Source organism: Bacillus sp. EB106-04-04-XG123 (genome assembly GCF_058791855.1).
Map to the genome: position 1 here is coordinate 573,838 of NZ_JBYTDZ010000002.1, position 57,671 is coordinate 631,508.

The window sequence follows — 57,671 nt, forward strand, 5'->3', positions numbered from 1 at the left end:
CCTGTAGTCCATTGGCAGCTTGGAAGGTTTGATAGCCTTCTTTATGAAACACTTCATTCAATAATATTCTAATACCGTACTGATCATCGACAATTAAAATTTTCTCATTCATCTGTTACACCCCATTGCTTTCATTTTTCGCCATAAAAAGAGCTGTTGTTAAATAATTCTGTTTGATTTTCACATTTCCTTTAATTATAATAGTTTACTTTACGACATTTTCTGAGCATTTTTCCTAATATTCTCTTTATATTCTATTATAAAATGATCTGACCGAAGGAGGAAATGAGTCTTGTTAAAAATTTTTACGACCCAGTTATCAGGTATTTTTTCACGTATTGGAGAAAAGCAGGCTGAAGCGATTGAGGACGGTGCACGCCTTCTTGCACAGGCTGTTGTCAGTGGACATGCCGTTTATTTTCACGGAAAGAATGAACTGGCTGCTGTCGCCCTAGAGGCATCTGAAAGCAAGGAGCCGTTTCCCGGTGCGAAAGTGCTGCCGCTCGATCAAAAGGAGCGCAGCTTACTTCAACCAAGTGACAGGGTGCTGCTATTTTATTCAGACCCAGAAGATCAGGAAATTCAATCTCTTGTTAAAGAGCTGCACGAACAAGGTACGCCCGTTGTTGGTGTAGGGCCGGCACAAAAGGAGCCGTCCACGATTGAAGAGCATTGTGATGTCCACATTGATTTTCAGCTCAAGAAACCGCTTGTGCCCGCTGAAGATGGGACAAGGTTTGGTTTTCCTGCTTTAATGACCTGCTTATACGTCTACCACGCCCTATCGTTTACTGTGAAGGAGATCGTGGAGGAATATGAATAAAAAAACTGCCGAGAAGTGATATTCTCGGCAGTTTTTTGTTTTATTTTGATTCAGATGCTTGTAGTGAAGCACCAACGAAATCTCTAAATAATGGCTGTGGTCTTGTCGGTCTTGAAACGAATTCTGGGTGGAACTGAGAAGCAAGGAACCAAGGGTGATCCTTGAGCTCGATAATTTCAACAAGACGTCCGTCTGGGCTTGTACCAGAGAAGACGAAGCCTGCTGCTTCCATTTGCTGTCTGTATTCGTTATTAAATTCGTAACGATGACGGTGGCGTTCGTAGACCACTTCGTCATTGTATGCAGCAAAAGCTTTTGAGTCTTCATTTAATTTACAAGGATATAGACCGAGACGAAGTGTTCCGCCTAGATCATCTACATCCTTCTGTTCTGGAAGAAGGTCAATGATTGGGAATGCTGTTTCAGGATCAATTTCCGCTGAATGAGCTCCCTCAAGGCCTAATACGTTTCTTGCGTATTCGATAGATGCCACTTGCATTCCTAAGCAGATTCCGAAGAATGGCACTTTGTTTTCACGGGCAAATTGTGTAGCAATGATTTTCCCTTCTACTCCGCGGTCTCCGAAGCCTCCAGGAACAATGATGCCGTCAACATCTTGTACGAAATCAGCGATATTCTCTGCTGTCACTTCTTCTGCATTGATCCATTTAATTTGAACATCTGCATCAAACGCATAACCAGCATGACGAAGTGATTCAACGACAGAAATATAAGCATCTTGCAGCTCAACATATTTCCCTACAAGACCAATTGTGACTTGTTTTGAAAGGTTTTGTACTTTATCAACAAGTGCTGTCCACTCTGTCATGTCCGCATCTTGGCAGTCAAGTTTCATATGTTCACATACTAGCTTGTCCAGCCCTTGTTTTTGTAAATCAAGCGGAATAGAGTAAAGCGTGTCTGCATCCTGACATTCGATAACAGCTTTTGTATCAATATCACAAAATAGTGCAATTTTGTCCTTCATATCTTGTGCCAATGGCATTTCCGTTCTGACCACGATGACATTTGGCTGAATACCAAGACTGCGAAGTTCTTTTACACTATGCTGTGTTGGTTTTGTTTTCAATTCACCCGCTGCACGGATGTAAGGAACGAGGGTACAATGAATGTACATCACGTTTTCACGGCCGATGTCACTCTTCATTTGACGAATGGCTTCAAGGAATGGAAGGGATTCGATATCTCCTACTGTTCCGCCGATTTCTGTAATAACCACATCTGCACCCGTTTCTTTTCCGGCACGGTACACGCGGTCTTTGATTTCATTTGTAATGTGGGGAATGACCTGTACTGTTCCACCTAAGTAGTCACCGCGGCGCTCTTTCTTCAGAACAGTAGAGTAGATTTTACCAGTTGTGACGTTGCTGTACTTATTTAAGTTAATATCAATGAAACGCTCGTAGTGACCTAAGTCAAGGTCTGTTTCAGCACCATCATCTGTGACAAAAACCTCACCGTGCTGGTATGGACTCATTGTCCCCGGGTCTACGTTGATGTATGGATCGAATTTTTGAATGGTGACATCCATCCCTCTATTTTTCAGAAGGCGGCCTAACGATGCAGCCGTGATTCCTTTTCCAAGTGAGGAAACAACTCCTCCTGTTACAAAAATATACTTTGTCATTTCGTATGCTCCTCTCTTTTTTACCCTTGCATGTCTACACATGCACAGCTTCATCCTTTTTAGAGTGTATCCCTAAATCTCTTGAAAAATAAGAAAGCTCCCTTTCAAATAAATGAAAGGGAGCGTAAATGAACGTATCTTTACGTACTCTTTTTTAGAGAGCCCAAAATACATACTACATAGTTCGCTCACGAAAGTCAAGACGGTTTTGTCCTGTTTTGAGGACCGGTATGAGAGGGTTATTTCTCTTCCTCATCATCGTCTAAATCGTCTTCATCAATCTCCGTTAAGCCGTCATCATCTTCATCATCATCTTCGTCGAAGTCTTCAATATCTTCATCGATTTCTTCATCATCGTCTAGGTCGAGATCATCGTCGTCTTCTACAAGATCAAGGTCTTCTTCAAGCTCGTCAATTTCTTCTTCCTCTTCGATTTCATCGAAGTCGTCTTCAACGACAGCTGCTTTTGATTTTTTCTTTTTCGCTTTTGTTTTCACAGCTGGCTGAACTTCTTCTTCGATTTGATCAACTGGATACCAGCTGCGAAGTCCCCATCTCTGATCACCTAACGAAATAAAGCGGCCATCTATATTTAAGTCTGTATAAAATTGAGCAAGTCGATCATCTAGATCGGATTTTTGTATTCCTTGCAAACGGACGATTTCATCTATTAACTCGGAAAACGTAATTGGTGTTTTGCTGTCTCTGAAAATTTCATAAGCAAGTTCAACTAAAGACATTTGTTTGAGCTGTTCCTGTGAGTATTCTTTCAAACTCAAGGTCAGACACTCCCTTTCTATTACATGTATGTATCCATTTATCAGTGAAATAATAAGTATTTATACCTTATTCTTACGACAAACCATACCTCTCATTATAAACAAATTAGGGGAGTTTATGCCACCTTTATCGATGTTAATTTTTGATTTTTTCATATGGTGAGCTTTAGAATCCAGTCATTTGCGTTAATTTGTTCTGATTCCTGTGTGTGATATACCTTTTGTATGTGTCGGCAATGTTAGGAATGAATACAATGAAGAAAATAGCACCTGATTGGCTATTGATTAAATGAAATGGGTGTCCATCCTATAAAAAGATACACATAAACGAGTTTAAGTCTACGTGTACTTATCAATTTTTTCTTAGATACATCTTTTCTTAACTTGCACTAATATGGTTTCCTCTTCTTCACAGATCTTGTTTATAAACTACTTATCATAGGATAGAGACAATTTCTTTTCCTAAGGATATTAAAGCATCAATGATAAACGGTGCAGCAAAGAGAATTGATGCTTTCCAGTTCTCTTTTTTGTACTGAAAAAAGAGCAAAATGAGAACCGCCCCTATGAGTGCTGTGAACATGTATAACCATAAGTTGTTTATTTGCAAAATTCCCATGCATATTACATTGATAAACATAATGAGAATCTTAGGAATCAGAGCATAAAACAACTTACTCTTAACTTCAGGAGCAAAGATCATCAATAAAAATTTACCTATTAGATACTGCACTAAAAGGCTTATTGTTGTTAGAGTTGTGGTGATGACAACAATTAGATTAAGCATCGTTTCATAGGAGATATCCTCTAACAAAGCTTTCAAATCATCTAGTTTTGAAATGTAGCCATTCAACTCAATAGCAAAAGTTACAAAATAATAATTGGCAAAAATAAAAATGACCAATGATATCAGTGATGTTATTCTTGGACGCTGTTCCATAAAAGCCTCCCATCTCCTATACTAATAATGCTGCAATTATCGTTTAAGCGTTTATTGACCATGCTATGGGAAACATAAATAATGGTTGCAATTTTTTTAATAGAAAGATTTACCAACCTTTCAGATAGCATCTCTATACTCTCTGAATCTAGAGATGACATGGTTTCATCAATTAGGATGGTTTTCCAATCTTTTACGAATAATAAAGATAACCCTACCTTCGCTTTCATACCCGTAGATGCTCTGCTATAAGAACCATCTAGGTTACCATCAAAAAAATCATTCACAATACTCATTTGTTCTTCAGTCGGCACAATTTTAAACGTATTCCACAGAATTTCTAGGTTTTCTCTAATTGTAAATGGGTGAATGCCGATAGGATCCACATTTAAATAAAGAGTCGATTCTTTGTTTGCCTCAATATCTCCAGAGTATCTCTTATCTAAACCAGCTATCATTTTAAGGAGAGTACTTTTACCTGCACCATTTCTTCCTACTAAATGAAAGAGACCTGTTGAGATTGAAAAATTCACTTTATCTAGTATGATATTGTTTTTGAACTTCTTCGTACATTCTACAAATTCTAATCCCATTTGAATCCCCTTCTCTGTCGTATAGAGTCTTCAATAAAACCATCTATGATTGATAATGATAGAAAATAATAAAGAATCATACCCTTCAATAAAAGCAGCTATTATTAGGATGACTAGCGATAGCAGATAATAAGGAATCATTTTTTTCATAACACCTAAAGCAGCTTTAATTGATTTCGTATAAATTAGTGTGAACAGCACATACTGGCTTATTCCTTGATAAAGTAACATATTTGGGAATTCTAATAGCCCATGAGGAATTAGTTTACCTAAAGCTTCTTGTGCTCCTAGCGTTCTAAAGCCCATCGTAATGACGAATGACGAACCTCCAAAATCCATTATTTGAAATAACGGCGACAACAAGAACCCCAGTAAATACATTGCAAAGTTCGTTAAGTTATGTGTCAGGACTACAGACATAAATTCCTGGCCCGAAGTTGGTGGTGCTGCTTCAAATAAATCTTTGTTGACTATATTCCCAAGATAAATCCCTGTACCTATCAGCAATATACAGTAGATAGAGTAGTACCACAGAAAATATTTCAATCTTTTATGTATCATTTTCCTCCTCTTTTCATGAAGTAATGGTAAAAATTGTAATGCATATTAGTAATAAAATCGGCAAAGAGAGTTTCAACAATGTATGTTGATAATCGTTGATTAAAAGTTCGGTTTTTCTGAAATATACAACTCCAATAAAGATTATTATAGGAATCGATAACATATTTTTAAGAATTATTGAGATATCGGAAGTGTTTATCATTACTCCGACTATTCCACACACGCTAATAAAAATGAGCACAAGACATAGTAAATAAATCGTACTAGATTTAAACCTCTCATATGGACCTACAATCAAAGAGGCTTGTAACATCTCTACTCTGGCCTTATCAAGCATAATCTCTTCCTTTTTTGACCCTATTAAGATTTCTAAGATCGTTATAAAGTTTATATAGACTAGAATTAGAGCTGGCAGGTTTTCTACTTTTGTTAAAAGAGATTGGGCAAAATAAGTAAGCACTGAAGTTAAGGTACCTATTAAGACTATTAATATTTTATTGCTGTTTATGTAAGAAAAAAATAGATATAGAATACTACCAGATCTATATTTCTTATTAGCACTTTTTAAAAATGAAAGTCCAGTTGTCATCGGTATACTATGCGAATTACTTATGTAAATATAAATAAGAAGAGATTGTACTATTTGCAGTATAATAACTGCTTCAAGAAAGGACGTTATAATATACCAAAATTGTAACAAAAGAATTATTCTGTTCATAATATTGAATAAACCAGACAATAATTGAGATGCAAATGACAGTATTATAACGACAAGAGATAGTATGATAATTAAATATTGATTTTCTATTAATAAAAAGGTTGAAGAGATTAAACAAGCAAGAAATAATTGCACTGCATATCCTTTTTTAATTGTAAAGAATAAATGCTTCAACAACAATTGATTAGAGATAAAGACCAAGCCCGGTTGTTGTCTTCTGTATGGTAATACACAACGATTGATATTAGCTGTAGCCACAATATATATTGAAATAAAAATAAAGCTGTTCAGGTAAGAGCTGGGAATCACACCGCGATAGAAAATAATCGCTACCAAAACAATAAAAGAAAAAAGAATCATCCCAATATAATTGAGGTACCCCATTATACTTCGATCATATATTTTAAATAGCCTATTTAGTGTGTGCATAAGTCACTTTAACAAGCAGCAGGTTTGGCTTTCCCTTGTTTTTTAACATCCTCATTCCCAGTACTAATACCCAAGTTTGCTGCAATTAAAGAACTTCTTCCAACAATTACAGATGCCATTGTAACTGTAAATAACAATAGCGAGAATAAGCAACTTTTTTTTGCTTTTATCATAAAATTTACCTCCTAATTAATGTTATATAATAATCTGCAATAAGCATAAAACGTTAAATTAGTTTAAAAACACCATTTATTGACCACCGTTTCACCTGACTTCAATACAATCTTGGAAAAAAAATCATCTCAATTAAGATTGAGATGATTTTTTTTTGAAATTAAAAGGCAGCAGCTTTAGCTTTTCCTTCTTTTTTAAGGATAGCCAAAATAGTAGCAGCTACACCTGAACCAATTGTTCCAACACCAGTGAACACGCCAACGATAGTAATGACAGTTGCTACTGAGGACCAAGTATCTAAGAAATTAACTACTGTAGCCGCCGTTCCAGTACTAACACCAAGATTTGCTGCAATTAAAGAACCATTACCAATCACTAAAGCTACTAATGTTACCGCAAGAAGTGACAGCGATAATAAAGCATAGAACTTAGAATCTGTTGCTTTCGTCATAATATGACCTCCTTCGATTATTTACTACTTCTTTAGTCTAACAAGAAGTAAATTACATTTCAATATTTTTTTGGAAAATTTGTAATATTTATTGAAATAGGGGTATTTATAATCAATTTTTTCAGGAATTAAGCTCAATTTCCATTTTACAGAGAACTTATGTAATGGCATAAAATGAATTGGTTCTCCAAAATCTAGTCAAAATTTCCAATAAACACTATCAAAAAATCAATTCTCTTCATATCTTTATTGTATTTAAGAAGAATATTCTGTTAATAAAATCAAGAAATAAAGGTAGCTTATCATACCTTAAAAATATAAATACCATAATGATTTAAGTCATAATAAAAGTTACCTTTCTCTAAGCGTTTAAGAGATTTGATGAATTGGCTGTGCACTCATAATCTAATAAAGGCAACAGCCTTATGATTTTACTAATAACCTCATCGAACTTGTCATTACCTATACATCACAGTTCCTTACATCTTTTGAAAAATTGTAACATTTTAGCAAATGTAAAAATCAGACTAACCCCAAAAACACAACATAAGTCCCTATATGGTATTAAAAAAGACTGAACTGGATGGAGTTATCTAGTAAAATTACACTGATTTCTCGATTTTCAAAAAAATCGAGACACTCATTATGAGCTATCTCGACTTCGGTTGACAATAGAATCAATTACTTTATTAAAGGCTTTATTTTCGTAGGTGTTACTAGATTTTAGGTTGTTTTGTATTAAGTAACTCATTGGATATCTTTTCAACTTCTTTAAATCATGCTATTCGGAAACATAAAATCTTTTCTTCATTATATGTAGTTTGAATAATATCCCTCATTTTAGAAATCCATTCTCTTTTAGAATGAAACTAATTCCTGACATTTCTTAAAATCGAAAACGCTCTTTTTATACTTTTACAAATGAGGTCGATTTTATATCTTTCTCAAGCATTGAAATGTGCTTTAATTATGTGAGGTCTAAGAGATGATGCCTCAAGTTTTACTTAAACTATATAATATTCTTTAAAATTTATGATGAAAAATTTATAGCTATACACTTTTATACTTTATCTTAATCTAAAGTTTCTGAAGTAATGAGATTACTACAGCTATGGTCAATACAATTCCTGCAAACACTAATACAATTAATTTTCTACGACTGTTTTCTTTTTGATCATTGTCTTTTTTTGAAGTCTTCGAAAGTTCTGCGGAAACCAGAATCCATATAACCATGGTTACGATTGCTAAAATGGTAGTAGTAGTGGTCATAATAACCTCCCATATTTATATTTCTTCAATTTTAACATAATTCCTCGATAATACGGATCGATACTGGAAATTATCATAAATTCAGGAAAAATTGACTACCACCTTCTATGCTGGTTTAGCTATTTCTTTAAAGATGTCTAATACTTTAGTAGTCTTTTTGCCAGTTCATATGTATCCAATACTATCTACATCGGTGAAAGGTCACTCTTAAGTTAAAGCTGTTATGCTGCTGATATAAAAATACTAAGATACTTTTAAAAATGAGTGAACTGCACCAAAACAGACCACCTCACATTCAGGTGGTCTTTGCTTGTTTTCTACATATCTAGCAGTTTCCTTGAGATGACCAGACGCTGGATTTCCTGTGTTCCTTCATAAATTTGAGTGATTTTCGCATCACGCATGTATCGTTCGACTGGGTAATCCTTTGTGTAGCCGTACCCGCCGAAGATTTGAACCGCTTCTGTCGTCACCTTCATCGCTGTATCACCGGCAAAGAGCTTGGACATGGCTGATTCCTTTCCATACGGGAGGCCTTTCGTTTCGAGCCATGCCGCCTGGTAAGTAAGCAGCCTTGATGCTTCAATCGCTGTGGCCATATCAGCCAGCTTAAAGGCGATCCCTTGCTGCTGAATAATCGGTTTGCCAAATTGTTTACGCTCCTTGGCATAATCAACCGCCGCATTAAGAGCGCCTTGAGCAATCCCAACTGCCTGTGCAGCAATGCCGTTTCTGCCGCCATCGAGCGTCATCATGGCTATTTTGAATCCTTCTCCTTCTTGACCGAGCCGGTTTCTTTCATGAATCCGGCAATCTTCAAATCGAATTTCAGTTGTTGGCGATGAGCGTATGCCCAGTTTGCTTTCCTTTTTGCCAACGGAAAAACCAGGTGTCTCTTTTTCTACAATAAAAGCAGTTGTATTTCGGGATGAAGCTCCTTGGTCTGTTACGGCAAACACAATATAATAATCTGCAATGCCTCCATTTGTAATAAAGATTTTCGCCCCGTTCAGAACATATTCACTGCCTGCCTTGACAGCCGTTGTCTTCATTCCGCCAGCATCTGAGCCTGAACCACTCTCTGTGAGCGCATATGCTCCTATCTTCTGCCCTTCTGCAAGCGGCTTTAAATAGGTCTCTTTTTGTTCATCTGTTCCAAATGTATAGATTGGCCATGAAGCAAGAGAGGTATGGGCAGACAGGGTGACGCCTGTAGAGGCGCATACTCTTGAAAGCTCCTCAACTGCTATAACGTAGGCTAAATAGTCACTGCCGATTCCGCCCACGTCTTCCGGCCAAGGGATACCCGTTAAACCAAGCTCTGCCATTTTGCGAAAAATAGATGGATCATATGTCTCTGTTTCGTCTCGCTTTGCTGCTGTTGGCTCCACTTCATTTTTCGCAAAGTCTCTCACCATTTTTTGAATCATTTCATGTTCGTCACTTAATTGGAACTGCATCGTGAGCCACCTCGTTTCATATTAGCTGTTTACAGATGACCAGCCTTTGAATTTCACTTGTTCCTTCATAGATTTCACAAATTTTCGCATCACGAAAGTAACGTTCTGCTTGATAGCGATTCGTATAACCATCCATGCCTAGCAAATGGATCACTTCTGTACTGATCTCCACCGCCGTTTTTGACGCAAATAGCTTTGCCATTGATGCTTCCTTTGTGACGGGACGATTGGCCTCTTTGAAAGAAGCCGCTTGATAGACGAGCAGTTTGGCCGCCTCAAGCTTCGCCGCCAAATCGCCCAGTCGAATGGTCGTTTCAAGACCTGCTGGATGTCGCTTTAAATAGCTGACTGCCTCGGTTAAAGCAGCTTCTGCAATGCCAAGGCTTTGAGCCGCAATTCCGATTCTCCCTGCATTTAAGCTAGACATGGCAATTTGAAAGCCTTCTCCTTCTGCACCCAGCAACTGATCTTTTGGAATCCGCACGCCATCAAAATGAAGCGTGACTGTTTTTGAACCGTGCAGTCCCATCTTTTTCTCATCTTTTCCAATCGTAAATCCCGGCGTATCTTTCTCGACAATGAACGCCGATATATTTTTTCTCGCAGAAGCCGGATCGGTCACCGCAAAGACAAGATATAGCTCTGCTTCTCCGCCGCTTGTGATAAAGATTTTCGTCCCATTTAATACATAATCGCCGCCCATCCGCTCTGCTCTTAACTGAATACTGGAGGCATCTGATCCAGCCTTTGGTTCAGTCAGACAAAAGGCGCCTAGCTTCTCTCCTGATGCAAGCAGCGGGACATAGGATTCTTTTTGTTCCTTCGTTCCAAAAGTCAAAATAGGCATCGTCACAACAGATGTATGAACGGACACAATGACACCGATGGTCGCACTCACTTTCGATAATTCATGGATTGCGATGATATACGTTGTAAAATCTGCTCCTAAGCCTTGATACGAAGCTGGTATTGGAATCCCTAGATAGCCTTGCCTTCCCATTTCACTTAAAAGGGTTTTTGGAAACCGGCCTTGTTCCATGGCTTCTACTTCAGGGAATACACGCTGGCGTGCAAATTCTGCTGTCTGTTCTCTCCAGAGACGCTGTTTATCCGTAAGCATAACATCCATCTTGACTCCCCCTATGAGTGGTCGTGGTATGTGTAAAAACCTCTCTTTGTCTTTTTGCCAAGCCAGCCTGCATTCACGTATTTTTTCAAAAGAGGACAAGGGCGATATTTGCTGTCTCCCAGTCCTTCGTGAAGGGTATTCATAATAAATAAACATGTATCCAATCCGATGAAATCAGCTAGACGAAGCGGCCCCATTGGGTGATTCATCCCAAGTGTCATCACGCCATCAATGCTTTCTGCATCTGCCACGCCTTCATATAGGGTGTAAATGGCTTCATTGATCATTGGCATCAATATGCGATTTGAGACGAACCCTGGGAAGTCTTCCACTTCAATTGGGGTTTTGTTTAATGTCTTCGCTGTTTCATAAACAAATTGATATGTGTCATCACTCGTTTGCAGCGCGCGAATGACTTCAACGAGTTTCATGACAGGAACGGGATTCATAAAATGCATGCCAATCACTTTCTCCGGTCTGCTCGTCACAGCTGCTAATTCTGTGATCGACAAGGAAGACGTATTTGTCGCAAATATGGCCTCCGCCTCTGCAAATTGATCAAGTGTTTCAAAGATTTGTTTTTTCACACTCATTTGTTCAGAAGCAGCTTCAATCACTAAATGAGCCTGCTGGACGTCTTTTAAATCTGTGGATACGGCAAGCCGCTGCGTGATATCTCGGACGGCCTGATGTGCCAGCTTTCCTTTTTCTGCCCGCTTTGTCAGTTGTTTGGTCATGGAGGAAATCGCTCGATGAATCTGCTTTTCTGATGCATCATGGAGCAGGACTGTATAGCCTGACTGTGCAAACACTTGGGCAATGCCTGATCCCATTTGACCGGCTCCAACGACCAGAACGGTCTCTTCTATGCTCATCAAAAAACGCCCCCCTTTTCATCTACCTTTATCATGAACGCATCTCCTTGACCGCCTCCACTGCAAATCGCCGCAATGCCAATGCCACCGCCTCTTTGTCTTAATGCATGTATCAATGTCAATATGATACGTGTTCCGCTTGCCCCAATCGGATGACCGAGTGCGACAGCCCCTCCGTTGATATTCATTTTCCGCCGGTCGATCCCGGTCGTTTTTTCACATGCCAGAGCCACAGCTGAGAAGGCCTCATTGATTTCAAACAAATCGATATCCTCTAGGCGCTTTCCTGTTTTCTTTAAAAGCTTCTCGATGGCAAGGGCTGGTGTTTTCGGGAAATCCTTCGCCTCTACAGCAACCTGAGTATGACCGAGAATGACTGCCATTGGCTTTACACCATGCCGTGCAGCATACGTGTCTTTCATTAGAAGAAGTGCACTTGCACCATCATTGACACCTGGTGCATTTCCAGCGGTGATGGTACCCTTCTGATCAAAAACAGGCATGAGCTTTGACAGCCGTTCATATGAGGTATCACGCCGCGGAGATTCATCTTCTGTGATAAGCCTTTCTCCCGTTTTTGTTTTGACGGTGACGGGGGTGATTTCATATTGAAAAAAGCCACTTTTTTGCGCTTCGATGGCCCGTTCATGACTTCTGAGTGCCCACAGATCCTGCTCTTCCCGCGTGATGCCAAGCTCCTTTGCAGCCATACTTCCATACTCACCCATATGAACGCCTGTAAACGAACAGGTTAAGCCATCTAAAATCATCGCATCTTGTACTGCACCATCTCCCATTTTGTAGCCCCATCGCGCTTTTTTTAGCAGATAAGGAGCGTGAGACATGGATTCCATACCGCCCGCCGCGATGACCTCAGCATCACCGGCTCGAATGATTTGATCTGCCGTGCTCACACTGCGCATGCCTGATGCACAGACTTTATTGATGGTTTGTGTTGGAACAGACCAAGGAAGATCAGCATATCTTGCTGCTTGCCTTGAAGGAATCTGCCCTTGCCCTCCTTGTAAAACACTTCCCATAATGACCTCATCTATTTCATGAGAACCCGAAACTCTTTCCAGTGCAGCCTTGATCGCTATACCGCCTAGTTCTGCGGCAGTCAAACCACTGAGAGCACCGCCTAGTTTTCCAAATGGTGTTCTTGCACCAGATACAATGACCGTCGTACTCATGTATGCCCCTCCCTATTTGTTAACGCTTACATATCATTTAGACAGCTGATAAAACAGCCCCATGGATAAGCCGATGAACATCCTATTCATCGGCCTGTCATCTTTACGACACCTGTTTTCCAGGCTCGCCAAACACTGATTTTTCAAGAAGTTCGGCGACATCAAATGTGCCTACCTGCTCCTCTACTTCCTTCGCCTTCGTCCCATCTCCCAGCATCGTTAAGCAATAAGGACACCCTGAGCTGATGATGGACGGCTGGACCTGTAGCGCCTGCTCCGTTCGTGCAGTGTTAATCCGGGTACCCGTCTCTTCTTCCATCCACATTAAGCCCCCCCCTGCACCGCAGCACATACCAGTTTCACGGTTGCGTTCCATTTCTTTCAGCGTCACACCTGGAATGGCTTTTAAAATGTCTCTTGGCGGGTCGTACACTTCGTTATATCTGCCTAAGTAGCATGAGTCGTGGAAGGTAATTACCTCGTTCACTTCATGTACAGGCGTTATTTTCCCTTCTTTCACTAACTCTGCCAATAATTCTGTATGATGGTACACTTCTGCCTCAAGTCCAAAGTCTGGATATTCATTTTTAAATAAGTTGTAGGCGTGTGGATCAATCGTGACGATCTTTGTGACGCCGTTTTTCTGAAATTCTTCAATATTTTTTGCAGCAAGCTCTTGGAATAAAAATTCGTTTCCGAGTCTTCTTGGTGTATCGCCTGAGTTTTTCTCTTTATTGCCTAGGATCGCAAAGGATACCCCCGCTTCATTGAGGAGTTTTGCAAAGGCAAGTGCAATCTTTTGGCTTCGATTGTCATATGCCCCCATTGAACCAACCCAGAATAAATAATCAAAGGTTTGCTCTGCTTTTTTCAGCTCTTTCACTGTCGGCACATGCACATCTTCTCTCAGTTCACGCCAATTTTCTCTTTCTTTCCGGTTCAATCCCCACGGGTTTCCTTGGCGCTCAATGCTTGTCATGGCACGCTGTGCATCTGCGTCCATTTTTCCTTCGGTCAGCACAAGATATCTGCGCATATCAATAATCTTGTCGACATGTTCATTCATGACAGGGCATTGGTCTTCACAGTTTCGGCATGTCGTACATGCCCAGATCTCTTCTTCTGTAATGACCTCTCCAATAAGAGAAGGATGGTATATAGAGCTGGCAGCCGACTCTTCCGCACCTACTCCTCTCGCCTGCAGTGCCAACTGGTTTCCTGTTGTCTGCTTGAAGGCAAGCTGCGGGACCCAAGGTGTTTTCGATGTAATGGCGGCCCCTTTATTGGTTAAATGATCTCTTAACCTTAAAATCAAATCCATTGGAGACAGCATCTTTCCTGTCCCTGTTGCCGGGCACATATTCGTGCAGCGCCCGCATTCCACACAGGCGTAAAGATCAATCAGCTGAGACTGACGGAAGTCTTCAATTTTTCCCACACCGAAGGTCTCTTGTGTCTCATCTTCAAAATCGATTTTTTGCAGCTTGCCTGGCGGGTCTAATCTGCTGACAAATACGTTGACAGGCCCTGCAATCAAATGGGCGTGCTTTGACTGAGGAACATATACTAAAAATGTCAGCAAAATGAGCAGATGCATCCACCATGCGGCATAAAAAACAATCGCAGCCGCAAGAGGTGAAATTCCGCCCAGCAAGAAAGCAATACCAGAAGCGATTGGCTCAGTTAATGATAGAGAGTGTCCATGCCAGATGATGTTCATGCCGTTCCCTAGTAAGACTGTCAGCATTAATCCGCCAATAAATAAAAGCACTAGACCCGATTTAAAACCTCGTTTTAAACGGACAAGTTTTTCCACATATCTTCTATGGAAAGCCCATACAACGGCCACTAAAATGAGAAGTGTGACCACCTCTTGGAAAAACGTAAAGGCGCCGTACACCGGACCTAAAGGAAGCCCGCTGTCTGGAATAAGCCCCTTCAAAATAAAATCAAGGGCTCCGAACTGTACAAGGATAAATCCGTAGAAAAACAGCACATGAATGATGCCGCTCTTCTTGTCCTTTAACAGCTTCTTTTGCCCAAATACATTGACCCAAACACGCTCTAAGCGTTTCTTCATGTCTTGTTGAAACTCTTCTTTTTTACCAAGACGAATATACGCCGCTCGTGTTCGAATGAGATAAACAAACAAATACACAGCGTAAGCGGTCACCGCCGCAAATGCGATCAAGTTGATGATTAAAAGGCTATTCATCTTGCTCCCCCTTTCATTCCCCAAAACCCACTTTGTTCCGTTTCCATGTTGTACCTCTATCATAAATAATGAATGAGTATTCAGTCAATATTTTTTGTGCGTTTGGGTACACTATTGAAATATGCAAAAAAGGAGGAAGTTTCATGATCGCATTGATCATCCTACTCGTACTCATTGCCATCGTTTTGCTCGTCATGTTAGACCTTTATATGGGAAAGAAATATTTTTCTACGCACGCATTTGAACGGTCTTTTGACCAAACAAGCGGCGATGCCACCTTTTATCATGATGGCGAACCATTTTTCGATCAGCTGCTTACGGATATACAGCAGGCCTCTTCTTCTATTCATATGATGTTCTTTATTGTAAAGAACGACAAGATTGGTCAAAGGGTGTTCCAAGCATTGAAAGCCAAAGCGGAGCAAGGCGTTTCCGTCTTTTTGCTAACCGACCGATTAGGCTCCTATCCGTTTGATCAAAAGTCGATTGACATGCTAGAAAGAAGCGGCATTCAATTTTACTTTTTAAATAAGCCTCGTTTTCCTTTTTTGATTTACCGGTTAAACATGAGAAATCACCGTAAAATTACGGTGATTGATGGGAAGATTGGCTATATTGGCGGATTTAATATAGGCGATGAATATGTTGGGAAAAAAGGCCGCTTTGGCATTTGGAAGGATTATCATTTGCGGATGACTGGACAGGTTGTCGCAGATCTCCAGCATGTGTTTCTGAATGATTTGTACCGGTCGTCTGGCATTCATCAGCTGCAATATGAGGTTTTCCCTGCATTGGAACCGGGAACATTACAATGCACAACACGCGCGACTGCCGGTTTTTCTTTAGAAGCTTTATTTCTCCAAGATATTGAGCAGGCGAAGAAACAGATCATCATCTGTACGCCTTATTTTATTCCATCAGCTCCTCTTCTGAAGGCGCTGCTTGATGCACGAAAACGGGGCGTCACAGTTGAAATTATCATTCCAATGAAAGCGGATCATCCACTTGTCAAAGAGGCTGGTTTTCATTATTTGAAGGATCTCATTGCCTCTGGATGTCTTGTTTATCGTTTTTATAAAGGGTTTTATCATTCGAAAGCCATATTGATTGATCACAGCCGCTGTATGATCAGTACCGCGAATTTTGATAAACGAAGCTTGTTTTTAAACGAAGAAGTAGATGTAGCCATTGATGATCCCGACTTTACTGCACACGTAGAGGAAAAGATTCGGGAGCATATGGAAGTATCTGAGATTCTGACAGAAGAAACATTGTCAAAGCGCCCTCTTTTCACACGGCCACTTGAGTGGGTTGCCGCCATGTTCTCGTATTTTTTATAAAGGAGATGACCTATGCGTTATCGATTTGGTTATGTATCCAATGCCGTCACCTTGTGGGAAGCTTCTCCTGCCAAGTCGTTGACCTTTGCAAGATACAGCAAGCTCTCTAAGGAAGAAAGAAAAGAGGCTTTATTGCGAACAACGAAAGCCAATCTTGTGAATACATTAAGAACGCTTTATTTCGCCATTGCTCATGATATCCCGCTGTACCGTTTTTCAAGCTCGATCGTCCCGCTCGCGACCCATCCCGAGGTGCGCTGGGACTTCGTGACACCTTTTCACAAAGAATTTCTTGAGATTGGCGAGTTGGTGAAACGGCACAACTTACGGGTAAGCTTTCACCCCAATCAATTCACCTTGTTTACCAGCCCAAAACCTTCAATTACAGACAATGCCGTCATCGATATGACGTACCATTATCAGATGCTTGAGGCGATGAAGCTCGAAAAGGAAGGTTACATGAATATTCATGTAGGCGGGGCTTACGGCGATAAAGAATCGGCTCTTCAACGCTTTGATGAAAATATTAAACAACTTCCGGCTCATATCAAAGCAAGAATGACACTTGAGAACGATGACAAAACATATACGTCGCTCGAAACGCTTGGTGTATGTGAAAAGCATGACATTCCATTTGTTTTTGATTACCATCATCACGTGGCAAATAAAGATGACGATGCCGCACTCGATGACATCCTTCCAAGAATGTTCGACACTTGGACAAAGACTGGCATTCCGCCCAAAATCCACTTGTCTTCACCTAAATCAGAAAAAGCCATACGCAGTCATGCAGATGGTGTAGATATGGACTTTGTCTTACCGCTTTTTCAAGCATTAAAACCGTATGGCCGTGATGTAGATTTTATGATTGAAGCAAAATTAAAGGATCAGGCTCTGCTCCGTCTAGTCGAAGAGCTGTCTGCGATTAGGGGCAATAAGCGGACGGGCGGAGGAACCATTGAATGGAAATCATAGAGAAAGGTTTACCTTTGTGCAAATGGGGGTAACAAAGCTATTGTGAAAAAGTAATTAACAGGAGGATATGAAGATGTCTCAAATCTATTCAATCCGAATCGCTGCAAAAGCGTTGAATTTACATAAGCTTATTTCTCTTTATGAAAAGTGCCAGCAGGCTCAGCATCGTATATATGTGTATTCTAAAAAAACAATGTGCAGCATTAAGAACATCGTAGAGCTTGAAACCTTCAGGCTCACTCATTTAGAATCTGATTACTTAATTGTGGTTGAAGGGAAAAAAGCGCAAGATCTTCTTCAGCCGTTTGAGAAAGAAAAGGTTTCATAAAAAAGAGCAGCCTCGGGCTGCTCTTTTTCTTATATCCAATCTTCTGTTAACCAAACTTGTTTAGAAGCTGCATCTATTTTCACTTGTGCCCCAATTGGCATCGTAAGCATTGGGTGCGTATGGGCACAGTCAAAATCAGCGATGAGTGGTCTTTTTGTCTCTCCGAGCACCTCAAGTAAAATCTCGTAAGGCTCTTTGCCCGTCCCTTCATCATCAAACAGCTCATGTTTTCCTAAAAGAATCCCTGACACCCGTTCAAACACTCCATTTACTTTCAATAAAGAGAAATTCTTTTCTACAACAGAAGCGGTTTTCATGCAATCTTCAATGAGGAGGATGTCTCCGTTTTGGATGGCTGGCATGAACTCACTTCCCCAAATGCCGTACATCGCATTCAGGTTCCCGCCGATCAATCTGCCTTCTGCCTGTCCCTCTATGACGCACAGCCAATCATTCGGACGCTGCTTTTTGTCACGCGTCTTTTCTTCCCAATTGATTCGTTCATCTGTCCAAAAAGGCGGTTTTTCAATCTGATAAGGAATGCTTTGAGGAAACATCAAGATGTCCTCAAATGACTGATATGTATAATCGACAAACGGTTCAAACTCGCCAAAAGAAGGAACAAGCGCCGGCCCGTAGAAAACAGGAAGTCCCGTTTTTTCATACGCCGCCAGTAGAATCGCTGTCGCATCTGAATAACCGATCATGATTTTCGGATGTTGATTCAGCAGCTCAAAATCAAGATAAGGCAGCAAACTATTTGAATTCGTACCGCCAATCATTGACATAATGCACGCCAAGTCCTCTCTAGCCATCAGCTCATTCAGCTCATCAGCTCGTTCTTGAATTGTACCGGAACGGTAGTGATCCTCTTTCCCTGTTAATGATCCTGGGATCACAATGAATCCTTTTTGCTCAAGCCACTTCTTCGCCCGCTGATACCTAAGAGGCGAGGTCGCTGATGCAGGACTGGAAGGTGAAAAAATACCGATCTTATCGCCCTTTTGTAATCGCCGAAGCCCCTTCATTCCATCAGATCCTTCCTACACGCATTTTTTCTATCCTAACAAAAAAAGCCCTTTATCAAAAGGGCTTTCTCTTCAATGACCAAACTGCGCTTCATGCAGTCTGCTGTATACGCCGCCCATTTGGATGAGTTCTTGGTGGCGGCCTTGTTCTTGGATGCCTTCCTCTGTTACGACGATGATACGGTCGGCGTGTTTAATTGTTGCCAGGCGGTGGGCAATAACGAGTGTCGTCCTGCCGACAGCCAGTTCGCTCAGTGCATCCTGTATAGCTTTTTCTGTTTCTGTATCAAGTGCTGATGTGGCTTCATCTAAAATTAGAATTGAAGGATTTTTTAGGAACATCCGCGCAATGGACAGGCGCTGCTTTTGACCGCCTGACAATTTGACGCCGCGCTCGCCTATGACAGTATTTAATCCTTCTGGGAAACGCTGAACGAGTTCCTCTAAATGCGCACGACGTACAGCCTCCCAAATCTCTGCATCACTGGCTTCTAGGTTGCCGTACGCAATGTTTTCTCGAATGGTGCCTGAGAATAAAAAGACATCCTGCTGCACAATGCCAATCTGCTGTCTTAAAGAAGAGAGGGTCATCGATTTTGTACTCACGCCATCAATCGTAATCTCCCCTTCATCCACATCATAAAAACGTGGCAGCAAACTGCAAATCGTCGATTTCCCGGCTCCTGAGGGCCCGACAAACGCAACGGTTTCTCCTTGTTTGATCTTCAAATCGATATCCTTTAACACATGACTGTGCTCATCGTAGCCAAATGTCACGTTTCGATATTCAATTTCACCTTTCAGCCCGAATACATCACGAGCTCCTTCTGTATCCTTCACATCTGGCTCTGTTTCAAGTAAGTCGACATAACTTTTAAAGCCCGCAATGCCTTTTGGATACATTTCAATCACTGTGTTAATCTTATCAATCGGTCTGAATAAGACGTTTGTAATCAGAACAAACGCGATAAATCCACCTGCCGTTAATTGACCCTGCAGAACAAACCATGTCCCTGCTAGAAGGACAAACAGTGTCACAAGACGTGTCAGAATGTAACTGATTGAGCCGTTAACCGACATGATTTTATATGAAAGAAGCTTCGCTTTCCGAAAGCGGTTGTTGTTTTCAGCAAAACGCTTTTTCTCAAAATGTTCGTTGGCAAAGGCTTGAACAAGACGAATACCGCCGATATTGTTTTCAACCCTTGCATGAAAGTCTCCAATGTCATTGTTCAGCTGTGTAATCGCCTGTGTCATCTTTTTATTAAAATGAAGGGCAAGCCAAATGATGACGGGCATGATCAAGAAGGTTAAAATAGCAAGCTGCCAGTTAATCATTAGCATGACAGCAAAGGCGCCAAGAATCGTCATAATCGCAATAAACAAATCCTCAGGTCCGTGATGAGCCACCTCCCCAATGTACATGAGGTCATTTGTCATCCGAGACATAAGCTTACCCGTTTTGTTGTTATCAAAAAACTTAAATGAGAGACGCTGAAAATGATCAAACAGCTTCTTCCTCATATCTGTTTCAATATTAATGCCAAGCATGTGTCCCCAGTACGACACAATAAATTGCATCACTGAGCTGAGGGCATAAATGATAAACAGAGCAAGTGCGGTCCAGGCAATGACTGTCCAGTTCCCTGTTGGTAATAACGTATCAATGAAGTAGTTCACGATCAGCGGGAAACCAAGTTCCATTAATCCAACTGCGACAGCGCAAAAGAAATCTAAAAAGAACAGACCGCGATAGGGCCTGTAATAGGCGAAAAAGCGTTTTAGCATATGTAAAAGGACCTCATTTCCTCTATAATTGATAATCATTTTCAATTATAGAGGAATCCTCTGTAAAATACTAGATCAGGAAATGATTTCTTTGACTGGAAACCCTCATAATACGCCAGAAAACAATCGGGCAAATGATTCCTTCAACCGCTCTTTTAAGCCTCTTTTATAAAAATGAACAGGACCCATTTGCTCACATTCCTTCATATCTTCCTCATAGTGGGCCATCAATTGCTCAATTGGCTTTTTCGCAGCTGTAAAGACATTGACCTCAAAATTGAGCTGAAAGCTTCTCATATCAACATTTGCGGTGCCAACAGAGGCGAGCTCTCCATCTGCGATCATCACCTTTTGATGCATGAACCCTTTTTGATAGTGATACACCTTGATGCCCTCTTTTAGAAGCTCAGAAAAATAGGATCGTGTGGCATATTGCGTGAGAAATCCGTCATTGATCTCCGGTACCATCACCCGCACATCCACCCCTCTCGTGGCAGCGATTTTGAGCGCAGTGCGAATCGATTCGTTTGGTACAAAATAAGGTGTGGCAATCCAGACAAATTGTTTCGCATTAGAAATGAGAGCATCATATAAATCACTCATACTTTCTTTCATATCAGGTCCAGTTGGTACAACCTGAATGACATCCTCTCCTGTCACAGGATGCGGCGTATGATACTTCGGATCATCAATTAATACTTCATCTGATACATATTCCCAGTCGAGCATAAAAACGGAGTGAAGGGTCTGAACAGCCTCACCCTTTAACATGGCATGCGTATCACGCCAAAAGCCGATCTTTTCATCCCGTCCTACGTATTCCTTGCCAACATTTAATCCGCCGACGAACCCTGTTTCTCCATCAATAATGACGATTTTTCGGTGATTTCGGAAATTGAATTTTTGGTTAAAAAATCCATATTTTAAAGGTAGAAAAGGAGCGACCTTTACCCCTGCCTGCTTCAAGTGTTTAATATCTTTTCGTGAGAAACGAATGCTGCCCGCCGCATCATATATGAAGCGGACCTCTACCCCTTCTTTCACTTTTTCAATCAAAATCTCCATCATCCGGTGGCCGAGGAAATCAGATTTAAACATGTAATATTCAATATGAATGAATGATTTTGCTTTTTTTAACTCTTCAAAAATTCGGGGAAACGTCTCCTCTCCATTCTTTAAAATGTCCATATCACTATTTGTATTCACATGCATGCCTGTAGCTTTTTCTGTGTATTGAAAAAAACCACGCTGATTATCGGTTAAACGTGATTCATCCGGCTTGCTCTCAAGCTCAGATATTCTTCTTAATTTTTCACGGTTATACATTCTCTTTGATTTGAATAAATGACCTTTTACATAGAGCTGCCCTGAGAACAGATAAAACATATAGCCAATGATCGGGAAAAAAACCAGCACATATATCCATAATAACGTGTGCTGTGATGTACGATTCTCCAACATGAGTGAGACGATACTAAATAAAATAATGGCGATATAAATCGCTGCGTACAGCTGAACGCTCCACGCCGGCACAGTCCACCAATACACCACATATGCCCCAAATATCATAAAATATAAAAATAAAAATTCCAGTCTTCTCTTTTTCACATTCTCCGCCCTCATTCTGTCTTTTTCTCTTCCATACCCTTTGCACAGCTCGTATGAAACGCACGACCCATTCCTTTCTCCTAGCCTTTACAGACTTTCGCTATTTGATCCGATATAATAGAGAAATATGTGATGGAAAGGAAGATCTGTTTATGCATACCCCCTCACCTCTTAAAAAAGGGAGCCATATACGTGTTATTGCCCCAAGCCGAAGTGCCAGCATTTTATCAGAAGAAGGAATTGCTCAAGCGAAAAAACATTTAGAGGCTTTAGGCTTCACTGTCTCTTTGGGACAGCATGTGTTTGAATGTGACCTTCATTCCTCATCGTCTATTGAACACCGCTTGTCTGATCTGCATGAGGCGTTCAGAGATCATGATGTCGATGGTATTTTGACAGCCATCGGAGGCTTCAACTGCAATGAACTTTTGCCTTATATTGATTACGACTTGATCCGTCAGCACCCTAAAGTCCTCTGCGGCTATAGTGACATCACTGCACTTGCAAACGCCATTACAGCGAAATGTGATATGGTGACATATTCCGGCCCCCATTTCTCAAGCTTTCAAATGGAGCAGGGACAGGAGGAGCAGACTGCCATGTTTCAAGCTTGCTTGATGAACGGCGGCGAACCGTTTGATGTGATTCCTTCGACAAAATGGAGTGATGACGCGTGGTATCTCAATCAAGCGAACAGGCAGTTTCATCCGACAACATGGGGGGTTTATCAGGAAGGAACAGCTGAAGGCACCTTGTATGGCGGAAACCTTTGTACACTGAACTTACTGCAAGGGACATCGTTTATGCCGAATGTAAAGGATGCGATCTTATTTGTCGAGGATGATGAGCTGGTGTTCCCTGAAATGTTCGCCAGAGACCTTACCTCCCTCTTGCAGCATGCACAATCAATCAAAGGATTGATCATCGGACGCTTTCAGAAGAAATCCAAGATGACAGAGGAACATTTGAGGTTCATTCTAGATAAGCACCCAATGCTCAAACACATCCCAGTGATTTACGATGTCGATATCGGACATACACAGCCCGTCTTCACCTTCCCAATTGGCGGAAACGTTCAGCTAGCGTGTACAAATAGAGACATAAAGCTGCGCATTCATTCATAACTAAAGGCAAAAAAGCACCCGAATAGGCGGTGCTTTTTTCTATGCCACCATCTTTTTTAAAATTTTTTTAGAAAAAGTGATCCACCCCTTCATTCCCTTCGTTAAGTAGATGTAAAAAGAAAAGAGAGGAGGCAAAAATATGTTTTCTGATGTACTTAGCCAATTATTCGATTCTATCTCCAACATTATTAACACACTTGGATAATTTCATTTGACGCACACATACTACATGCTTACCGAAGGGAGGCACACTCTATGTTCTCTGATGTACTTAGCCAATTATTTGATTCTATTTCTAACATTATTAATACGCTTGGATAATTTTCAAAACCCGCTTGAAGATAGCGGGTTTTTTATATGAAAAAGCCCCACTCATCCAATAGAGTGGGGCTTTCTTTCATTTCATTACATCTTTTCCGGAGCCGATACACCAATTAGTTTTAATGCATTAGCGAGCGTGATTTGTGTTGCTTTCATGAGTGAAAGACGTGCTGTTGTTTTTGTTTCGTTTTCTACATCGATGACCTTCTCGGCATTGTAGAAGCTGTGAAGGGCTGATGCAAGGTCATAAATATAGTTCGTCACGCGGTGCGGAATACGCTTTTCAGCTGCTTCTGCTACAACTTCTGGGAAGCTGCCAATGATTTTGAGAAGATCGTATTCTTTTTCCGATTGAATGTGAGAGAAATCGGCTTTTTCAAGGTTTGGTTCGTAGCCTTTTTCTTCTCCTTGACGCAGCATGCTGCAAATTCTCGCATGCGCATATTGTGCATAGTACACAGGGTTTTCGTTAGACGTAGAAATGGCTAGGTCTAGGTCAAAGTCCATATGTGTCGCCGCACTTCTCATCGCAAAGAAATAACGAGTCGCATCTAAGCCGACTTCTTCAATGAGATCACGCATTGTGACAGCTTTTCCTGTACGCTTACTCATCTTCATCTTTTCACCGTTTTTGTAAAGATGCACAAGCTGGATGATTTCTACTTCAAGCTTGCCAGCTGGATATCCAAGTGCTTGGATCGCCGCTTTCATTCGAGGGATATAGCCGTGATGGTCCGCTCCCCAAATGTTAATGAGCTGGTCAAATCCTCTGTCTAGTTTGTCTTTATGATATGCGATGTCTGGAAGCAGGTAAGTGAAGCTGCCGTCTTTTTTAATCAGCACACGGTCCTTATCATCGCCAAAATCAGTTGAACGCAGCCATGTTGCGCCGTCTTCTTCAAAGACATAGCCTTTTTCACGAAGTGTTTCCAGCGCTGGTTCGATTTTTCCGTTTTCATATAAAGAGGTTTCTGAATACCATACATCAAATGGTACACGGAAATTCTCAAGATCTACACGTAATTTCTCTAATTCGTATTTCAATCCGTATTCACGGAAGAACTTCATACGCTCTTCTTCCGGTTCATGCACGAAACGGTCACCAAATTCATCCGCAAGCTTTTGTCCGATGCCTTTGATATCTTCCCCTCTGTAGCCGTCTTCAGGCATTTCTTTTTCAAGACCGAGTGCCTCAAAATAACGTGCTTCGACAGATAAAGCGAGGTTATTAATTTGATTCCCTGCATCGTTGATATAGTATTCACGGCTCACATCGAACCCTGCTTTATCAAGGATATTGCAAAGGGAATCTCCTACAGCTGCTCCGCGGGCATGTCCAAGGTGAAGGTCACCTGTTGGGTTGGCTGAGACGAATTCGACTTGCACCTTTTGACCGCCGCCTGTATTCGTTTCGCCATACGCTTCTTTTGCTTCAAGGACAGCTGGAATCAGCTTTGTTAAATACTGATTGTTCATATAAAAGTTAATGAATCCTGGACCTGCGATATCCAGTTTTTCAATGGAAGCTTTCCCTTTATCAAACGCATTGACGATGTCTTCTGCGATTTGACGAGGTGCTTTTTTCGCAATGCGGGCAAGCTGCATCGCCATGTTGGTAGAGTAATCACCGTGAGTTTTGTCTTTCGGCACTTCTAAAAGGACATCTGGCACCTGGCTTTCATCGGCAAGTCCTGCTTTGACGACTGCCGCAATGATTTCTTCTTTTAACGCATCTTTGACCTGTTCTGCGATATTCATGAACGTAAATCCTCCTTATACGAAATCGATAATGTATGTAAATGCTTTTGATCTTCTCCTGTCAGCATATCGTACGTAATGTGCAGCAGTCCCTTGTCCACATCGAGATCAATGCCATGTGTGTGCACATCTAACTGAAGTGTACCGAATGGCATCGTGTAATGTGTGACGGTCGTTTCTCCAATGAGAAAGCGCTGCTTCATTTGAATAGCCCCTGATCTCATGACAAAAATTTCTTTTTCACTCATTTTCACAACGGTTTTTACTTGACCCATTTCATGTTCTTCATGGTAAGTGAGATACGTTTTGTCATTCTTCTCTTGATACGTTCCAGTCGTGCGGAATTCGATCGTTTCAGCCGGCTCCGTCTCTGGTTTCATCACTGACTTTACATGAATTGAAATTTGGTTTTGTGTCATTTTGCACTTCCTTTGCTAAGACCCGTTTAACTAAAATAGTATACCATAATCATGAGCGCCTATCATACCATCATTTCTCTTCTTCACGGCGATTAAACTTCGTTTTTCATCTTCAGCCATCCCTTTAGAAAAAAAGAAAAATGCAACTGACCAATACGACAAGTCCAGCCTTTACGCCTAAGTCTTTTCTTTTCAGTAAATAAAAAAGAGCCTGTATGCCTGAACTTGCCAAAAATGCCTGAAAAAAATCAAATGGTGCGATTTGATCCTTTTTAAATACCACCTGCATGAATAACGCAATGGCCGTAAGATAGAAAAAGCCCCGAACCTGAAATAAACCAACTAACTCCTCCTTTGCTTCCTTTTTAGAAGCAAAAACAGGCGGATCAGCTGCGAGCTCTCGTTTCAGTGTGAGAAAGCCTGCCGCTAATACGCATAAAGCGAGGGACACCATCAATATTGACGAAAACATGAGCTGCCTCCTTTATTTTTTGACCGATGTAAAAAAAGAGCTTGTCCACATGAGATGACAAGCTCCTCTATCAACTGATTATTTCACAAACCCAAGCAGCATTTCGCGTAAAAGCTTACTCGCTGTATTCGCTGTTTGGTCAGAGTGATCATATACAGGTGCTACCTCGACTAGGTCTGCCCCAACGACTTTGACGTCAGATCCTGCAATCGCATGAATGGATGCAAGCAGCTCTTTTGATGTAATACCACCAGCATCTACCGTTCCTGTACCAGGTGCATGGGCTGGGTCAAGTACATCAATATCGATCGTCACATATACTGGACGCCCTTTTAGCTTTGGCAATACTTGCTTCAATGGCTCCAGCACTTCAAATTTAGAAATGTGCATACCCGCTTCTTTTGCCCATTCAAATTCTTCTTTCATTCCAGAACGGATGCCGAAAGAGAATACATTTTCAGCTCCAATAAGTCCTGCAACTTTACGGATCGGTGTTGAATGTGAAAGTGGCTCACCCTCATATTCCTCACGAAGATCTGTATGTGCGTCCATATGGATGATCGCCAAATCAGGGTATTTCTTATACATCGCACGGAAAACCGGCCAAGACACAAGATGCTCGCCGCCCATTCCTAATGGAAACTTTCCTTTTTCTAAAATGCTGTCGACATACTCTTCAATTAAATCTAAGCTCTTTTGTGCATTCCCAAAAGGAAGTGGGATGTCACCCGCATCGAAGAATGGCACCTCGTGCAGCTCACGATCTAAATAAGGGCTGTATTCCTCTAAACCAATCGATACTTCACGAATGCGGTTCGGACCGAAACGTGAACCTGGGCGGTAGCTAACTGTCCAGTCCATCGGCATGCCGTATAAAATGACCTTTGCATCTTCCCATGTCGGATGACTTCCAATAAACACTTTTCCTGAATAAGCCTCGTCGAATCTCATGCAAGATTCCTCCTTTTACGCTTCAAAAAATGCGCAAACCGTCATTTGCGCATTTCCATTTCGCTTGATTTATTTGATTAAGTCGCTCACAAATTTCGGCAGAACGAATGCCGCTTTGTGCAATTCTTTTGTGTAATATTTCGTATCAATATCAAAGAAACGGCTGTCTTCTACAGCAAGTGGATCATATTTTTTAGAACCGATGGTGAATGTCCAAAGACCGCTTGGATACGTTGGAATATTCGCTGTGTAAAGCTTCGTAATTGGAAAAATTTCTTTTACATCACGCTGTACATTTGTAATCAGCTCAGGTGTGAACCAAGGGTTGTCCGTTTGTGCAACGAAAATACCGTCTTCTTTGAGTGCCTTTGAGATTCCTGCGTAAAATCCTTTAGAGAATAGGTTCACAGCTGGTCCAACCGGCTCAGTTGAGTCCACCATGATCACATCATACTCGTTGTCAGCTTCAGCAATGTGCATAAAACCGTCTCCGACTTTGACATCTACACGAGGATCGTCTAATTTCCCAGCAATAGAAGGAAGGAATTTTTTCGAGTATTCGATAACCTTTCCGTCAATATCAACAAGTGTCGCTTTTTTCACACTTGGGTGTTTGAGGATTTCACGAATAACACCGCCGTCTCCTCCGCCTACGACAAGAACATTTTCCGGGTTTGGATGAGTGAAAAGAGGAACATGAGCCACCATTTCGTGGTATACAAACTCATCTTTCTCAGATGTCATCACCATGCCGTCTAAAAACAGCATATTGCCAAACTCTTCTGTTTCCACCATTTCTAAATGCTGAAAGTCTGTTTGTTCTGTGTGAAGGGTTTTGTTCACCTTCAATGTAATACCAAAATTCTTCGTTTGCTTCTCTGTATACCAAAGTTCGCTCATTGTTCATCTTCCTCTCATCCAATAATAAACAAACATCTATTGTTAGCGCCTTTTATCGGCTTTGACTATATCGATTGTCCAAGAAAAAAGTATAGTGGATTCATATCAAATTGTAAAGAACCGCTTGAGTTCTCTTCATTTTTTAAAGTGCTCCTGCAATCGCTTGTTTAAAACGGTTTTCTTTGTTCCATACTGATAAAAAACCGTCAAAATGGGGGCTTTGCATGGACACAATCATGAGTAATAAAAAAATCCGCATGACCGTGAAAACGATTCGAGCCTGTTTTTTTATCGGCTTGCTCGCTTTTCTATTTGCAGGCACTGTCTTTTTGACGATTCTATTAATAGCTAAATGGCAAGGTGCCCCTTCTGTTCAAGTTCCCCAATCCACGACCATTTATGCAGCTGATGGGTCAAAGCTTGGAGAATCCAGTTTTGGAGAAAAGAGATATTGGGTGCCATTAAAGAATATGTCTCCTCATATGAGACAGGCTGTTGTGGCTGTTGAGGATAAAACCTTTTATGAGCATCATGGCTTTGATGTGAAACGGATGGCAGGTGCTGCGGTGGCCGATATTCGTGCCATGGCTAAGGTACAAGGTGCCAGCACGATCACCCAGCAATATGCACGAAATCTGTATTTAGATCATGATAAAACGTGGAAGCGGAAGTGGAATGAAGCCTTTTACACGATTCGTTTAGAGCAAAACTATACAAAAGATGAGATTTTAGAAGGATACTTGAACACCATTTATTATGGTCACGGAGCGTACGGTGTGGAAGCAGCGTCACGTCTGTATTTCGGAAAAAAAGCAAAGAACTTAACCCTCGCTGAATCTGCCCTTCTTGCCGGTATCCCAAAGGGGCCTTCTCTCTATTCCCCTTATGTGAATGAGGAGAAAGCCGGCGCAAGAAAGAATATGATTTTGAGACAAATGCAAGAGGATGGCATGATTACGAAAAAAGCAGCCGATGACGCTGCGAAAGAAAAGCTGTCCTATCGCCCTTTGCAGAAGAAGCAGCTGCAAGCAAAGCAAGCCCCATATTTTTATGACGATGTGATTCGAGAGTTGAAACAAAGCTTGGGGTTAACAGAGGAACAGATCGAAACCTATGGACTTCATATCCAAACGACCCTTAATCCAAGATTACAGGAAATCGCAGAAAAGACGTTAAAAAACACGATGGATTCCAAATCAGATATCCAAATTGGCTTTGCCGCCATCCATCCTCAAACAGGCCATGTACTTGCCCTCATAGGTGGGAGAGATTATGAGAAAAGTCCATTCAACCGGGTGACACAAGCAAAAAGGCAGCCCGGTTCAACCATGAAACCCCTTCTTTATTACATTGCCTTGCAAAACGGGTTTACACCCGCAACCGTTATGCGCAGTGAGGAAACGGTGTTTGAACTGGATGATCAAGGCAGCGGTGCGGCTTATTCACCAAGCAATTATCACGGCTATTACGCCAATGACGGCATTACAATGCTACAAGCTTTAGCGCTGTCTGATAATATTTACGCTGTAAAGACCCATCTATTTTTAGGAATGGAGCAGCTTGTACGTGCTGGCAAGACATTTGGAATCAAGGAGAAACTAGACCAAGTACCATCTCTTGCTCTAGGCACGTCTCCTGTGAAACCCATTGAAATGACCAATGCTTACGCCATGCTCGTCAATGGCGGAAAACGCGTCAAACCAACCTTTATTACGAAAGTAACCGACGCAAAAGGCAATGTGCTTTTTGAAGAGAAACAAAAACGAGAACAAATCCTCGATGAAAAAGCAGCCTTTGTCACCACCGATATGATGTCAGGAATGTTCAACGATCAATTAAACGGCTATACAAGTGTCACTGGCCGCACCATTATAAAGGACCTTACACGAACATACGGAGGAAAATCCGGGACAACAGGAGCCGACAGCTGGATGATCGGCTTCTCTCCCCAGCTCGTCACAGGTGTATGGACAGGCTATGATAAAGGCCGCACCATTGATTCAGTCGAAGAAACGGCCTATGCGAAAAAAATATGGGCTTCCTTTATGGAATCAGCCCTATCGAAGCAGCCAGCCTCCTCCTTCATGCCGCCAGATGGTGTCAAAGGGGTATATATCAATCCAAAAACTGGCGACCTCGCAGGGCCAGGTTGTGAATCAAAGGTGTTTACTTATTTTATAGAAGGAACAGAGCCGACAGGTATCTGCTATGGCGCTGAGGACAAAGCCTCTGAGCAGGAACCAGTTCAAGATCAAAAGCCAAAGAAATGGTGGGAAAAGTGGCTGAAACGTTAAAAAAAGACATGAAAAACCCCGAGATCTGCATCTCGGGATTCTCCATGTCCTAGCTTTAACACCAGTTTACTCAAAAAACGGATGGATTTGGTAGTGATCCGCCATTCTTCACAAAAATTTCACAATTATTCAGGGACAGACAATCCTTCTTTTAATTCATCTGTCGATGCGTCCCATAGTGCTTCATTATGACCTTTTAAGAAATCAGCCAGCACCTTTTTGGATACGTCATCCATATGACTCACGACGATTTTTCGCTTCATCGATTTATCCATTAAATTCACATGCTCTGGAAGTGACTTATACCCGCGGCGAATCGAACGGTCAACGGTCATTTCACAAGCCGTCACACCTGCATAATAAGGCCCTTCTTCTCTGCGGTCAATCGTCACCCATACGAGCCAATAAGGCTTTCCGTTCGGCACCTCTTCTTTTGTTTTCAAAAATTTAATTCCTTTTTCGACGGCACTTCTTGCATGCATGGCACCAATATCAATGACAGCTTCCTTTTCCTCTACATCAATGATGACTGGCGAGATATTATCAAGACTGAGGGCACCTGCCCCAAAGCCTCCATGTCCGTCGGTTGCATCTGTTTTTTTAATGATGTTAAAACCAATTGGTTTCTTCTTTTTACCTTCCATTCATTAAACCTCCTAAAGCAGCGGCTTCAAAATAAGATTAAACCAGTATATGATTTGATCCCGCATTCCGATCAATGGACCAAACACAAACTGACCCAGCGGTGTGATCACGAATATGAGAAAAATAATGATCCCATATTGTTCAAATTGCGTCATTTTCGCACGAATACTAGGACTGACGACGTCCTCAATGATACGATATCCATCCAGCGGCGGAAGCGGCAATAAGTTAAATAGGAACAAGATGACGTTTAAGTTAATAAAGATCTGGAAGAAATAATCGACTCCCGGCTCAAAACGCATGATCCATTCCCCGCCAAACTTCTGAAGAAGCACATACACAAGAAAGCCCAAAAACGCCAGCACTAAGTTACTTAATGGTCCAGCAATAGAGACACAAATCCCTGCTAAACGCGGTTTTTTAAAATGGTAACGATTCACTGGTACAGGTCTCGCCCAGCCAAACCCTGCCACAAAGATCAAAATCGTCCCGAATATATCGAGATGCTTCAGTGGATTTAACGTCAGTCTCCCTTGATTCTTAGCCGTCGGGTCTCCGAAACGGTACGCAACATATGCATGTGCCAGCTCGTGCATCGTAAATGCAACAACAAGCGTAATGGCGACATATGGAATAAGTTCTAATGGATAAACAAGAAATTGGTTCAAAGGCATGAATCCCTCTTTCTTTCTATACAATGATTTACTTCATTCAGTATACTATAAGAAGTCCCTTAAACTAAAGGGAAGCGTAGCATTAAAGGAAAAAGGAGGTTTTAGCCATGCCGATTGTCACCGTTCAAATGCTTGAAGGAAGAACAGACGAGCAGAAAAGAGCTCTTGTGGAGAAAGTCACTGATGCTGTTGTTGAAACAACAGGCGCAGGTGCAGAAAAAGTCTCTGTTATTATTGAAGAAATGAAAAAAGAACACTATGCCGTAGCAGGAAAGCGAATGAGCGACCTGTAAGCATATAAAAAGGACAAACCCATAAGGGGTTTGTCCTTTTGTCTTCTTTCTTATCTGTACCAAGCTTTATTACGGTTCACTTGATTTTTATGAGCCGCATCAAAGTAGTCAACTGTGTAGGAATAATCATAATTCATTAAGCAGACAATGCCGCTTCCTTGAGGGTCATGCGGTAAGCCAAAGTTATGGCCGTATTCATGTGTAGCCGCTTTTGCTGTATTCGCTGTTCCTTGGTCAAGGTTCACGGCGAATGCACTTCCACTTGGTGCACTATTGTAGACATAAGCGATTCCGCCAGCATCAAAGTTTGGATTTGCTGTAAATCCAGTGACAAAGTCGTATCCTCTGCCATCAAAACTGCGCGCAAGGTTGGAAAGAATTTGTGATGAATTTGATCCCGAAGACGTCCAAGATCCTACTGCTTGTACGACAAAGTCCACATCATGATCACGGTTAAACGTGACATCTGCTTGCTCGATGATGTTGACAATCCGTGTTTGCCAGTCACTATATTTCGCACGATACTGCGCATCAGCAACCGCATAGACAGTGACCTTCTGACTGCCTGTACTTGCTTTTGTTGAAATTGAATCTCCTGTATTGGCCTTAAAGGTTCTCGAGCCTACCTGCTTACCAGACTCATCTAATACCTTTGTTGTTACATCTCGTTCAATTGGAGGTGCTGCCGTCAAATCTTTAAAACTGTTTGCTTTTGGCAACCCCTCACCAATATGGGTTTCGAACGGCGCATGACCATGATCATGCCCATGACCAGCACTCGCTACTGGTGCTGAAGCTGAACTTACTCCCGGTAACAAACTACCTACCAATAAAAATGACAAAAAGACTGAACGCTTTTTCATTCCTATCCCTCCTTTGTTTTTCACAAAGTTATATATTCACTGAAAATTCACCATTTTCCTTCTCTTCAGTCAAAAACAGGGAATTAGATGCACAGGAAAAAAGTCGAATTACGTCATTTTCACTAATTTTTCAGATATTTTGACACACATTTCATCGAAAAATAGCGCTTTTGGTCTGGGTCATTTACTTAGTAAACATCCATATTTTTAAGAAATCATATCATGGACCTAACGACACATCTGAAAGAAACAAAAAATGATATTAGAAAAGATAAAGTCACACTTTACTGATACCAATTATACTTCTCTGCGGTTCTGCCTTATGATGAAGAACATAAAACATTGCTACCTCAAACAGAAGGGACGATCGGCATGACTGGAAAAAAGCACATACAATTTGGATTAATGTTACATGGCCCAGGGGGTCACATGAATGCATGGAAGGATGAATCGGTTCCAGCAGATGCAAGTGTTAACATTGATTATTATCAAGCGATGACAAAAAAGGCAGAATCAGCGGGTTTCCGTTTTGTTTTTGTTGCAGATGGTTTATATATCCACGAACATTCAATTCCTCATTTCTTGAACAGATTTGAACCATTAACCATCTTATCTGCGCTTGCCACAGTCACCAAACAGATTGGACTTGTGGGTACTGTATCCACTTCATACAGTGAGCCCTTTACCATTGCCAGACAATTTGCTTCCTTGGACAAATTAAGTAAAGGCCGGGCAGGCTGGAATGTTGTGACTTCCCCATTAGAGGGCTCTGCTGAAAATCACATCATCCGTTCGCACCCAAGCCACTCACTTCGATATGAAATTGCAGAAGAGTACTTACATGTAGTGAACGGGCTTTGGAGCTCATGGGAAGAAGATGCTTTTGTAAGGGATCGTTCAACGGGGGTTTTCTTCGATCGAGATAAATTGCACACTTTAAACCATCATGGAAAACACTTTTCTGTCAAAGGTCCTTTAAATATTGAACGCTCTGAACAAGGGCAGCCCGTGATTTTCCAGGCAGGCGCTTCAGAGGCTGGAAAAGATCTAGCCGCAAAAGAAGCAGACGCTGTATTTACAAATGCCGATTCACTCGAAAAGGCAAAAGCCTATTACCGCGACGTGAAAAATAGAGCCGAGGCGTTTGGTCGAAAACCATCTGATATTAAAATATTCCCTGGCATCCACCCGATTACAGGGAAAACAGTCGAAGAAGCAGAAGAAAAATATGAAGCCATTAAACATCTAGTCTCTATTGAAGAAGCTCTGCATTATCTGGGCCGATTCTTTGACCACTTGGACTTCAGTCAATTCCCGCTTGATGGACCTTTTCCGGATATAGGTGACGCTGGGTCAAACAGCTTCCAATCCACAACAGATTCCATTAAGAAAATGGCCAAAGAACAAAACCTGACCTTAAGAGAAGTCGCTTTACAAGTGACCACGCCTAAAAGTGCCTTTTTCGGCACTTATGAACAAGTAGCTGACAAATTAATTCAATGGATCGAAGAGGATGCCGCAGATGGATTTATTTTTGGCGCTCCGATTTTAGCTAGTGGTTTATCCGAATGGACGGAGCACGTCATTCCGATATTAGTCGAAAGAGGATATTACGACCCAAATTATCCAGCTCATACCCTTCGCGAAAACTTGGGTCTGCCCATTAAGAAGAATCAGTTTCTGAAACAAACAGTGAAATAAACTTGAAAGAGGGGCTAGCATAAAGGCTAACCCCTCTTTTTATGATGGTTGGTGCTGGTGCAATCGATTTTCAATGAGATCAATAAACTGGAGCACAGCTCTTCCAGGCGTATCATTTGTTTTCCTCAATAGACCAACTGGCGGGGAAACTTGAATGCCCTTTATTTCTAATACCTTCGTACCGGGGAGTGTAAAAGAATGAGCCGTTCGTGTAAACAGAGAAACTCCTAAGCCCGCCTGAACATAATGTTTATGGGACATGCTGCTAGTAATCTCTAATTTCTTATAATTTGTCCCAATGCCATCGACGATTTGTTGTTCAATTTGAATGCGAATGGGGCAATTGTGCGGTGTGAATAATATGGTCTCATTTTCTAAATCTGTTACCTCCACTGCCTCTTTTTCCGCCAATCGATGGGAAGACGGGACCAGCAGGACGATATCATCTTGAAAAAGCGGCTTATAGCTATTTTCCATCGAAGCTTCTGGTGCGCCGCAAATCGCAAAATCAATCTCATCATGGGAAAGCAAGGAACTCAGTGTATTTGCATCTGCTACTTGCACAGAAAATTCTACATTCGGAAACCTTTCCTTGAATTCTGCAAGGAGCGCCGGGAATTCTAAACTGGCAGTAGGCTCAGAAACACCGATGCGAATTAATCCCGCAATGCCCACTTCTAAATCTTGGAGCGTTTTCGTCAGTTTCTCATATTCATTGAGTAAAGAATTGGCTCTTTCATAAAAAAGCTGTCCTGATGCTGTTAACTTTAAGGTCTTCCCTCTCTCTAGAAGCTTCTCTCCAATTTCCTCTTCTAAATGTTTGATGTGCAAGGTAATGGTTGGCTGAGAATAATTCAGTGCTTCTGCTGCTTTTAAAAAATTCCCATATTTCACGATGGTGGCAAAGGTGCGGATCGCACGAATCTCCATAAAAACCCCTCTTTTCTCTATATTTTAAATAACTGAATCGTGTATTTATGATTACTAATTATACTTTTCAATTGGTTTGCCTTATTATAATTTATATTATCAACTATTCCAAGTTGTTTAGAAGGAATTATGTGAAATGGAGGAGACGAATTGACGAAAGTAACGATTATAGCAGGCGGACATTCCGTCCAATCTCGATTAACCGGTGTACTGCAGCATGTTCAGCAGCATTTAACGATCAATGGAATCGATGTACATATCATTCAAGTTCACCAGCTGCCTAGCAGCGCACTAATACGTGCGGACTTTTCAAACGAAGAGATTGTCAAGGCCATTGAACTTGTGAATGAGAGTGACGGTGTCATTGTGTTAACGCCTGTCTACAAAGCTTCATTTTCCGGTATTTTAAAAACGTTTTTAGATTTACTTCCACAGAAAGTGTTGCAAGGAAAACCCGTCCTTCCGTTCGTTTTAGGAGGAACCTACGGTCACCTGCTCGTCATTGAATATGCTCTTAAACCGATTATTCATCAACTTGGTGCAACGGTTGTTCAATCTGGCGTGTATGTCGTGGATCAACAGGTCACAAAGCAGGAATCAGGTGATTATTTACTTGATTCAGATGCCGCAAACAGGTTAAACCTCGCATTATCTCAATATCAAAGTCTGATAGGAGGAACAGCCAATGTCGTTCACCCTTAGTATTCTTGATCAAAGCCTTGTCGGTGAAAACGAGAACGCAGAGACGGGCATTCAGCATACTGTCAGATTGGCTGAAGCAGCGGATCAGCTTGGCTATCACAGGTTTTGGGTGTCTGAACATCACAATAACCCTCAAGTAGCAGGTTCTTCACCTGAAGCTCTTGCCGGCTATCTCTTAGCAAAAACAAACAACATACGCATTGGGTCTGGTGGCGTCATGCTTCAGCATTACAGTCCGTTTAAGGTGGCTGAAACATTTCACGTCCTGGCATCATTAGCGCCTGGAAGGGTCGATTTAGGTGTTGGGAAAGCACCGGGAGGACTGAACCTATCGACACAAGCTCTTCAGGAAGATTATCAGGCGTCACGAAAGGATTTTTCTCAAAAATTAGTGGATCTCAACACCTATCTGACGGAACACACAAATGACTTGAATGCTCAGCCCATCCCGCGTATATCACCCGACATCTTCCTTTTAGGGGGAAGTACGGAGAGCGCTGAATTCGCAGCAAAACTTGGTATCTCCTTTGTGTTTGCCTTCTTTATTAATGGAGATGAAGCCTTATTAAAAGAAGCAAGAGAGACCTTCCAAACATATCAGAAAGCGGGCACCCGCCAGCAGTTCCTTCTTGCCATCACCGTTTCTGTAGCTGAGGATCACGAACAGGCACTCTCGCACATCAAACAAAAGGAAACAGTAAAGGTCTCCTTTTCCGATGGAAGAAAGCTGAATGTCACATCGTTAGAGGATGCAGAAAAACTGGTGAAAGAAACGGAGAAGGAACACTACAACATTCACGTACAAAAAACAGGCTACACCGCCGGCACAAAAGAAACCGTTCATCACAGGCTGACTGAGCTATCCGAGTCTTACGATATCAATGAATTCATCGTGCTGTCGCCGATCGTAGATATTGATAAAAGGATCACGTCTATTACTTTATTAAAAGAAGCACTTGATCAAGAACAAACAAACCAAAAACCAATCAATCAAGAGGTGAACGTCTAATGTCAAATAGTCAAAAAATCATTTTATGGAGCAAAAATGGATGCAGTTATTGCAAGGACATTCAATCCTACTTCAACGAACAGCAGATTCCTTTTTCAACGATTGATGTCACAGAGCATGACGATTACAGAAACATTTTAGAAGCAAAATACGGTGTCCGCTATGTGCCTGTAGTTGAGATCAGCCATAATTCCCACGTGTATCAAGCATTGCTGAATCCAGATATCGAGACTTTAAGAAAAGCGTTAATCTGACATTACATTTTGAATGGAGGTTTGTCATGAGTCGAGATATTTTTCGCATCGCTACCGAAGAAGATGCACCAGCTTTTTTAGAATTGCTGTCCAGTGCATTTAAACCGCTTGGTGAAATGGGCATCGATTGGCCATCCACGAACGCCACACTGGAAATGGTCACAGAAAACATTAAACAGTCCGCTGCCGTTGTATTAGAACGAGACGGCCGGCTCATATCTACCATCACCATACGTTTTCCTTGGGAAAGCACTGAGCCGGTCTCAGGCTATCCATTTGTTTGGTGGTTTGCGACAGCTCCTGATTTAGCCGGTCAAGGGATTGGAAATAAACTGCTCGATTATGTAGAAAACACCTTGCTTCGGCAGACATATAAAGCGCCTGCATATACACTGGGCACTTCTGGCCGGAAACACCCTTGGCTTTTAGAGATGTACGAACGAAAAGGATATACAAAATATATTGAACGCGAGGCTGAAAATGGAGATTTAGGTGTTTTGATGTATAAAGTGCTTATCCCTGAACGCTTTGATCCAGACATTCTAGGGGCACCACCCGCAGAAGAAAAAGTCGAAACGACTTCTACATAGGAGGTGATTCAACGTGGGTGAGTTTTTCAAATGGGAGTACGTGGTCACTCTCTTTCCTAAAGTGTTATCAGCCCTTCCAACGACCTTGCTGATTGTTTTATTTGCCACTTTGATTGGCGGCTTTCTTGGATTCATCCTTGCTTATTTTCGAATTGAGCGCATTCCTGTTCTGCACCAACTCAGTGCAGTCTATGTCTCATTTATTCGCGGAACGCCTATCCTGGTTCAAATGTTTATTGTCTTTTATGGTCTGCCAGGTGTGCTCGCAGCAATTGGCCTTGATATCTCCATGTGGAACAAATTGATCTTTCTTTATATTACATATGGACTCAATACAGCTGCCTACTTTTCAGAAATATTCCGATCAGCCTTATCAAGTGTCCCAGCATCTCAATATGAAGCGGCTGCCTCAATTGGGCTGACGAAATGGCAGATTTATAGAAGGACGCTCATTCCTCAAGCAGGTAGAATCGCGCTCCCGAATATTGGCGTAGCCATTGTCAACTTATTACAAAATACCTCCCTCGCCTTCACATTGGGCGTGATGGATATTATAGGAAAGGTTCAAACATTAGGGGCTTTATACTATCGCGTATTAGAAGGATACTTTATTGCTGCCGTCATTTTTATTTTGTTAAGTCTGCTGCTGGAAAAAGCGTTTGACCTATTGGAAAAACAGATCAATACACCGAAAACAAGAAAACAGCGTCAGACGACATTTGTTTCCTTAAAAAGACCCGAAACGGCTTTCACAGTAGAAAAGCGTGCGAAGTAAAACGAGGAGGATTTCACATGAAAAATAACAAACAATTCAAAAAACATTACATCATCGGTCTGCTTACACTTGGCTCATTGTTGCTTGCTGCCTGCGGAAATACAGAACAATCGAATGAAGTCAAAGCAGAATCAGCGAATAATGATCCAGATGCGAAAGAAATCATCGTTGGCACAGGGAATGCTTACCAGCCTTTCGTTTACTTAGATGAAAACGGCAAATTAACTGGCTATGAGAAGGCTGTATTAGATGAAGTGGATCAGCTGCTTCCACAATATAAGTTTAAATATGAATCCTTCGAATTCAAAAATATTCTGCCCGCTTTAGATGCTGGCAAAGTAGATCTCGCTGCCCATCAATATGAAATCAATGATGAGCGCCAGAAGAAATATCTATTTGGAAAAGTTGGCTACACAGATTATACAAGCTATGTGGTTGTTGATAAAGCCTCCGGTCATGATTTTCAAAGCCTTGACGATTTGGCTGGACACAAAGTGCACACCTCTACAGGAAGTAATTTCGCTTATCTTCTTGAGCAATATAACAAAAAGCATGATCGGAAAATTGACATTGTCTACGGAGATGGCGGGAACGAGATTCTCGTCAAAAATCTTCAAAATGGCACAGTCGATGCGGCCCTGCTCACAAAGTATGACGTCAACAAGCTAAACAAACAATTTAATGCCAATCTAGTCACCTCTGGAAAGCCTGTAAACGTATCTAAAACGTATTATCTTTATCAAAAAAACAATACGAAACTTCAAAAAGACATTGATCAAGCATTACAAAAACTAATCGATAACGGCAAGCTCGCTGACTTGTCTAAGAAAATATTGGGCGGAGACTTTACTACATCATAAGAAAGGAGCGATCTGAGTGGATTTTGATGTTGCCTTTATGCTACAGGCCTTTATAGCCGCACTTCATTATTTGCCAACGACACTGCTATTAGGCTTTCTCCCGCTATTATTTGGCTCTGTCTTTGGATTTGGTATTGCCCTTATCCGTTTTTATCAGGTGCCTGTATTGTCTCCTTTGTTTAAATGGTTTGTGGCTATTTTTAAAGCAATTCCGGTTGTCCTGATTTTGCTCGTATCTTATCTGCTTTTTTCCGATTCACTGGACCATTTGGCTGCATCTCTTTCTCTTCAGATTCGTTTCAGTGATTTGGACAGACGATGGATTGCCATTTTCGCCCTTACTTTATATGCCGTAAGCGGGTTATCTGAAATATTTCGAAGCTCTCTTGCATCTATTCCAAAGGGACAATTCGATGCTGCTCTATCCGTTGGTTTCACCAGCAGACAGGTTTTAAGAAGGGTCATCATACCGCAAGTCTTTCCCATCTCCCTTCCAATGCTGAACAACATGCTGATCAGTTTAATCAAAGCCTCTTCTCTCGTTTCTATGGTGTCTGTGGTCGATATTTTAAACGGCGCTTTAATTAAAGCCAATGTGAACTATCGTTATCTTGAAGCATACATCGCAGTTGCCCTGATTTACTGGGCCCTGTGTGCCTCTATCGAAGCCATTACAGCCGGATATGAGAAATATGGACACAAAAACAAAAGGAGACGATTGGCATGATTGATATCAAACAGGTGCATAAAGCGTTCGGTAAAAATCAGATTCTGAGAGGAATTGATTTAACGATAGAAAGAGGCGAAGTGGTCGTCATTTTAGGTCCGAGCGGTTCTGGAAAATCAACCTTTCTGCGATGCTTGAATTTTCTTGAGCGTGCAGATCAAGGAGAAATCAGCATTGATCACACGACCGTCAAGTTCAATCAAGCAAGGCCTAAAGACATTCTCGCACTTCGCAGAAAAACCGCCATGGTCTTTCAGCAATACGATCTATTTCTTCATAAAACAGCACTTGAAAACGTCATGGAAGGTTTAGTCATTGCCCGTAAACAACCAAAAGATCAAGCCTATGACACAGCTCTCCAATTACTCACAAAGGTCGGATTACTAGAGAAAAAGGATGCCTATCCGCATCAATTATCTGGCGGACAGCAGCAGCGAGTCGGCATTGCACGGGCACTGGCTTTGAATCCAGAAGTCATTTTATTCGACGAACCGACCTCTGCATTAGATCCAGAACTTGTAGGAGAAACGCTTGATGTCATTAAACAGGTAGCACAAACCGGGGTCACCATGATCATCGTCACCCACGAGATGAGCTTTGCCTATGATATTGCTGACAGGGTGATTTTCATGGAGGATGGGGTCATCGTCGAATCAGGTACGCCGGAAGAAGTCTTTGAACAGACGAAAGAAGAACGTACAAAACAATTTTTAGCAAGATTCTCATATCACCATTCATAAAATTCAAGTCGATCCATGCGGTCGGCTTGTTTCTGTGCAAAATAAAAACCAGTCTGTTCTAGCCATCAGCCATCACATACTGGTTCTTCTCGTTAGTTCAATTCCTTCAACTGATCAATATAAGCAAGGGCAGCCTCAAATTCTTCGTCCGTATAGCGCTGCTTGCTTTTAATGGTGAAGACCTTTTCCTTTATCTCATCTTCTGGCAGGTCATCAAAATATAAAATCGTTGAGACAAGCTCTAGGAAACGGGACGATTGCTCGTTCATCTGCTGCGTCAGCACTTTGAGGTCAGGCATGTCCACTTCACATTGATCGAGAAACTCTTTCCCATTGTCCGTCAGCGAATAGCGATATTGATAGTATCCGCCCTTTTTTTCCTTCATTTCGTCCAAGAATCCAAGGTTGCACAGCTCTTCAATTCTGAGCGTCAACTCCTCTGAATAGGGGCCATAAAAATGAAAATCGTATTTCTCGTAAAATGGCAAATTTAGCTTTTTTGCTATGTAAATCATCTTTTGCAGCTTCTTCCGTCCAACGATTTCCCCTGATTCAGAGAATACCTTCATCAACTTTGCATGCTCTTTCAACAAATTCCCGACATCTCCTTTTTCAGTACTTCTTTATCCCAAACCAAGCAGCTTCATGATCGCCTTCTTTTCTTCAGCTTTTTCCGACATATCTACAATTAAGTCCATCGGGAAATAAAGTTTATGATCGGTTCTTCGTTTACCGGAAATGGCGTCAACAATATCTGACTGTCTCGACAGTTCTTTAATATGACCACTTTGCGTCAAAAGGTGAATTGGCAGCCTCTCTTCTTCCTCCCCTGGTCTATAAAAGTCATAGGGCAAGTCAGAAGACGAATCGACCACTAAATAGTAGTCAGGATCAATTCCTGCCTCCTTAAACAAGGCGGTCAGCTTGAAATATTTCGTCATTTCTTCATTTGGATTAAACTCTGTATATTGGAACAATCGGCGGTTCATAAAACGGCGGCACAAATCGGCCAGCACATGATCTTCTTCGTCTTCCCACGCCTGAAAATAAAATAAAACAATCGATTCATCCAGCTTAATATAGTCCTCTGTGGTGACATTTCCCTCAAAGATTGAGTAAAAATGAACTGGGGCATGTGTAAAAATATAACCCGTTTCATGCAGCTCTTTTGCACGATGAAGGATTTTCGTTAAAATGACTTCCGCACTGCGTGTCACTGGATGGAAATAGACTTGCCAGTACATTTGATAACGGCTCATAATATAATCTTCTACCGCATGCATCCCGCTCTGCTTCATCACAATCTGATCTTCTCTCGGGCGCATCACACGTAAAATACGTTCCATATCAAAGTGGCCGTAGCTGACGCCTGTATAGTAGGCATCACGCTGCAAATAGTCCATTCGGTCGGCATCGATTTGACTTGAGATCAAACTAACCACCTGTTTGTTTTGATACGTTTTGGCAATGACTTCAGCCACATGCTTCGGGAAATCATCACTCACCCGGCGGAGCACTTCATTGACTTCCGTCTGCCCTAAAATAATATCTCTTGTAAACGATTCATGGTCTAAGTGAAAGACCTTTTCAAAGGAGTGAGAAAATGGACCATGTCCGAGGTCATGAAGCAAGGCTGCACTAAGTACAAGCTCGCGCTCTCCTTCATCCCATTCAGGCCGCCCTTTAAACACATCATCCACAATTCGTCTCACAATCTCGTATACACCGAGTGAATGATTGAATCGGCTGTGTTCTGCACCATGAAACGTCAAATACGTGGTTCCTAGCTGTTTAATCCGTCTCAGGCGCTGAAATTCTCTTGTTCCTATTAAATCCCATATTAATGCGTCCCTTACATGAACATAACGGTGCACAGGATCTTTAAATACCTTTTCCTCAGATAATTTACCTTTTGGATACGCCATCGTTTCGTCCCTCTTTTTTTAAGACGTGTTTCTATTATATCGGGTAACTTTTCCCGAAAACATCCTTGAATTTGTTGGTGAATGTGTTCTCAAAGATTGCACGGACGTAAAAAGCCCGACCTGACAGGGACGGACCTCTTTTTAGGTCGACTGAACACATTCAGTGACATTTATTTGACTTTTTTTTGAACCTTTTCGAGTAATTCATCTTCTGTTGGTGCGGATAATGGGCGATTGTTCACAAACGCAAAAGCCTTTTTTCGTCCTGGACCACAATAGGATTGACAGCCAATCTCAATTTTTGCATCAGGGTCAACCGATTTGAGTCGAGGCAATAACGTCTTTAGGTTCGTCGCATCACAATCGTCACATACGCGAAACTCATTAGCCATGGTCTTACGCTTCCTTTCAATGATGATACTTCATTCTATATGAAACAGTTGGACAGCCAATCGTGAATAATATACCACCCAACATTGTACATCGAAGCGGCTGGACTTGCAAGACGCTTTGCCGCCCCAATGACGCGTTTACATAAAAGCTAGTATTTTCCACTATCCTTTTAGCAAACTTGTATAAACCTTCTTGAACTTGGCTAATCTAATACCATCAAATCATATGGGGGTTTAAACACATGTCAAAACAAAGACAAGATGCTTGGTCAGAGGAAAATGATCTCCTCCTGGCAGAAACCGTCTTACGTCACGTCAGAGAGGGCAGTACGCAGCTAAATGCGTTTGAAGAAGTAGGAGACAAGCTGAACCGCACCTCCGCAGCATGCGGATTTAGATGGAACGCTGTCGTGAGGCATCAATATGAAAAAGCGTTGGCACTAGCCAAAAAACAACGAAAACAACGGATGCGTGCACTTGGCAATGGCCAGCCTGCGAAAAAACGATTACTTTATCAGCCGCAAGTAGAAGAAACGGTCACTCAGGAGGAATTCTCCCAGGAATTGGAGCCAGCAAAGGAAGAAACATTTGCACCAGCTGCTGAAACTGCCGAACAGCTTCAGTTTGTGGATCAAAGCTACAATGAAGAGTTAGCTAGTTTATCACATTTATTGTCACAGGCTTCTCCTGCCCCAAATACCGCAGAGAAAAAGCCGGAAGCGAATCCATTTAGGCAGCATCAAGAATTAACCATCGACGATATCATTGATTTCTTACGCCGTTATGAAGGCGATGGTCAGCAATCCACTGCCTTACGTATGGAAAACAGCCGCTTAAAACGAGAAAACAATGAGCTTTCTCATAAAGTCTCGCAGCTAGAAGCTGAAGTGAAAAAGCTTGAAAAGGATCAGCTCACGATTCAAGAAGATTATGAAACACTCGTCAAAATCATGAACCGTGCAAGAAAACTAGTTTTGTTTGAAGAAGACGATAGTGCCGCACCAACCTTTAAAATGGACCGGAACGGCAACCTCGAAAAAATGGCAGAATAACAAAAAGTGCTCCCCGCCTCGGGAAGCACTTTTTTAAATGCCCAAAAATAGCATCACACTAAAAAGGACATTGATCAAAAACACGAACATAAAAATATACCTGACCTGCCTTACTTGAAAATCACCAAACATAAAAATATAAAGACCTGCGATGCCAAGTGTCAGTACAGGCTGAAGAAATGGCACTAAAAGCGAAATGCCGTAGCCGGCTCCCATGATGACAGGAAGCCATAGTAAATAGAGGTAACCGCCATTTTTGGATTTCAAGAAACCACTCCCTCTCTTTCTTCTATCTGCTTGATTTCAGGCTGAACAAACTTGAGTCCGGCTATTGTGCGGCCGCGTTTTTGTGATGTCCAAACCACAATCGCCGGCTGCTCTGTCAGAGATTCTGTATCAATGGTGATTAGCACTTTGTCATGTAATTCAATTGAAGCTTCAGACTCGATTTTACACCCAGATAAACTAATATCATGTATATTCACCGGCACCTTCTCTTCTAACCGGTCCTCATAGACTAGCGTGCCTGCCACACCTTGCAATGGTCTTCTCATCCATTTGCGCCGAATAGCCTTTGGTACTTTCTCCGTTTCTCTTACAAAGCGGAGAAATGTCCGAACAGCATAGGATTTTTTCTCACGATCCGTTATCGATACGTGCTCTCGTGTGAATAAGAAGCGGATCAGTGATAGGTACTGTGATTTTTCTGTGTTAGTAAAAGCCACACCAACCATCAGCTTGTCTCCCTCCGGATGACTCCAGACCACATCACATGCCACACTTTCATTCTCTGAAAAGGATAATTGCATTTGTCCTTGATTTAGAGAAGAAGCTTGATCCAATGGAATGGATAGACGTGCACCTGAATCACTCATATCTAGTAGAAAACAAGCAATCGACTCATCTTGATGATCAGAACGGAGCTGCCCCTCTTTTTCAATGACAAACCGCTCTGATTTTCGATAACGCGGACGATCAAACGCCACAATGAGTGCCATGAACAGGCCTGCACCGTTATAAAGTACCCAAAAAATATTAATCAACGTGAGATCAGCATTCATCGTCCCATTTACTTTCATATCGTATCCTATTTTCACAAGGACAAGCAATGAGAGCAGCAAGAAGATCAAATGAGGAATCATCGTTTTCAAATGGAAATGTCTCTTGTCCGTTTGAATTCCCTTCGGCGTGACAAGAAATTCAACCCTCTTCTTCAAAAACAGCTCACTTAAAGCCACACCAGCCAGGTGGAATGCCATAGAGCTTTCGTAAATATGACTCCAAAACATACTTCTTTTTTGATTCGACACCAGTTTAAACGCTAAATACGAACTAAAGAACGCCGGCAGCCAAAACATGAAAATGGACTGAAAATCGGCCCAGAAACTTTGAATACCAAATAATAAAAACAATATCGGTGTAAGAATGTAAATCATTTTAAACAAACCGTTAAACCAATACACAATGCCATCTAAATAAAGAACGCGCTGCATAAGCGTTAAGCCGCGAACCTTCAATGGATTAAACTTACGGGCGCACTGAATGTTCCCTCTCGACCACCGGTCTCTCTGCTTTAACAGATCAAGCCAGCTTTCAGGTGCCAGACCGACAGCTAATACCTCTCCGACAGACACAGATTTGAACTTCCCTTGGAGAAGCATTCCTGTCGCCATGTCTTCTGTAATCACCCCAGTAGCAAATCCGCCAATTTCCTCTAATGCTGTTCTTCTAAATACCGTATTACTCCCGACATACATGACCGCATTAAATCGATCTTTACCAGCTTGGAGGGTTTGCATGAAGAAGTCCTGCTCATTTGGAATTCGATCCTTCGAGAACATATTATATTGGAAAGGATCTTCGTTATAAAACGCTTGTGGAACTTGAACAAATGCAGTCGCTCCATCATGAAAGTAAGGCACTGTCTTTTCTAAAAAGGCAGGAAGCGGGACCATATCAGCATCAAGTGTGAGAATCAACTCCCCGTTCGTTTGAGACATCGCATGGTTTAAATTCCCCGCCTTAGCAAACTTGTTATCCGTTCTTGTCAGATAATGAACACCAAACTCAGAAGCAAGCTGCTTCACAGACTCCCTCTTGCCATCATCACATAAATAAATATGGACGCTGCCTTTTGGATAAGACAAATTCAAACAACCTGCAACCGTGCGCTTTAGCACTTCAATTGGTTCATTATATGTAGCTATGAAAATATCAACTGTTGGCAGCCTTTCAAGATCACTGATCATGACTTGTTTCCGATTTGAAGGCTTCCAAACAAGTGTATAAAACACAAGCAGCTGTAAAAATCCAATACATTCACAGGCCACAAGCAAGATGCCCATTATCATATTAAATGTACCTTCATGAGGCAGTGTAAAGAAAAGACGCCAGCAAATGTATGCAGCATTTGTTAACACACAGAGCACAATGGTGATTTTTTTAATCGTAGAGGCCATCGGCTGAATACGATACATCACATACAACAAAGACAAAACACAAAGCATAAACAGCGGGTAATACGTGGTGATGAATGACAATACATTTTCCTTCTTTCTTATGTCATAAAGGACTATCACATATATAAAATTTCATAACAAAGGAGGGGATTCTTCCATTACATTGCCCCTCCATTTCTTATATAAATCATTTCCACAATCTATCTAACTGATTTGAATAAAAATCAATCGCCTTTCGATAACTCAAAATAGCAGGATCGTTTGTCGTCTCAGTTAAACAGTTCAGTAATATTTCCATCGCTTTGCTATGTTCTTTCAAATTATACAAAGTCATGGCATAAAACGTTTGAATGGCTTTATTATCCGGATAAGCTTCCATCGCATGTAGGAATATCTGTTTTGACTTTTCATATTCCCCTAAGGTTCTGTATGTACTTCCTAACCCTAGTAAAGCGTCTTCTAGTTCTTCTGAAGACAATCCTAACTCAATGGCCCTTTCATAAAAAAAGACAGCTTGTTTTTCCTTTCCTAACACATCATAACTCCAAGCACATTGATAGTGAATGGAGGCATGATGTGGATACTCTTCTACAAGACGGGTGAGCATGTCATTGGATTCTTGAAGATGTCCACTTTCTCGAAGTTCAATGGCTTTCAGAAGTTTCGTTTCCATTACATCACCCCTATTTTTAAGATGGAAAGATGTGTTTACGAGAACACTTTCTCATTCCGCTCAATCATCCGCGTCATGTTTTTCTCAAACTCTAGCTGTTCCTCAGTGGTCAGTCCTGAAGCTGTCAGTTGGTCGCTCAGCTTTTGGAGTTCTTCTAGTAAAAGACGCATGAGAAGCGCACAGTCAATTGGTTCTCCAGTTAATTCTGATAGGGATGCCATCGTATCCGGCTGTATATCAGGGAATACCGCTTTCACCTCATGTCGTTTATCCTTTAAGGCCACCTCATAAAAACGGCGAATCAAATCAGCTCGTTTTCGACCGCTTCCATCTGCACACAAATAGATTTGCACAGCGACCCCTCCGCGTAATCTACGCTGAGAAATGCCGGCAAATTTCTTTCCATTGATACTCAAATCGTAGCTGCCTGGACAGTAAGAGCCGACAATTTCATAAGCTTCAATGTCCACCTCGTACATTGACAGCATCCGACGGATCAATTCCACCATCGCATCATACCCGCGGTCAATATCAATACCTTTCTTTTGTTCAGCAAAGATTAAAGACACATTCAGTACGCCTTCATCCAGTACCACAGCAAGACCGCCTGAATTGCGCACAATCACACGATATCCCTCATCCTCAAGCAGCTTTACACCATCTTGGAGAAAAGGAAGTCTTGTATCCTGAATCCCAAGCACAATCGTATTGTGATGCACCCAAGAACGGGCTGTCGCTGGTGAGAGGCCCTTTCCCACCGACGCGCAAAGCGTATCATCCATCGCAAAGGATTGCTTTGGGTCTACATAGAGCCCGAGACTCGACTGATCGATGATACGCCATTTCGGCTGTGTCAATAACTCAATAGGTTCATTTTTCATGTCCTGCATATCCTCTCGTTCATAAACTGTGTTTATTATACCATGGGAGGAATGGAGGGAGAATGCAAAAAAGCTCCATAACATTTGGCGTCACAGAGCGTTTCAGTTAGATGATTTTGTTTTCTTATTCTTCCTTTTCGAGATGAAATAAAAAGCTGCAATTAAAACGACAGGAACCCCGACCACGAGGCATGCAGCGATCAATGTATTCCACGGCAAATCGATCATCTCCTTAATAGACTAAACTTCTATGAAACAGCCCTCATTTACCCAGCTCAACAAGTCTTCAGCGACCAATTCCGCATGCTGAGGGTCCATCACACCAGCATCGACGATCCACACTTTTTTCTCCTCTTCTGCCTGCCGCATGAGAAGTACTCGCCCGCCGCCATCATCGCCAATGGCTACATAGCCGCTCGCATAATGATGGACTTCCCACGTTGCATTGCGTTCCATTATGTCCTCCGTCCCGTATAACAGAACATCGCCGCCAATGGAACATCCATTTGTCTGTTTCAGCAAGGTCTTATAAGCATGGGGCAGCGCCATGTTTAACTGGGATTCGGCCTCTTTGATATGTATGTCACTTGCTGGTTTGTTCACGTGCAGGTTTTGAATTTGCGGTAAATTGAGCATTTTAAGAGCCTCCTCTATGTTAAGCAGCTGATTTTTTCATGACCCTTTTATACATCTTTAAAAGAAAATAGCCTCATCTAGAACTATAGACAGCCATTCTATCTATTAAAGCATTTCTTTAAGCAAACTCTCTGCTTTATGCAATTCATCTAGAAAGGGGTTTAGATAGTCATTGTAACTATCCAAATAAGCTCTTACCCCGCCAATGATCAACATCTTTTGGAGATCTTCATTGTTCTGAATGATCCTTTGTGCATCCTTATATCTTTTGTATATTAATTGGAGAACACCTTGATTGATTTTTTGGGAATAGTCTTTTTCTAGGATGTTGATGACGGTTTGGATTTGTTTTATTAGTTCTTGTTTTTTGTCCATAAAACTCTCCTATTTCAATTTTTTAAAGTGGCTGCATTTTAGGACATAGGAAAATGTGATGTCTAAGTTATTATTACTTGGATATATTAAAGACCCTTTCTTGAAAAGGGTCACATGCGTTTTACGTTACTCTTTTTCTAAAGCTCCATTAATATAACCATTAACTGATTGAATGAGGCCGACGTCTCCTTTTATTGTTGCTGTTACCTCCCCTGTAATAGTAATTTCAATTAAATCTTGGTCATTTTTATTTATTTCAATGTTCCCTCTATATGTATCTGAAGATGTTTTTATTTCTAAAGAATGGATATCAAAAATGTCCACCTCGAGAGAAATCGAATTGTAACCTAATTGACCCCATTTTTTCGGAGGATTTTCCGCATAATACGGCATATCAAAATGCAAAGTCACTTTTCTACCTTCCTCTTTAATATGGATACCTTCAATTCGTATGTTTTCTAAGTTGGGAACCTCTTTGTATAGACTTTTTAAAAAGAAGTTTTCCTCTAATTTTTCAAACCACATAATATCACCTCTAATTATTTTTTAAATGGATAATGCTCTTTAGTCCCTGGGACTTTTCCTGTTCTAGGATTATCAAAGGGTCGTACATTAAAGTGGGGCCCTTGTCCACCTTTTTTATGACCTGCACTATGATCTTGTATGATAATTTTTTGACCCTTGTTATTAGTATATAGATACTCTTTAGTCCAAATAATTTTACCATATTCGTCTTTTATTACACGCCCACCTTCATGAGGAGCGGTTCGCATCTCTACACGCCGAATTGATTCAGGATGTTGAGATCTTAAAATGCCAGCATCCTTTTTAGCTTCATTAAGAGCACCATGTCTGCTAGGAAGTTTCACTATGGTCTTAGAGCTTTTACCAGCCTTTGGAACCCTCTTAGCTGCTTTCTCCCCTTTAATAATCTTAAAAACATATTTCCCCACTTTAACAATGTTGGTGCTTGGAACCATGTACATCCCTGATACCAAACGATCCATATCCGCGACTTTATCACCTGTAATTGGATCTCTTCCTGTAATAACCCGAATTGCATCGTTTATTCCTGTAAATTCAACCGCTTTATTTAAAATATTTTGGGGTTTATCGCCTGTTTTTACATCAGAAATCGGTTTAACGCTCTCAATCGTTACTTTGTTTTTTTCTGATATTCGTAACCGATACAGCATTCCATCTCGCATGACGTCAACCGTTTTGGCATGTTCGAAGTTGATCTTTTTGTACTCATTTATGTTGTATACTTTTCCATTTAAAGTTAATGTGGTTTGATTGATTTTACTAGACGGCGTTTCCCGAACAACCGTCTCCACATTCGCTTGTTGTTTCTCTTTCAGTTTCTTCAGCATGATGATCATTGGATTGTCTTTTGGGTTGTCTATTTTGTCGTTCAATCCACTGATGGTGCTGCTTACTTTTTCTTTTTTTCCATCTTTGAAAATAGATCCCTTTTGATAGCTTGTGATGTCGATTTTTGGGCCGGTGAACATGGTACTTAAGGTATCTATGTATTGCTTCATTGTTTGAAGGGAGCTTTTGGTTTCATGTAAAGCACTTGTCTGCTCCCTGTCAAATGCATGAAGCAGACCAATGGTTCTTGAGGTCTCAAGCCATGCCTTTTGATAGTTTTGCTGAAAAGCTGATTCGTCTACACTTGGCAAGTGAACAATATGACCAACTCTGCCGATGGCGTGGTTTACCTCTGATACGATTTCAGAAATCGTACGTTCAGCTTTTTTTAAGCCTTGATCAAGATCATCTTCGATAAACGCTTGTGAGATAAAGCCGTGCTCGTTTGATTCTAGTGCATGAAGAGCCTGCTTTGTGTTTTTTAATGCAGCGCTATATTCCTCAATGACGACCTGAAAGAATTGCAGGAAGGGAATATGGCATTCTGTATAGAAGGCGCGGATGGCTTGTCCTGCCTCTCCCTTTAGTGCGCCATCGAGTGAGATGATGTGATGGATTTGTTTTTCTAAGGAGCTGATTTGCTGTGACTGCTGCTTTAACGTATTCAGCGTTTGATCTATTCCGTTTATTAGCGCAAAGGCGTCAAGGGTTTTCATTGCGTTCTCCTTTATTTTCTTTTACTGCTAGAAGCAAGCGCCTTGTCCGTTTCAATCATGGTGTTCACCGCTTGTTCTGTTTGTACAAGCTGTTTCTGAAGGATGCCTATATAGGAATTACTTAATTCGTTCAGCTGTTGATTGATCTTTTCTAATGAGTCTGCTGTCAGGAGCTGATTTCTTCCTTTGATGGTTGTTGGAAGGGCTGCATTCATTTGAGTGCCTGATTGTTTTGCTTGCTGTAATACTCGTTTGACCTGACTGGCATCTATTTTAATTTCTCTCGTCATGTGACTACCCTCTTTTTTCTTCCAGTTGTTTCTGCTTTTCTTTCTCTATTTTTCTTTCAACCGAATGAATTTCATGTTCTAACGATTGGATCTCTGATGTTAGGTCATGGATTTTCTCATCAATTCGATTTAATAAATTGGTTAGCTGCACACTTTTTATCTCTTGACTGGCGGAAGCCATTTCGTCTCGAATGTCATCAAACGTGTCTGCCAAATGGCCAAACCATGTATGTGATGTCAGATCTGGATGAGTGATTTTCTTGCTGGCATCTGACAGGGTTGATTTTGCCTCTTTGATTTCTTTGCGGCACATGTTGAGTTCGATGATTTGTTCTTTTTTTATAGATATATCTGCCTTTAATGAATACAAGGCTGTTTTATAACCGATGATTGCTCCAGATATCGTCAAACACCTCTATCCCTTAAATAGTCCTCCGTTATGTTACCATTTACTAGCACAAGAGGCATATGATTGAAAGTGAATTTACCAAAAAATGAATCGTACGTATTGGGTTTTAATACCTATTTCTCGCGCACAAAAAAGCTGAATTCATTTACTGAATCCAGCTGTTTATTGCTTATTTGAGCGAATCACTCGCTGATGCTGATGGATGATCGCTAAATGAGGTGTCTTTCTTTTCAGGAATATAATTGAGAGAGAAACCAACAAGACTAAAAAAGGCACTTAACACCAGTGTTGGGTTTTTGAATAGATTCGTACTCGCAATAATCATATCTCCCTTTTGCAAGAGAATCCCTAGTATTTGACCGAATACCAACAGGGCTCCTGACGTTAAGAACAGGACAAGCAGCACTTTAAATAATAATTCCATTAATGCTCTCATGTGTTTCTCCTTTCTATACTGGAAGTATTCCCATTCCGATGAGCCAGCCAATTCCCACGATCGGCAGCATATAGTAGAGAATCAGCGGTATAAATGTTTTCTCAGGTCTGGCTCCTGCAAGACCAGAAGCAATGAAAATCGATCCTGATGCCGGCGGGGAAGCGCCTTCTGTCGATGAAAAAGCAAGAATGGCGACAACAGCCACAACTGGATCAACTCCGACTGAGACTAAAGCTGAAAACGAGACAAGTCCAACAGCTGTTAATGTGGCTGTTGAAGATAATGGTCCAGCCACCAGCGTGACAAGAATTCCCACAATGAGTACCATGAGCCATTTCGGAATGGTAAGTACTGATGTGATTTGCGTCAAATCTTCTGCCAATCCTAATTCAGCAAGCACCTGGCTTGCCGCAACAGCAAACAGCATCAAAGCACCAATCGTTGTAAATTTAGGAATGGCCGACTTGAAGAACTGAGACCAATCAAGTGCAGATGCCTTTTTCCTTCCAATTGTTAAACTAATCAGCATCATGAGAATCGGAATCCACGTAATTAAAGAAATTTGATCCATTGCCTCTGGTCCGATGTTTGGATTACTTTTTAAGTAGTTTGCCAGTGGACCAATTGTGATAATGATAGGAATCAAGGCACCGAAAAAAATAAAGATCGACTTCCACCCTTGTTTCACAGCTTCCCTAAAAGGAAGAATATCATCTGGCGGCATGGCCTGAATTTTATTCTTTTTCACCAGAATATACACCAAAATAAATCGGTATACGACTTGATACAGTCCTCCTATGAGAAGCGCAATATATAAATCTCCTTCAGATACAAGGGCTGCAATTGGTGCAAAACCCAGCATGATAAACATGGAAGAGTTCGGAGGCAGTGCTGCTCCAAGTCCGCCATTCCCTGCTAAAATGGTCGCTGTATGGGTTCGGCTCCAGCCTGATTTAATCATCCAAGAAGCCGTGATAGAGCCAGTGGCAGCTGTGTTTGCAGAATTTGAACCTGAAAGAGCACCTAAGACTGCTGAGCCTAACGTACTCATATAAGCCGCTCCACCAGGAAGTTTACCTACAACCGAATTTAAGATTCGCAAGAGTGCATGAATTAATTCCAGCTTTTCAATTAAATAAGCCATGAATACAAATGCGACAGCTGCATAGAGCACCTCATATGTGGATGCAAATTTTAATCCATCCCAGAAAAGTCTTAATGCATCCAATCCGCCAAATAATGTGGTTGCAATAAAGCCTAATAGCATGGCTTCTCCCATATTCCGTTTCACGACGACATTCCATATAATGATGACAGCTATGAATACAATCAACGCAATAAAACCCATATCGTTTTTTCGCCTCCCCTTTGTTAAATAAAACGCTTACAATTTATTACCCCTGCTGCATCACGTCAATGACTTCTTCCCAGCTGGCCGGCTTTTTCCCATTAAACCGTTCAACGAATTGAAAGTCTGCTAATCTCTCTAGCTTTTGTTGTGCTGCCCGAGACATACCGGCATCAACCTCTGCTTCATCTAGCATTTCAATAGAACCAAGAAGCTCGATCGCTCGTCTTTTTGCATGCAATGCACTCCCTGTCACAAGACGGTTCATGGTCTCTTCAAAACTTTTGCTATCCATTGTATCGCTTAATGAAGAAATCACTTGTTGTTCCACATTATATTTTTTGGAAATTTCCAAAAATTCAATCATGAGACCAACGATCCCCTTCATATAAACGCTTCTGATCAGCTTTAAGGCAGAAGCATCTCCTGGCTGGTCACTGATTTTTGTGATATTCATGCCATAAGCATTCATTACTTTCATGAATTGGTCGGTTCCACTGCCGCTTGCCGTGATCGGAACCTTGTGTTTGTTGACTGGAAGAGGCCCTAGCATGGCAGCATCTACGAATAGAGCTTTTTGCTTTTCAATTTCGTTTGCCACTTGCTTTTTGATGTCTGGTGTTGATGCTGACACATCTACATATAGTTGATTCTTTTTCAAACTTCCCGTTACAGATTGTGCCACTTCTAAGGTTTTATTCGCTGGCACAGCTGCAATGACAATATCAGATTTCTCAATGACTTCACTAATACTGCTGGTTAATTGAACTCCTGTCTGCGATGCTTTTTCTTTCAACGCTCCAGCCAATTTCTCATTTTGTAAAAGTACATCATATGCATAAAATTGATCTAATCCTTCTGTTTTCAATCCCGTTGATAGCTCATATGCTGCTTCTCCATAACCGATAAACCCTATTTTCATCACCGATTCTCCCCTATTCCTGAAATTTTTTCAATTTGCCTGCCAGCCATGCAGGTGCTAAGAGACTAGTGTCTTGCTTTCCTTCGTCCATATATTGTTGAATCGTGTTTAATCTCTGATTTTCATACGCTTGTTTCTCTTCCGCTAGTGTGAGCATGTGTTCCGCCTTCTCCTGTGGAACGATGACGACTCCATCATCGTCAGCAATGACTAAATCACCTGGTGCTACTTTGACACCGCCGCACGAGATGGTTTGATTCAATTCCCCAGGACCATCTTTAAAAGGTCCGTTTGGCATAAACCCCTTACTGTATATTGGAAAAGCCAGCTTCTCTAAAGAGAGTTTGTCGCGAACAAGCCCGTCAATCACGATTCCTTCTATTCCTACAGCCTTTGCTGAATGTGCCATCAATTCCCCTAAATATGCATGACCTTTATGGTCTTTTCCATCAACAATCAGTACATCTCCTTCTTTAGCAGAGTAGATCGCATGATGAAGAAATAAATTATCCCCTGGCCGTAAGCTAACGGTAAAAGCAGTTCCTACTATATTCATGCCTCTTGCAACAGGTTTAATTTGATGATCCATCGCTCCGGTGCATCCCATCACGTCTGACAGCAAGGTTGAGTTAAGCTTTCTTGCCCGATCTATTAGATCATTTGACACGAATTGAACAGTACTCATTGTTTCCATCATCCCCTTTGAGTTATATTCGTTACATTAAATTTTATTAAAGTAATATATATTACTTTCGTGACACGATCATACCATCTCGATTTTATTTAGTAAAGCGCTTTCATAAAAATTAAATGAAAAAAATGAGTCACCACACGACTAATGTGTTGTGTGATAACTCATTTTCGTTAACATATGATTGATTTGATCTAAACGAGGTTTTGTTCTTTCAGGGTCATTAATGGCTAAGGCACTTAAAATATAATCTACGATAAAGATAGCAGATACGACAGAGTTATGAGAGCCCACACTTGCTGAGGAACATGGTAATACATATTGTGCATACTTAGTTAGTGGAGAGCTGTAGCTGTCTGTAATTAAAAGCACTTCCACTCCATATGACTTCGCTGCCTCCAGCAAGTCCTTTATACGCTTTGCATAGCGAGGATAGCTGACCGCTATAATGAAATCATCAGATTGAAAATGAACGAGATCATCCACCCAGTCGCTTTTGTCCGCATCAATATATTGACAGTTCCCCAATAGCCGATTGATTCCAAATGACAGATACTCGCCAACAGGTCTTCCACTTCGGACACTTGTACACAGAACCTGGCGGGAGCTGGCTATTTTTTCAACAATATGCTGAAAGGTTTCTTCCGTGATATTGTCTAAAGCATACTGGATATTTTGAAATTGCAGCTCTACATGGTTATGCAGAAGCTTACTTTTATTTGAATGCTTGAGGTTCGCTTCAAGTCTCGTTTGAGGGGCAGCTTTATGCTTCATGTTTGATTGAAGCTCTTTTTGAAGCTCAGAGAAACCGGAATACCCTACAGCAGCAGAGAATCTCATGATGGTAGCTGTACTCGTCCCTACTTTTGAAGCCAATTTATCTACAGTTAAAAACGCGACCTCCATCGGATTGTGCACGATATAATCTGCAATTCTCCTTTGTGCCTCTGTTAATCCCGCGACCTTATGCTGAAGCTTATGTATTAAATCGTTCATTATAGCACCTGCCCATTCTATCGGCTTTATCTACGATCAAATTTTTTCTTTTCCCCTATATTGTACACATTTGTCATCAAAAAAACAGCCAGCACGAATCTATCGTACTGGCTGCCTTTGTCGAGATCATTATAATGCTTGAGCTGCTGTGATCAGCGCAAGGTTGTAAACGTCTTCGGCATTACAGCCTCTTGAAAGATCGTTTACTGGCTGGTTTAAGCCTTGCAGGATTGGACCTACAGCTTCAAAGTTACCTAAACGCTGTGCAATTTTGTAGCCAATGTTTCCAGCTTCGAGGCTAGGGAAAACAAATACGCTAGCGTCGCCTTTGATGACGGAATCTGGCGCTTTTTTCGCTGCTACTGAAGGAACGAAAGCTGCATCAAATTGGAATTCTCCATCAAGTACAAGCTCAGGTGCCTTTTCTTTTGCAATGCGAACTGCTTCAGATACTTTTTCTGTTTCGTCTGATTTTGCTGAGCCTTTTGTAGAGAAGCTAAGCATTGCCACACGTGGTTCGATATCAAACATTTTTGCTGTGTTTGCACTTTCGATCGCAATTTCAGCTAGATCTTGGCTGTCTGGAGCAATGTTGATTGCACAATCAGCAAACACATACTGCTCTTCGCCGCGAGCCATAATGAAGACGCCAGATGTTTTCTTTACGCCTTCTTTTGTTTTAATGATTTGAAGTGCTGGACGCACTGTGTCAGCAGTTGAATGTGCCGCACCGCTCACAAGTCCGTCTGCAAGACCTTTATACACAAGCA

At 41.4% G+C, this 57,671-nt stretch carries 61 protein-coding genes (2 of these 61 only partly in view); 17 read left to right on the forward strand and 44 right to left on the reverse strand.

Translation table 11 applies throughout. The features are described 5' to 3' along the window. Positions 1–112, reverse strand: partial view of a response regulator gene (locus AC3WTB_RS08330; RefSeq protein ID WP_003214681.1) — the beginning only. It extends 263 nt beyond the left edge of the window; only the first 112 of its 375 coding nucleotides appear in the window; it begins with the start codon at positions 110–112; its stop codon lies off the left edge, out of view. A 180-nt stretch (positions 113–292) separates the two neighbouring features. Here AC3WTB_RS08330 and AC3WTB_RS08335 point away from each other — a divergent pair, with 180 nt between their 5' ends. After that, positions 293–823, forward strand: a complete 531-nt coding sequence (locus AC3WTB_RS08335; protein ID WP_047202558.1) for a DUF2529 domain-containing protein — start codon at positions 293–295, stop codon at positions 821–823. A gap of 40 nt (positions 824–863) precedes the next feature. Here the strand turns inward: AC3WTB_RS08335 and pyrG are convergent, their stop codons facing one another. The 12 genes from pyrG to AC3WTB_RS08395 form a co-directional block, all read right to left on the reverse strand. Next, complete coding sequence (gene pyrG, locus AC3WTB_RS08340) at positions 864–2,471, reverse strand: glutamine hydrolyzing CTP synthase (protein WP_039182151.1); 1,608 nt, start codon at positions 2,469–2,471, stop codon at positions 864–866. 239 nt (positions 2,472–2,710) lie between these two features. Beyond that, positions 2,711–3,250 carry a DNA-directed RNA polymerase subunit delta gene (gene rpoE, locus AC3WTB_RS08345; protein WP_064498795.1) on the reverse strand — a complete coding sequence of 180 codons (540 nt, stop codon included), beginning with the start codon at positions 3,248–3,250 and terminating at the stop codon, positions 2,711–2,713. A 436-nt stretch (positions 3,251–3,686) separates the two neighbouring features. Further along, a complete protein-coding gene (locus tag AC3WTB_RS08350) occupies positions 3,687–4,190 on the reverse strand; it encodes a hypothetical protein (protein WP_064498796.1) in 504 nt (167 codons plus the stop codon). Continuing rightward, positions 4,169–4,783: an ATP-binding cassette domain-containing protein gene (locus AC3WTB_RS08355; protein ID WP_492333578.1), complete on the reverse strand. Its 615-nt coding sequence runs from the start codon at positions 4,781–4,783 to the stop codon at positions 4,169–4,171. Before AC3WTB_RS08355 ends, AC3WTB_RS08350 begins: the two co-directional genes overlap by 22 nt. A gap of 30 nt (positions 4,784–4,813) precedes the next feature. Further along, positions 4,814–5,344, reverse strand: coding sequence for a stage II sporulation protein M (locus AC3WTB_RS08360; protein WP_064498798.1), 531 nt, complete (start codon positions 5,342–5,344; stop codon positions 4,814–4,816). A gap of 1,155 nt (positions 5,345–6,499) precedes the next feature. After that, positions 6,500–6,664, reverse strand: a complete 165-nt coding sequence (locus tag AC3WTB_RS08365) for a hypothetical protein (protein WP_186307903.1) — start codon at positions 6,662–6,664, stop codon at positions 6,500–6,502. 161 nt (positions 6,665–6,825) lie between these two features. Beyond that, positions 6,826–7,116: an uberolysin/carnocyclin family circular bacteriocin gene (locus AC3WTB_RS08370; protein ID WP_064498800.1), complete on the reverse strand. Its 291-nt coding sequence runs from the start codon at positions 7,114–7,116 to the stop codon at positions 6,826–6,828. 1,586 nt (positions 7,117–8,702) lie between these two features. After that, positions 8,703–9,845: an acyl-CoA dehydrogenase gene (locus tag AC3WTB_RS08375; protein WP_492333579.1), complete on the reverse strand. Its 1,143-nt coding sequence runs from the start codon at positions 9,843–9,845 to the stop codon at positions 8,703–8,705. Positions 9,846–9,861: 16 nt separating this feature from the next. After that, entirely contained in the window at positions 9,862–10,974 is a 1,113-nt protein-coding gene (locus tag AC3WTB_RS08380) for an acyl-CoA dehydrogenase family protein (protein ID WP_492031113.1), read from the reverse strand. An 11-nt stretch (positions 10,975–10,985) separates the two neighbouring features. After that, positions 10,986–11,849, reverse strand: coding sequence for a 3-hydroxybutyryl-CoA dehydrogenase (locus AC3WTB_RS08385; protein WP_039182159.1), 864 nt, complete (start codon positions 11,847–11,849; stop codon positions 10,986–10,988). Beyond that, complete coding sequence (locus AC3WTB_RS08390) at positions 11,849–13,042, reverse strand: acetyl-CoA C-acetyltransferase (RefSeq protein ID WP_338593252.1); 1,194 nt, start codon at positions 13,040–13,042, stop codon at positions 11,849–11,851. Before AC3WTB_RS08390 ends, AC3WTB_RS08385 begins: the two co-directional genes overlap by 1 nt. Before the next feature lie 103 nt (positions 13,043–13,145). Further along, the gene (locus tag AC3WTB_RS08395; RefSeq protein WP_492333580.1) at positions 13,146–15,257 is read right to left on the reverse strand and encodes a heterodisulfide reductase-related iron-sulfur binding cluster; all 2,112 of its coding nucleotides are present in this window, start codon (positions 15,255–15,257) and stop codon (positions 13,146–13,148) included. Positions 15,258–15,400: 143 nt separating this feature from the next. On the opposite strand from AC3WTB_RS08395, the gene cls (AC3WTB_RS08400) reads away from it, so the two are divergent. From cls (AC3WTB_RS08400) to AC3WTB_RS08410, 3 genes are all read left to right on the forward strand, one after another. Next, on the forward strand, positions 15,401–16,597 hold the full coding sequence (gene cls / locus AC3WTB_RS08400; RefSeq protein ID WP_039182165.1) for a cardiolipin synthase: 1,197 nt from the start codon (positions 15,401–15,403) through the stop codon (positions 16,595–16,597). A gap of 12 nt (positions 16,598–16,609) precedes the next feature. Next, positions 16,610–17,572, forward strand: coding sequence for a UV DNA damage repair endonuclease UvsE (gene uvsE, locus AC3WTB_RS08405; RefSeq protein WP_039182168.1), 963 nt, complete (start codon positions 16,610–16,612; stop codon positions 17,570–17,572). 73 nt (positions 17,573–17,645) lie between these two features. Then, positions 17,646–17,900 carry a hypothetical protein gene (locus tag AC3WTB_RS08410; protein WP_039182170.1) on the forward strand — a complete coding sequence of 85 codons (255 nt, stop codon included), beginning with the start codon at positions 17,646–17,648 and terminating at the stop codon, positions 17,898–17,900. Positions 17,901–17,929: 29 nt separating this feature from the next. On the opposite strand, the gene AC3WTB_RS08415 is transcribed toward AC3WTB_RS08410, so the two are convergent. The 3 genes from AC3WTB_RS08415 to cls (AC3WTB_RS08425) all read right to left on the reverse strand — a co-directional run bounded on the left by AC3WTB_RS08415 (position 17,930) and on the right by cls (AC3WTB_RS08425) (position 22,339). Further along, positions 17,930–18,928 carry a S66 family peptidase gene (locus tag AC3WTB_RS08415; RefSeq protein ID WP_330545653.1) on the reverse strand — a complete coding sequence of 333 codons (999 nt, stop codon included), beginning with the start codon at positions 18,926–18,928 and terminating at the stop codon, positions 17,930–17,932. A 72-nt stretch (positions 18,929–19,000) separates the two neighbouring features. After that, positions 19,001–20,716, reverse strand: a complete 1,716-nt coding sequence (locus AC3WTB_RS08420) for an ABC transporter ATP-binding protein (protein ID WP_047202612.1) — start codon at positions 20,714–20,716, stop codon at positions 19,001–19,003. A gap of 105 nt (positions 20,717–20,821) precedes the next feature. Next, positions 20,822–22,339 (reverse strand): cardiolipin synthase, encoded by a 1,518-nt coding sequence (gene cls / locus AC3WTB_RS08425; protein WP_492333581.1) that lies wholly within the window; start codon positions 22,337–22,339, stop codon positions 20,822–20,824. Positions 22,340–22,476: 137 nt separating this feature from the next. On the opposite strand from cls (AC3WTB_RS08425), the gene AC3WTB_RS08430 reads away from it, so the two are divergent. Then, positions 22,477–23,448 (forward strand): S66 family peptidase, encoded by a 972-nt coding sequence (locus AC3WTB_RS08430; protein WP_212043501.1) that lies wholly within the window; start codon positions 22,477–22,479, stop codon positions 23,446–23,448. A gap of 405 nt (positions 23,449–23,853) precedes the next feature. On the opposite strand, the gene argS is transcribed toward AC3WTB_RS08430, so the two are convergent. From argS to speE, 5 genes are all read right to left on the reverse strand, one after another. Continuing rightward, on the reverse strand, positions 23,854–25,527 hold the full coding sequence (gene argS, locus AC3WTB_RS08435) for an arginine--tRNA ligase (RefSeq protein ID WP_058838538.1): 1,674 nt from the start codon (positions 25,525–25,527) through the stop codon (positions 23,854–23,856). Then, positions 25,524–25,946 carry a YwiB family protein gene (locus tag AC3WTB_RS08440; protein ID WP_003215400.1) on the reverse strand — a complete coding sequence of 141 codons (423 nt, stop codon included), beginning with the start codon at positions 25,944–25,946 and terminating at the stop codon, positions 25,524–25,526. Before AC3WTB_RS08440 ends, argS begins: the two co-directional genes overlap by 4 nt. Positions 25,947–26,070: 124 nt before the next feature. After that, positions 26,071–26,418 (reverse strand): hypothetical protein, encoded by a 348-nt coding sequence (locus AC3WTB_RS08445; RefSeq protein ID WP_492333582.1) that lies wholly within the window; start codon positions 26,416–26,418, stop codon positions 26,071–26,073. Positions 26,419–26,496: 78 nt separating this feature from the next. Further along, entirely contained in the window at positions 26,497–27,369 is an 873-nt protein-coding gene (gene speB, locus AC3WTB_RS08450) for an agmatinase (protein ID WP_025093863.1), read from the reverse strand. A gap of 69 nt (positions 27,370–27,438) precedes the next feature. Then, positions 27,439–28,269, reverse strand: coding sequence for a spermidine synthase (speE, locus tag AC3WTB_RS08455; RefSeq protein WP_003214614.1), 831 nt, complete (start codon positions 28,267–28,269; stop codon positions 27,439–27,441). 224 nt (positions 28,270–28,493) lie between these two features. Here speE and AC3WTB_RS08460 point away from each other — a divergent pair, with 224 nt between their 5' ends. Further along, complete coding sequence (locus tag AC3WTB_RS08460; protein ID WP_492333583.1) at positions 28,494–30,563, forward strand: transglycosylase domain-containing protein; 2,070 nt, start codon at positions 28,494–28,496, stop codon at positions 30,561–30,563. A gap of 125 nt (positions 30,564–30,688) precedes the next feature. On the opposite strand, the gene AC3WTB_RS08465 is transcribed toward AC3WTB_RS08460, so the two are convergent. Next, on the reverse strand, positions 30,689–31,207 hold the full coding sequence (locus tag AC3WTB_RS08465) for a YwhD family protein (RefSeq protein ID WP_058838534.1): 519 nt from the start codon (positions 31,205–31,207) through the stop codon (positions 30,689–30,691). Between the two features lie 12 nt (positions 31,208–31,219). Continuing rightward, positions 31,220–31,876 (reverse strand): site-2 protease family protein, encoded by a 657-nt coding sequence (locus tag AC3WTB_RS08470; RefSeq protein ID WP_371412193.1) that lies wholly within the window; start codon positions 31,874–31,876, stop codon positions 31,220–31,222. Between the two features lie 113 nt (positions 31,877–31,989). Between AC3WTB_RS08470 and thmT the strand changes: the two genes are divergently transcribed. Next, positions 31,990–32,175 (forward strand): 2-hydroxymuconate tautomerase, encoded by a 186-nt coding sequence (thmT, locus tag AC3WTB_RS08475; protein ID WP_003214939.1) that lies wholly within the window; start codon positions 31,990–31,992, stop codon positions 32,173–32,175. Positions 32,176–32,225: 50 nt separating this feature from the next. Here thmT and AC3WTB_RS08480 read toward each other — a convergent pair whose 3' ends face one another. Further along, positions 32,226–33,038: a zinc-dependent metalloprotease gene (locus AC3WTB_RS08480; protein WP_058838532.1), complete on the reverse strand. Its 813-nt coding sequence runs from the start codon at positions 33,036–33,038 to the stop codon at positions 32,226–32,228. Positions 33,039–33,410: 372 nt separating this feature from the next. Here AC3WTB_RS08480 and AC3WTB_RS08485 point away from each other — a divergent pair, with 372 nt between their 5' ends. Next, on the forward strand, positions 33,411–34,739 hold the full coding sequence (locus tag AC3WTB_RS08485) for an LLM class flavin-dependent oxidoreductase (protein WP_059377951.1): 1,329 nt from the start codon (positions 33,411–33,413) through the stop codon (positions 34,737–34,739). A gap of 39 nt (positions 34,740–34,778) precedes the next feature. On the opposite strand, the gene AC3WTB_RS08490 is transcribed toward AC3WTB_RS08485, so the two are convergent. After that, positions 34,779–35,669, reverse strand: coding sequence for a LysR family transcriptional regulator (locus AC3WTB_RS08490; protein WP_251180975.1), 891 nt, complete (start codon positions 35,667–35,669; stop codon positions 34,779–34,781). A gap of 150 nt (positions 35,670–35,819) precedes the next feature. Here AC3WTB_RS08490 and ssuE point away from each other — a divergent pair, with 150 nt between their 5' ends. Genes ssuE through AC3WTB_RS08530 form a run of 8 tightly spaced genes read left to right on the forward strand, consistent with a single transcriptional unit; the run spans position 35,820 to position 41,326 of the window. Further along, the gene (gene ssuE, locus AC3WTB_RS08495; RefSeq protein ID WP_099663753.1) at positions 35,820–36,371 is read left to right on the forward strand and encodes an NADPH-dependent FMN reductase; all 552 of its coding nucleotides are present in this window, start codon (positions 35,820–35,822) and stop codon (positions 36,369–36,371) included. Next, positions 36,355–37,380, forward strand: a complete 1,026-nt coding sequence (locus AC3WTB_RS08500) for an LLM class flavin-dependent oxidoreductase (RefSeq protein WP_059377945.1) — start codon at positions 36,355–36,357, stop codon at positions 37,378–37,380. The genes ssuE and AC3WTB_RS08500 overlap by 17 nt, the downstream gene beginning before the upstream one ends. Further along, a complete protein-coding gene (locus tag AC3WTB_RS08505; protein WP_492333584.1) occupies positions 37,380–37,634 on the forward strand; it encodes a glutaredoxin family protein in 255 nt (84 codons plus the stop codon). Before AC3WTB_RS08500 ends, AC3WTB_RS08505 begins: the two co-directional genes overlap by 1 nt. Positions 37,635–37,660: 26 nt before the next feature. Next, the gene (locus tag AC3WTB_RS08510) at positions 37,661–38,224 is read left to right on the forward strand and encodes a GNAT family N-acetyltransferase (protein WP_212043525.1); all 564 of its coding nucleotides are present in this window, start codon (positions 37,661–37,663) and stop codon (positions 38,222–38,224) included. A 13-nt stretch (positions 38,225–38,237) separates the two neighbouring features. Beyond that, positions 38,238–38,999: an amino acid ABC transporter permease gene (locus AC3WTB_RS08515; protein WP_474892196.1), complete on the forward strand. Its 762-nt coding sequence runs from the start codon at positions 38,238–38,240 to the stop codon at positions 38,997–38,999. Between the two features lie 17 nt (positions 39,000–39,016). Continuing rightward, a complete protein-coding gene (locus tag AC3WTB_RS08520; RefSeq protein ID WP_099663750.1) occupies positions 39,017–39,859 on the forward strand; it encodes a transporter substrate-binding domain-containing protein in 843 nt (280 codons plus the stop codon). Positions 39,860–39,875: 16 nt separating this feature from the next. Then, positions 39,876–40,586: an ABC transporter permease subunit gene (locus AC3WTB_RS08525; RefSeq protein WP_047202585.1), complete on the forward strand. Its 711-nt coding sequence runs from the start codon at positions 39,876–39,878 to the stop codon at positions 40,584–40,586. Next, a complete protein-coding gene (locus tag AC3WTB_RS08530) occupies positions 40,583–41,326 on the forward strand; it encodes an amino acid ABC transporter ATP-binding protein (RefSeq protein ID WP_126682434.1) in 744 nt (247 codons plus the stop codon). The genes AC3WTB_RS08525 and AC3WTB_RS08530 overlap by 4 nt, the downstream gene beginning before the upstream one ends. Positions 41,327–41,418: 92 nt before the next feature. Here the strand turns inward: AC3WTB_RS08530 and AC3WTB_RS08535 are convergent, their stop codons facing one another. The 3 genes from AC3WTB_RS08535 to AC3WTB_RS08545 form a co-directional block, all read right to left on the reverse strand. Beyond that, the gene (locus AC3WTB_RS08535) at positions 41,419–41,919 is read right to left on the reverse strand and encodes a YwgA family protein (protein WP_058838522.1); all 501 of its coding nucleotides are present in this window, start codon (positions 41,917–41,919) and stop codon (positions 41,419–41,421) included. Positions 41,920–41,949: 30 nt separating this feature from the next. Continuing rightward, complete coding sequence (locus tag AC3WTB_RS08540) at positions 41,950–43,251, reverse strand: HD domain-containing protein (protein ID WP_007497716.1); 1,302 nt, start codon at positions 43,249–43,251, stop codon at positions 41,950–41,952. Between the two features lie 170 nt (positions 43,252–43,421). Beyond that, the gene (locus AC3WTB_RS08545) at positions 43,422–43,643 is read right to left on the reverse strand and encodes a YuzB family protein (protein ID WP_003215259.1); all 222 of its coding nucleotides are present in this window, start codon (positions 43,641–43,643) and stop codon (positions 43,422–43,424) included. Positions 43,644–43,885: 242 nt separating this feature from the next. Between AC3WTB_RS08545 and AC3WTB_RS08550 the strand changes: the two genes are divergently transcribed. Next, positions 43,886–44,695 carry an RsfA family transcriptional regulator gene (locus tag AC3WTB_RS08550; RefSeq protein WP_034281253.1) on the forward strand — a complete coding sequence of 270 codons (810 nt, stop codon included), beginning with the start codon at positions 43,886–43,888 and terminating at the stop codon, positions 44,693–44,695. A gap of 33 nt (positions 44,696–44,728) precedes the next feature. On the opposite strand, the gene AC3WTB_RS08555 is transcribed toward AC3WTB_RS08550, so the two are convergent. The 16 genes from AC3WTB_RS08555 to pta form a co-directional block, all read right to left on the reverse strand. Next, positions 44,729–44,962 (reverse strand): DUF5970 family protein, encoded by a 234-nt coding sequence (locus AC3WTB_RS08555; RefSeq protein WP_024426379.1) that lies wholly within the window; start codon positions 44,960–44,962, stop codon positions 44,729–44,731. Continuing rightward, positions 44,959–47,235: a glycosyltransferase gene (locus AC3WTB_RS08560; RefSeq protein ID WP_338593311.1), complete on the reverse strand. Its 2,277-nt coding sequence runs from the start codon at positions 47,233–47,235 to the stop codon at positions 44,959–44,961. The genes AC3WTB_RS08555 and AC3WTB_RS08560 overlap by 4 nt, the downstream gene beginning before the upstream one ends. Before the next feature lie 106 nt (positions 47,236–47,341). Next, positions 47,342–47,827 (reverse strand): tetratricopeptide repeat protein, encoded by a 486-nt coding sequence (locus AC3WTB_RS08565; protein WP_268501953.1) that lies wholly within the window; start codon positions 47,825–47,827, stop codon positions 47,342–47,344. 35 nt (positions 47,828–47,862) lie between these two features. Next, positions 47,863–48,708, reverse strand: coding sequence for an octanoyl-[GcvH]:protein N-octanoyltransferase (gene lipL / locus AC3WTB_RS08570; protein WP_338593318.1), 846 nt, complete (start codon positions 48,706–48,708; stop codon positions 47,863–47,865). Positions 48,709–48,948: 240 nt separating this feature from the next. Further along, complete coding sequence (locus AC3WTB_RS08575; protein WP_338595133.1) at positions 48,949–49,362, reverse strand: SMI1/KNR4 family protein; 414 nt, start codon at positions 49,360–49,362, stop codon at positions 48,949–48,951. An 87-nt stretch (positions 49,363–49,449) separates the two neighbouring features. Further along, positions 49,450–49,719, reverse strand: coding sequence for a hypothetical protein (locus tag AC3WTB_RS08580; RefSeq protein ID WP_144489901.1), 270 nt, complete (start codon positions 49,717–49,719; stop codon positions 49,450–49,452). Positions 49,720–49,845: 126 nt separating this feature from the next. Continuing rightward, entirely contained in the window at positions 49,846–50,244 is a 399-nt protein-coding gene (locus AC3WTB_RS08585) for an Imm50 family immunity protein (RefSeq protein WP_144489900.1), read from the reverse strand. A 14-nt stretch (positions 50,245–50,258) separates the two neighbouring features. Beyond that, on the reverse strand, positions 50,259–51,809 hold the full coding sequence (locus AC3WTB_RS08590) for a T7SS effector LXG polymorphic toxin (protein ID WP_492333585.1): 1,551 nt from the start codon (positions 51,807–51,809) through the stop codon (positions 50,259–50,261). Between the two features lie 11 nt (positions 51,810–51,820). Further along, positions 51,821–52,099, reverse strand: coding sequence for a YwqI/YxiC family protein (locus AC3WTB_RS08595; RefSeq protein ID WP_144493952.1), 279 nt, complete (start codon positions 52,097–52,099; stop codon positions 51,821–51,823). Between the two features lie 4 nt (positions 52,100–52,103). Continuing rightward, positions 52,104–52,502, reverse strand: coding sequence for a YwqH-like family protein (locus AC3WTB_RS08600; protein WP_349773632.1), 399 nt, complete (start codon positions 52,500–52,502; stop codon positions 52,104–52,106). A gap of 175 nt (positions 52,503–52,677) precedes the next feature. After that, positions 52,678–52,944, reverse strand: coding sequence for a hypothetical protein (locus tag AC3WTB_RS08605; RefSeq protein ID WP_039182253.1), 267 nt, complete (start codon positions 52,942–52,944; stop codon positions 52,678–52,680). 13 nt (positions 52,945–52,957) lie between these two features. Further along, positions 52,958–54,292 (reverse strand): TRAP transporter large permease subunit, encoded by a 1,335-nt coding sequence (locus tag AC3WTB_RS08610; protein ID WP_048237701.1) that lies wholly within the window; start codon positions 54,290–54,292, stop codon positions 52,958–52,960. 46 nt (positions 54,293–54,338) lie between these two features. After that, entirely contained in the window at positions 54,339–55,214 is an 876-nt protein-coding gene (locus tag AC3WTB_RS08615; RefSeq protein WP_058838513.1) for an NAD(P)-dependent oxidoreductase, read from the reverse strand. Between the two features lie 13 nt (positions 55,215–55,227). Beyond that, the gene (locus tag AC3WTB_RS08620; RefSeq protein ID WP_492333586.1) at positions 55,228–55,899 is read right to left on the reverse strand and encodes an RraA family protein; all 672 of its coding nucleotides are present in this window, start codon (positions 55,897–55,899) and stop codon (positions 55,228–55,230) included. 150 nt (positions 55,900–56,049) lie between these two features. Next, on the reverse strand, positions 56,050–56,901 hold the full coding sequence (locus AC3WTB_RS08625; RefSeq protein WP_492333587.1) for a MurR/RpiR family transcriptional regulator: 852 nt from the start codon (positions 56,899–56,901) through the stop codon (positions 56,050–56,052). Positions 56,902–57,030: 129 nt separating this feature from the next. Continuing rightward, positions 57,031–57,671: the 3' portion of a phosphate acetyltransferase gene (gene pta, locus AC3WTB_RS08630; RefSeq protein ID WP_059377910.1), read on the reverse strand. 331 nt of this gene lie beyond the right edge of the window; 641 of the gene's 972 nt are visible here — the last part of the coding sequence; its start codon lies off the right edge, out of view — the gene reads right to left on this strand; it ends in the stop codon at positions 57,031–57,033.

Excerpts from the sequence above, each read along its gene's own strand:
- AC3WTB_RS08590 (WP_492333585.1), bottom strand. The coding sequence starts at position 51,809 with ATGAAAACCCTTGACGCCTTTGCGCTAATAAACGGAATAGATCAAACG.
- AC3WTB_RS08385 (WP_039182159.1), bottom strand. The coding sequence starts at position 11,849 with ATGAGCATAGAAGAGACCGTTCTGGTCGTTGGAGCCGGTCAAATGGGA.
- AC3WTB_RS08510 (WP_212043525.1), top strand. The coding sequence starts at position 37,661 with ATGAGTCGAGATATTTTTCGCATCGCTACCGAAGAAGATGCACCAGCT.
- AC3WTB_RS08480 (WP_058838532.1), bottom strand. The coding sequence starts at position 33,038 with ATGAAAAAGCGTTCAGTCTTTTTGTCATTTTTATTGGTAGGTAGTTTG.
- pyrG (WP_039182151.1), bottom strand. The coding sequence starts at position 2,471 with ATGACAAAGTATATTTTTGTAACAGGAGGAGTTGTTTCCTCACTTGGA.
- AC3WTB_RS08505 (WP_492333584.1), top strand. The coding sequence starts at position 37,380 with ATGTCAAATAGTCAAAAAATCATTTTATGGAGCAAAAATGGATGCAGT.
- AC3WTB_RS08490 (WP_251180975.1), bottom strand. The coding sequence starts at position 35,669 with ATGGAGATTCGTGCGATCCGCACCTTTGCCACCATCGTGAAATATGGG.
- AC3WTB_RS08550 (WP_034281253.1), top strand. The coding sequence starts at position 43,886 with ATGTCAAAACAAAGACAAGATGCTTGGTCAGAGGAAAATGATCTCCTC.
- AC3WTB_RS08610 (WP_048237701.1), bottom strand. The coding sequence starts at position 54,292 with ATGGGTTTTATTGCGTTGATTGTATTCATAGCTGTCATCATTATATGG.
- AC3WTB_RS08595 (WP_144493952.1), bottom strand. The coding sequence starts at position 52,099 with ATGACGAGAGAAATTAAAATAGATGCCAGTCAGGTCAAACGAGTATTA.
- AC3WTB_RS08540 (WP_007497716.1), bottom strand. The coding sequence starts at position 43,251 with ATGGCGTATCCAAAAGGTAAATTATCTGAGGAAAAGGTATTTAAAGAT.
- AC3WTB_RS08565 (WP_268501953.1), bottom strand. The coding sequence starts at position 47,827 with ATGGAAACGAAACTTCTGAAAGCCATTGAACTTCGAGAAAGTGGACAT.
- AC3WTB_RS08625 (WP_492333587.1), bottom strand. The coding sequence starts at position 56,901 with ATGAACGATTTAATACATAAGCTTCAGCATAAGGTCGCGGGATTAACA.
- AC3WTB_RS08365 (WP_186307903.1), bottom strand. The coding sequence starts at position 6,664 with ATGATAAAAGCAAAAAAAAGTTGCTTATTCTCGCTATTGTTATTTACA.
- speE (WP_003214614.1), bottom strand. The coding sequence starts at position 28,269 with ATGAGCGAACTTTGGTATACAGAGAAGCAAACGAAGAATTTTGGTATT.
- AC3WTB_RS08520 (WP_099663750.1), top strand. The coding sequence starts at position 39,017 with ATGAAAAATAACAAACAATTCAAAAAACATTACATCATCGGTCTGCTT.
- cls (WP_492333581.1), bottom strand. The coding sequence starts at position 22,339 with ATGAGGGCGGAGAATGTGAAAAAGAGAAGACTGGAATTTTTATTTTTA.
- AC3WTB_RS08375 (WP_492333579.1), bottom strand. The coding sequence starts at position 9,845 with ATGCAGTTCCAATTAAGTGACGAACATGAAATGATTCAAAAAATGGTG.
- AC3WTB_RS08370 (WP_064498800.1), bottom strand. The coding sequence starts at position 7,116 with ATGACGAAAGCAACAGATTCTAAGTTCTATGCTTTATTATCGCTGTCA.
- AC3WTB_RS08445 (WP_492333582.1), bottom strand. The coding sequence starts at position 26,418 with ATGTTTTCGTCAATATTGATGGTGTCCCTCGCTTTATGCGTATTAGCG.
- AC3WTB_RS08440 (WP_003215400.1), bottom strand. The coding sequence starts at position 25,946 with ATGACACAAAACCAAATTTCAATTCATGTAAAGTCAGTGATGAAACCA.
- uvsE (WP_039182168.1), top strand. The coding sequence starts at position 16,610 with ATGCGTTATCGATTTGGTTATGTATCCAATGCCGTCACCTTGTGGGAA.
- AC3WTB_RS08395 (WP_492333580.1), bottom strand. The coding sequence starts at position 15,257 with ATGAATAGCCTTTTAATCATCAACTTGATCGCATTTGCGGCGGTGACC.
- AC3WTB_RS08420 (WP_047202612.1), bottom strand. The coding sequence starts at position 20,716 with ATGCTAAAACGCTTTTTCGCCTATTACAGGCCCTATCGCGGTCTGTTC.
- cls (WP_039182165.1), top strand. The coding sequence starts at position 15,401 with ATGATCGCATTGATCATCCTACTCGTACTCATTGCCATCGTTTTGCTC.
- AC3WTB_RS08485 (WP_059377951.1), top strand. The coding sequence starts at position 33,411 with ATGACTGGAAAAAAGCACATACAATTTGGATTAATGTTACATGGCCCA.
- AC3WTB_RS08500 (WP_059377945.1), top strand. The coding sequence starts at position 36,355 with ATGTCGTTCACCCTTAGTATTCTTGATCAAAGCCTTGTCGGTGAAAAC.
- AC3WTB_RS08530 (WP_126682434.1), top strand. The coding sequence starts at position 40,583 with ATGATTGATATCAAACAGGTGCATAAAGCGTTCGGTAAAAATCAGATT.
- AC3WTB_RS08465 (WP_058838534.1), bottom strand. The coding sequence starts at position 31,207 with ATGGAAGGTAAAAAGAAGAAACCAATTGGTTTTAACATCATTAAAAAA.
- speB (WP_025093863.1), bottom strand. The coding sequence starts at position 27,369 with ATGAGATTCGACGAGGCTTATTCAGGAAAAGTGTTTATTGGAAGTCAT.
- AC3WTB_RS08380 (WP_492031113.1), bottom strand. The coding sequence starts at position 10,974 with ATGGATGTTATGCTTACGGATAAACAGCGTCTCTGGAGAGAACAGACA.
- AC3WTB_RS08605 (WP_039182253.1), bottom strand. The coding sequence starts at position 52,944 with ATGAGAGCATTAATGGAATTATTATTTAAAGTGCTGCTTGTCCTGTTC.
- AC3WTB_RS08620 (WP_492333586.1), bottom strand. The coding sequence starts at position 55,899 with ATGAGTACTGTTCAATTCGTGTCAAATGATCTAATAGATCGGGCAAGA.
- AC3WTB_RS08350 (WP_064498796.1), bottom strand. The coding sequence starts at position 4,190 with ATGGAACAGCGTCCAAGAATAACATCACTGATATCATTGGTCATTTTT.
- AC3WTB_RS08355 (WP_492333578.1), bottom strand. The coding sequence starts at position 4,783 with ATGGGATTAGAATTTGTAGAATGTACGAAGAAGTTCAAAAACAATATC.
- AC3WTB_RS08580 (WP_144489901.1), bottom strand. The coding sequence starts at position 49,719 with ATGGACAAAAAACAAGAACTAATAAAACAAATCCAAACCGTCATCAAC.
- AC3WTB_RS08460 (WP_492333583.1), top strand. The coding sequence starts at position 28,494 with ATGGACACAATCATGAGTAATAAAAAAATCCGCATGACCGTGAAAACG.
- AC3WTB_RS08615 (WP_058838513.1), bottom strand. The coding sequence starts at position 55,214 with ATGAAAATAGGGTTTATCGGTTATGGAGAAGCAGCATATGAGCTATCA.
- thmT (WP_003214939.1), top strand. The coding sequence starts at position 31,990 with ATGCCGATTGTCACCGTTCAAATGCTTGAAGGAAGAACAGACGAGCAG.
- AC3WTB_RS08585 (WP_144489900.1), bottom strand. The coding sequence starts at position 50,244 with ATGTGGTTTGAAAAATTAGAGGAAAACTTCTTTTTAAAAAGTCTATAC.
- AC3WTB_RS08360 (WP_064498798.1), bottom strand. The coding sequence starts at position 5,344 with ATGATACATAAAAGATTGAAATATTTTCTGTGGTACTACTCTATCTAC.
- argS (WP_058838538.1), bottom strand. The coding sequence starts at position 25,527 with ATGAATATCGCAGAACAGGTCAAAGATGCGTTAAAAGAAGAAATCATT.
- AC3WTB_RS08410 (WP_039182170.1), top strand. The coding sequence starts at position 17,646 with ATGTCTCAAATCTATTCAATCCGAATCGCTGCAAAAGCGTTGAATTTA.
- AC3WTB_RS08390 (WP_338593252.1), bottom strand. The coding sequence starts at position 13,042 with ATGAGTACGACGGTCATTGTATCTGGTGCAAGAACACCATTTGGAAAA.
- AC3WTB_RS08415 (WP_330545653.1), bottom strand. The coding sequence starts at position 18,928 with ATGAAGGGGCTTCGGCGATTACAAAAGGGCGATAAGATCGGTATTTTT.
- lipL (WP_338593318.1), bottom strand. The coding sequence starts at position 48,708 with ATGAAAAATGAACCTATTGAGTTATTGACACAGCCGAAATGGCGTATC.
- AC3WTB_RS08545 (WP_003215259.1), bottom strand. The coding sequence starts at position 43,643 with ATGGCTAATGAGTTTCGCGTATGTGACGATTGTGATGCGACGAACCTA.
- AC3WTB_RS08430 (WP_212043501.1), top strand. The coding sequence starts at position 22,477 with ATGCATACCCCCTCACCTCTTAAAAAAGGGAGCCATATACGTGTTATT.